This is a genomic window from Paraburkholderia dioscoreae (assembly GCF_902459535.1).
In the GTDB taxonomy this organism is placed as follows: Bacteria; Pseudomonadota; Gammaproteobacteria; order Burkholderiales; family Burkholderiaceae; genus Paraburkholderia; species Paraburkholderia dioscoreae.
This window is the reverse complement of the sequence record NZ_LR699554.1, coordinates 2,516,056-2,573,726: the sequence shown is the minus strand read 5'-3', so window position 1 is coordinate 2,573,726 and position 57,671 is coordinate 2,516,056. Positions and strand designations below refer to the sequence as shown.

At 58.6% G+C, this 57,671-nt stretch carries 51 protein-coding genes and 1 pseudogene (1 of these 52 running past the window's edge); 37 read left to right on the top strand and 15 right to left on the bottom strand.

What is annotated here, in order from left to right; translation table 11 throughout:
• The 12 genes from PDMSB3_RS31730 to PDMSB3_RS31675 form a co-directional block, all read left to right on the top strand.
• Positions 1 to 185, top strand: the end of a protein-coding gene (locus PDMSB3_RS31730; RefSeq protein ID WP_165188985.1) for an aldehyde dehydrogenase family protein. 1,315 nt of this gene lie to the left of the window's left edge; 185 of the gene's 1,500 nt are visible here — the last part of the coding sequence; its start codon lies off the left edge, out of view; the stop codon is at positions 183 to 185.
• A gap of 39 nt (positions 186 to 224) precedes the next feature.
• Complete coding sequence (locus PDMSB3_RS31725) at positions 225 to 1,091, top strand: enoyl-CoA hydratase-related protein (protein ID WP_165188983.1); 867 nt, start codon at positions 225 to 227, stop codon at positions 1,089 to 1,091.
• On the top strand, positions 1,088 to 2,251 hold the full coding sequence (locus PDMSB3_RS31720; protein ID WP_165188981.1) for a CaiB/BaiF CoA transferase family protein: 1,164 nt from the start codon (positions 1,088 to 1,090) through the stop codon (positions 2,249 to 2,251). The genes PDMSB3_RS31725 and PDMSB3_RS31720 overlap by 4 nt, the downstream gene beginning before the upstream one ends.
• Before the next feature lie 43 nt (positions 2,252 to 2,294).
• Entirely contained in the window at positions 2,295 to 3,533 is a 1,239-nt protein-coding gene (locus PDMSB3_RS31715; RefSeq protein WP_165188979.1) for an NAD(P)/FAD-dependent oxidoreductase, read from the top strand.
• A gap of 24 nt (positions 3,534 to 3,557) precedes the next feature.
• Complete coding sequence (locus PDMSB3_RS31710) at positions 3,558 to 3,869, top strand: 2Fe-2S iron-sulfur cluster-binding protein (protein WP_165188977.1); 312 nt, start codon at positions 3,558 to 3,560, stop codon at positions 3,867 to 3,869.
• A gap of 10 nt (positions 3,870 to 3,879) precedes the next feature.
• Positions 3,880 to 4,788, top strand: a complete 909-nt coding sequence (locus tag PDMSB3_RS31705) for an acyl-CoA thioesterase (protein ID WP_165188975.1) — start codon at positions 3,880 to 3,882, stop codon at positions 4,786 to 4,788.
• Complete coding sequence (locus tag PDMSB3_RS31700) at positions 4,769 to 6,424, top strand: ATP-dependent acyl-CoA ligase (RefSeq protein WP_165188973.1); 1,656 nt, start codon at positions 4,769 to 4,771, stop codon at positions 6,422 to 6,424. Before PDMSB3_RS31705 ends, PDMSB3_RS31700 begins: the two co-directional genes overlap by 20 nt.
• A 180-nt stretch (positions 6,425 to 6,604) precedes the next feature.
• The gene (locus PDMSB3_RS31695) at positions 6,605 to 7,300 is read left to right on the top strand and encodes an SDR family NAD(P)-dependent oxidoreductase (protein ID WP_165188971.1); all 696 of its coding nucleotides are present in this window, start codon (positions 6,605 to 6,607) and stop codon (positions 7,298 to 7,300) included.
• A gap of 85 nt (positions 7,301 to 7,385) precedes the next feature.
• On the top strand, positions 7,386 to 8,561 hold the full coding sequence (locus tag PDMSB3_RS31690) for a cytochrome P450 (protein WP_232064375.1): 1,176 nt from the start codon (positions 7,386 to 7,388) through the stop codon (positions 8,559 to 8,561).
• Between the two features lie 40 nt (positions 8,562 to 8,601).
• Positions 8,602 to 8,853 (top strand): ferredoxin, encoded by a 252-nt coding sequence (locus PDMSB3_RS31685; protein WP_165188967.1) that lies wholly within the window; start codon positions 8,602 to 8,604, stop codon positions 8,851 to 8,853.
• Complete coding sequence (locus PDMSB3_RS31680) at positions 8,850 to 10,103, top strand: NAD(P)/FAD-dependent oxidoreductase (RefSeq protein WP_165188965.1); 1,254 nt, start codon at positions 8,850 to 8,852, stop codon at positions 10,101 to 10,103. Before PDMSB3_RS31685 ends, PDMSB3_RS31680 begins: the two co-directional genes overlap by 4 nt.
• 33 nt (positions 10,104 to 10,136) lie before the next feature.
• The gene (locus tag PDMSB3_RS31675; RefSeq protein WP_165188963.1) at positions 10,137 to 11,303 is read left to right on the top strand and encodes a CaiB/BaiF CoA transferase family protein; all 1,167 of its coding nucleotides are present in this window, start codon (positions 10,137 to 10,139) and stop codon (positions 11,301 to 11,303) included.
• Positions 11,304 to 11,305: 2 nt separating this feature from the next.
• Here PDMSB3_RS31675 and PDMSB3_RS31670 read toward each other — a convergent pair whose 3' ends face one another.
• Genes PDMSB3_RS31670 through PDMSB3_RS31660 form a run of 3 tightly spaced genes read right to left on the bottom strand, consistent with a single transcriptional unit; the run spans position 11,306 to position 13,249 of the window.
• A complete protein-coding gene (locus tag PDMSB3_RS31670) occupies positions 11,306 to 12,262 on the bottom strand; it encodes a LysR substrate-binding domain-containing protein (protein WP_165188961.1) in 957 nt (318 codons plus the stop codon).
• Positions 12,263 to 12,291: 29 nt separating this feature from the next.
• Positions 12,292 to 12,459, bottom strand: coding sequence for a hypothetical protein (locus PDMSB3_RS31665; protein WP_165188959.1), 168 nt, complete (start codon positions 12,457 to 12,459; stop codon positions 12,292 to 12,294).
• Entirely contained in the window at positions 12,449 to 13,249 is an 801-nt protein-coding gene (locus PDMSB3_RS31660; RefSeq protein ID WP_165188957.1) for an SDR family NAD(P)-dependent oxidoreductase, read from the bottom strand. The genes PDMSB3_RS31665 and PDMSB3_RS31660 overlap by 11 nt, the downstream gene beginning before the upstream one ends.
• Before the next feature lie 408 nt (positions 13,250 to 13,657).
• On the opposite strand from PDMSB3_RS31660, the gene PDMSB3_RS31655 reads away from it, so the two are divergent.
• The 4 genes from PDMSB3_RS31655 (at position 13,658) to PDMSB3_RS31640 (ending at position 17,764) form a co-directional block, all read left to right on the top strand.
• Positions 13,658 to 14,668 carry a ketopantoate reductase family protein gene (locus PDMSB3_RS31655; protein WP_232064374.1) on the top strand — a complete coding sequence of 337 codons (1,011 nt, stop codon included), beginning with the start codon at positions 13,658 to 13,660 and terminating at the stop codon, positions 14,666 to 14,668.
• Positions 14,665 to 15,828 (top strand): CaiB/BaiF CoA transferase family protein, encoded by a 1,164-nt coding sequence (locus PDMSB3_RS31650; RefSeq protein ID WP_165188955.1) that lies wholly within the window; start codon positions 14,665 to 14,667, stop codon positions 15,826 to 15,828. The genes PDMSB3_RS31655 and PDMSB3_RS31650 overlap by 4 nt, the downstream gene beginning before the upstream one ends.
• A gap of 37 nt (positions 15,829 to 15,865) precedes the next feature.
• Positions 15,866 to 16,357 carry a MaoC/PaaZ C-terminal domain-containing protein gene (locus PDMSB3_RS31645; protein WP_165188953.1) on the top strand — a complete coding sequence of 164 codons (492 nt, stop codon included), beginning with the start codon at positions 15,866 to 15,868 and terminating at the stop codon, positions 16,355 to 16,357.
• 285 nt (positions 16,358 to 16,642) lie between these two features.
• Complete coding sequence (locus PDMSB3_RS31640) at positions 16,643 to 17,764, top strand: MFS transporter (protein WP_165189702.1); 1,122 nt, start codon at positions 16,643 to 16,645, stop codon at positions 17,762 to 17,764.
• Between the two features lie 383 nt (positions 17,765 to 18,147).
• Here the strand turns inward: PDMSB3_RS31640 and PDMSB3_RS31635 are convergent, their stop codons facing one another.
• The 4 genes from PDMSB3_RS31635 to PDMSB3_RS31620 form a co-directional block, all read right to left on the bottom strand.
• The gene (locus tag PDMSB3_RS31635; RefSeq protein ID WP_165188951.1) at positions 18,148 to 19,617 is read right to left on the bottom strand and encodes an MmgE/PrpD family protein; all 1,470 of its coding nucleotides are present in this window, start codon (positions 19,615 to 19,617) and stop codon (positions 18,148 to 18,150) included.
• A 51-nt stretch (positions 19,618 to 19,668) separates the two neighbouring features.
• Positions 19,669 to 20,601 (bottom strand): electron transfer flavoprotein subunit alpha/FixB family protein, encoded by a 933-nt coding sequence (locus tag PDMSB3_RS31630; RefSeq protein WP_165188949.1) that lies wholly within the window; start codon positions 20,599 to 20,601, stop codon positions 19,669 to 19,671.
• Positions 20,601 to 21,350, bottom strand: a complete 750-nt coding sequence (locus PDMSB3_RS31625; RefSeq protein ID WP_165188947.1) for an electron transfer flavoprotein subunit beta/FixA family protein — start codon at positions 21,348 to 21,350, stop codon at positions 20,601 to 20,603. Before PDMSB3_RS31625 ends, PDMSB3_RS31630 begins: the two co-directional genes overlap by 1 nt.
• 147 nt (positions 21,351 to 21,497) lie before the next feature.
• Positions 21,498 to 22,157, bottom strand: coding sequence for a TetR/AcrR family transcriptional regulator (locus PDMSB3_RS31620; protein ID WP_165188945.1), 660 nt, complete (start codon positions 22,155 to 22,157; stop codon positions 21,498 to 21,500).
• Positions 22,158 to 22,726: 569 nt separating this feature from the next.
• Here PDMSB3_RS31620 and PDMSB3_RS31615 point away from each other — a divergent pair.
• The 7 genes from PDMSB3_RS31615 (at position 22,727) to PDMSB3_RS31585 (ending at position 30,116) form a co-directional block, all read left to right on the top strand.
• On the top strand, positions 22,727 to 22,963 hold the full coding sequence (locus PDMSB3_RS31615) for a hypothetical protein (RefSeq protein WP_165187527.1): 237 nt from the start codon (positions 22,727 to 22,729) through the stop codon (positions 22,961 to 22,963).
• 116 nt (positions 22,964 to 23,079) lie between these two features.
• Positions 23,080 to 24,003, top strand: a complete 924-nt coding sequence (locus tag PDMSB3_RS31610; protein WP_165188943.1) for a helix-turn-helix domain-containing protein — start codon at positions 23,080 to 23,082, stop codon at positions 24,001 to 24,003.
• Between the two features lie 640 nt (positions 24,004 to 24,643).
• Positions 24,644 to 25,861 carry a porin gene (locus tag PDMSB3_RS31605; protein ID WP_232064371.1) on the top strand — a complete coding sequence of 406 codons (1,218 nt, stop codon included), beginning with the start codon at positions 24,644 to 24,646 and terminating at the stop codon, positions 25,859 to 25,861.
• A gap of 133 nt (positions 25,862 to 25,994) precedes the next feature.
• Positions 25,995 to 27,242, top strand: coding sequence for a cytochrome P450 (locus PDMSB3_RS31600; protein ID WP_165188941.1), 1,248 nt, complete (start codon positions 25,995 to 25,997; stop codon positions 27,240 to 27,242).
• Positions 27,243 to 27,587: 345 nt separating this feature from the next.
• Positions 27,588 to 28,346 carry a glucose 1-dehydrogenase gene (locus tag PDMSB3_RS31595; protein ID WP_165188939.1) on the top strand — a complete coding sequence of 253 codons (759 nt, stop codon included), beginning with the start codon at positions 27,588 to 27,590 and terminating at the stop codon, positions 28,344 to 28,346.
• A 525-nt stretch (positions 28,347 to 28,871) separates the two neighbouring features.
• Positions 28,872 to 29,201, top strand: coding sequence for a DUF4148 domain-containing protein (locus tag PDMSB3_RS38490; protein WP_407670620.1), 330 nt, complete (start codon positions 28,872 to 28,874; stop codon positions 29,199 to 29,201).
• A gap of 120 nt (positions 29,202 to 29,321) precedes the next feature.
• Positions 29,322 to 30,116, top strand: a complete 795-nt coding sequence (locus PDMSB3_RS31585) for a FadR/GntR family transcriptional regulator (protein ID WP_165188935.1) — start codon at positions 29,322 to 29,324, stop codon at positions 30,114 to 30,116.
• A 133-nt stretch (positions 30,117 to 30,249) separates the two neighbouring features.
• Here PDMSB3_RS31585 and PDMSB3_RS31580 read toward each other — a convergent pair whose 3' ends face one another.
• The 6 genes from PDMSB3_RS31580 to PDMSB3_RS31555 all read right to left on the bottom strand — a co-directional run bounded on the left by PDMSB3_RS31580 (position 30,250) and on the right by PDMSB3_RS31555 (position 38,258).
• A complete protein-coding gene (locus PDMSB3_RS31580) occupies positions 30,250 to 31,209 on the bottom strand; it encodes a LysR family transcriptional regulator (RefSeq protein ID WP_165188933.1) in 960 nt (319 codons plus the stop codon).
• A 73-nt stretch (positions 31,210 to 31,282) separates the two neighbouring features.
• A complete protein-coding gene (locus tag PDMSB3_RS31575) occupies positions 31,283 to 32,770 on the bottom strand; it encodes a M81 family metallopeptidase (RefSeq protein ID WP_165188931.1) in 1,488 nt (495 codons plus the stop codon).
• A gap of 54 nt (positions 32,771 to 32,824) precedes the next feature.
• The gene (locus PDMSB3_RS31570; protein ID WP_407670658.1) at positions 32,825 to 34,246 is read right to left on the bottom strand and encodes a M20 family metallopeptidase; all 1,422 of its coding nucleotides are present in this window, start codon (positions 34,244 to 34,246) and stop codon (positions 32,825 to 32,827) included.
• A gap of 64 nt (positions 34,247 to 34,310) precedes the next feature.
• Positions 34,311 to 35,525, bottom strand: a complete 1,215-nt coding sequence (locus tag PDMSB3_RS31565; protein ID WP_165188927.1) for a porin — start codon at positions 35,523 to 35,525, stop codon at positions 34,311 to 34,313.
• A gap of 148 nt (positions 35,526 to 35,673) precedes the next feature.
• Positions 35,674 to 36,978, bottom strand: a complete 1,305-nt coding sequence (locus tag PDMSB3_RS31560; protein ID WP_165188926.1) for an MFS transporter — start codon at positions 36,976 to 36,978, stop codon at positions 35,674 to 35,676.
• A gap of 374 nt (positions 36,979 to 37,352) precedes the next feature.
• Positions 37,353 to 38,258 carry a LysR substrate-binding domain-containing protein gene (locus tag PDMSB3_RS31555; RefSeq protein WP_165188924.1) on the bottom strand — a complete coding sequence of 302 codons (906 nt, stop codon included), beginning with the start codon at positions 38,256 to 38,258 and terminating at the stop codon, positions 37,353 to 37,355.
• A 430-nt stretch (positions 38,259 to 38,688) separates the two neighbouring features.
• Between PDMSB3_RS31555 and PDMSB3_RS31550 the strand changes: the two genes are divergently transcribed.
• The 7 genes and pseudogenes from PDMSB3_RS31550 to PDMSB3_RS38015 all read left to right on the top strand — a co-directional run.
• Positions 38,689 to 39,738, top strand: a complete 1,050-nt coding sequence (locus tag PDMSB3_RS31550) for an IS110 family RNA-guided transposase (protein WP_165188922.1) — start codon at positions 38,689 to 38,691, stop codon at positions 39,736 to 39,738.
• Positions 39,739 to 39,884: 146 nt separating this feature from the next.
• Entirely contained in the window at positions 39,885 to 40,520 is a 636-nt protein-coding gene (locus tag PDMSB3_RS31545; protein WP_165188920.1) for a hypothetical protein, read from the top strand.
• Positions 40,517 to 42,502, top strand: coding sequence for an integrase core domain-containing protein (locus PDMSB3_RS31540; RefSeq protein ID WP_165188918.1), 1,986 nt, complete (start codon positions 40,517 to 40,519; stop codon positions 42,500 to 42,502). Before PDMSB3_RS31545 ends, PDMSB3_RS31540 begins: the two co-directional genes overlap by 4 nt.
• Positions 42,503 to 42,527: 25 nt before the next feature.
• On the top strand, positions 42,528 to 43,505 hold the full coding sequence (locus PDMSB3_RS31535) for an ATP-binding protein (RefSeq protein WP_165188916.1): 978 nt from the start codon (positions 42,528 to 42,530) through the stop codon (positions 43,503 to 43,505).
• Complete coding sequence (locus PDMSB3_RS31530) at positions 43,474 to 44,163, top strand: hypothetical protein (protein WP_232064370.1); 690 nt, start codon at positions 43,474 to 43,476, stop codon at positions 44,161 to 44,163. The genes PDMSB3_RS31535 and PDMSB3_RS31530 overlap by 32 nt, the downstream gene beginning before the upstream one ends.
• Before the next feature lie 120 nt (positions 44,164 to 44,283).
• Positions 44,284 to 44,670, top strand: coding sequence for a helix-turn-helix transcriptional regulator (locus tag PDMSB3_RS38485; RefSeq protein WP_407670616.1), 387 nt, complete (start codon positions 44,284 to 44,286; stop codon positions 44,668 to 44,670).
• A 142-nt stretch (positions 44,671 to 44,812) separates the two neighbouring features.
• Positions 44,813 to 45,004: pseudogene (locus tag PDMSB3_RS38015) on the top strand (IS5/IS1182 family transposase); the annotation flags it as partial.
• A gap of 263 nt (positions 45,005 to 45,267) precedes the next feature.
• On the opposite strand, the gene PDMSB3_RS31520 reads toward PDMSB3_RS38015, so the two are convergent.
• The gene (locus PDMSB3_RS31520) at positions 45,268 to 46,149 is read right to left on the bottom strand and encodes an NAD(P)-dependent oxidoreductase (RefSeq protein WP_165188912.1); all 882 of its coding nucleotides are present in this window, start codon (positions 46,147 to 46,149) and stop codon (positions 45,268 to 45,270) included.
• A 296-nt stretch (positions 46,150 to 46,445) separates the two neighbouring features.
• Complete coding sequence (locus PDMSB3_RS31515) at positions 46,446 to 46,691, bottom strand: hypothetical protein (protein WP_165188910.1); 246 nt, start codon at positions 46,689 to 46,691, stop codon at positions 46,446 to 46,448.
• 516 nt (positions 46,692 to 47,207) lie between these two features.
• On the opposite strand from PDMSB3_RS31515, the gene PDMSB3_RS31510 reads away from it, so the two are divergent.
• The 7 genes from PDMSB3_RS31510 to PDMSB3_RS31480 all read left to right on the top strand — a co-directional run bounded on the left by PDMSB3_RS31510 (position 47,208) and on the right by PDMSB3_RS31480 (position 57,543).
• Positions 47,208 to 48,146 carry an NAD(P)-dependent oxidoreductase gene (locus PDMSB3_RS31510; protein ID WP_268738024.1) on the top strand — a complete coding sequence of 313 codons (939 nt, stop codon included), beginning with the start codon at positions 47,208 to 47,210 and terminating at the stop codon, positions 48,144 to 48,146.
• A 750-nt stretch (positions 48,147 to 48,896) separates the two neighbouring features.
• On the top strand, positions 48,897 to 50,264 hold the full coding sequence (locus tag PDMSB3_RS31505) for a DUF1329 domain-containing protein (protein ID WP_165188906.1): 1,368 nt from the start codon (positions 48,897 to 48,899) through the stop codon (positions 50,262 to 50,264).
• Positions 50,265 to 50,629: 365 nt separating this feature from the next.
• Positions 50,630 to 52,429 (top strand): DUF1302 domain-containing protein, encoded by a 1,800-nt coding sequence (locus PDMSB3_RS31500; RefSeq protein WP_165188904.1) that lies wholly within the window; start codon positions 50,630 to 50,632, stop codon positions 52,427 to 52,429.
• A 49-nt stretch (positions 52,430 to 52,478) separates the two neighbouring features.
• Entirely contained in the window at positions 52,479 to 54,839 is a 2,361-nt protein-coding gene (locus tag PDMSB3_RS31495; protein WP_165188902.1) for an efflux RND transporter permease subunit, read from the top strand.
• Positions 54,840 to 54,932: 93 nt separating this feature from the next.
• The gene (locus PDMSB3_RS31490) at positions 54,933 to 55,874 is read left to right on the top strand and encodes a WD40/YVTN/BNR-like repeat-containing protein (protein ID WP_165188900.1); all 942 of its coding nucleotides are present in this window, start codon (positions 54,933 to 54,935) and stop codon (positions 55,872 to 55,874) included.
• A gap of 200 nt (positions 55,875 to 56,074) precedes the next feature.
• Positions 56,075 to 57,249 (top strand): IS3 family transposase gene (locus tag PDMSB3_RS31485; protein ID WP_137962692.1). Its coding sequence is split into 2 segments (ribosomal slippage): positions 56,075 to 56,348 and positions 56,348 to 57,249, totalling 1,176 coding nucleotides; the frame shifts between segments, so codons are not numbered across the junction.
• Between the two features lie 75 nt (positions 57,250 to 57,324).
• Positions 57,325 to 57,543 (top strand): hypothetical protein, encoded by a 219-nt coding sequence (locus tag PDMSB3_RS31480; RefSeq protein ID WP_165188898.1) that lies wholly within the window; start codon positions 57,325 to 57,327, stop codon positions 57,541 to 57,543.
• Positions 57,544 to 57,671: the final 128 nt, after the last annotated feature.

Here is a 57,671-nt window from a genome sequence, read left to right as displayed (position 1 = left end):
GCCGCGCGCACAAGATGGCGCGGCGGTTGCAGGCGGGCATCGTCAATGTGAATGCGTTGTCTTCACCGGATGCGACGCTGCCATACGGCGGCTATAAACAGTCCGGCTGGGGCCGCGAGCGCGGCTACGACGCGATCAAGCTCTATACAGAGGTCAAGGCAGTAGCGATCAACCTGAACAACTGATAACGGCGCCTGTTCCATGCGGGCGCGGAGGAGAACAGCATGACTGGCAGCATCGACTATGTTGCGAAGGACGGACGGGCGTATATCACGATCAATCGCCCGGAGAAGAAAAATGCAATGACCAGCGAAATGCTCGATCAGTTGATGACGGGCTACGACCGCGCCGAAGCCGACGACGACGTGCGCGTTGTCGTCCTGCAAGGAGCCGGCGACGATTTCACCACGGGCCACGACCTGGCTGAAGTCGGCACCGAGTACGGCAAGACGACCTATGACGACAAGGGCCGGCCGCGCAAGCCGAGCCAGCGCGCCCGGCTGTTGCACGACAAGCGGTATATCGAACGCTTCGAGCGCATCTTCAAGTTCCTGAAACCCACGCTGTCGCTGGTGAAAGGCTATTGCCTGGGCGGCGGCCTCTATCTGGCCGAATCCTCGGATCTCGTGATCGCAGCGGACACCGCGAAGATGGGGCACCCGGAGCAGAAGCTCGGTCTGTCCGGCGCGGCCTACTTCGCGGCGTGGGAAATGATGACGCTGGGTCCGCGCAAGGCGCGCGAGCTGTTACTGATGGCGGATGTGTGGGATGCGCAAACCTGCCTCGCCAACGGTCTGGTCAACAAGGTCGTGCCGGCGGCATCGCTCACCGAGGCAGGCGAGGAGTGGGCCGAGCGGATCGTGCGCTTGCCGCGTGACGGCATCGTGATGGGCAAGGCCGCGACCAACCTGGCAATGAACGCATTGGGTATCGACGCACAGTTCTCCTATGGGCACGTGCTGCACGCGCTGGCTACCAATGTGCGCTATGAGAGCGACGAATACAACTTTATGAAGCAGCGGCGGGACAAGGGCGTGCGCGCGTCGAATCACGAGCGTGAGGCGTTCTACGTGGCAAAGGAAAAGGCATGAACACGGCACTCAAAGGGTTGAAGGTACTCGACTTCACCCAGATGATGACGGGCCCTTTCGCCACGATGATGCTGGGCGATTCGGGCGCAGACGTAATCAAGGTCGAGCAGCCCGACGGCGACCCGTTTCGTCGCTCGGGCGAAACGACGCTGAACGGCGATGGGGCGTTCTTTCTCGGCGTGAATCGAAACAAGCGCGGCATCGTGCTCGATCTGAAGAGCGAGGATGGGCGAGCTGCGGCGCTGGCGTTGGCCCTGGAAGCGGACGTACTGGTCGAAAACTTCCGGCCGGGTCTGACGGATAAAGCGGGGCTTGGGTACGAAGCGCTGCGCAAGCTCAATCCGCGTCTGGTGTATTGCTCGATCTCGGGCTTCGGTCGTCATGGCCCTGACAAAAACCGGCCTGCGCTCGACATGGTCATTCAGGCGGTGTCGGGCGTGATGCAGGTGACCGGCACGGAAGAGTCGGGGCCACTCAAGACGGGCTTTCCGTTTTCCGATCTGGTGACGGCGTTGGTCGCGACGATCGGCATCCTGACGGCGTTGCAGGCGCGTGAGCGAACCGGCGAGGGACAACGCGTCGACCTCTCAATGCTCGACGCGAGTATTTTCAGCCAGGTGCCGCGCGACGTCTATTTCGATCTGACGGGCAAGACACCGGGCCGGATGGGCAACCAGCACTGGGACATCGTGCCGAACAACACCTACGCGACCGCCGACGGCCGCGACATCATGATCATCACGATCAACGACAAGTTCTGGCACGTGTTGTGTGACGCGATGGATGCGAGTGAGTTGAAGGGCGACCCGCGTTTTGCGACGAAAGCCGCACGTCTGGAGAACCGTGCGGAGGTGGACGCACGCCTCTCCGCGATTTTCGCGACCCGTGATCTCGCGCAGTGGGAGCGCGTGCTGTCGGCCGCCGGCGCCATTTACGGCTCGGTTCGCACTTGGCCCGAAGTATTCAGCGACCCGCATGTGGTCGAGACTTTGCTGAAGACAGTCCAGCATCCGAAAGGCGGCGAATTCAAGGTCATCAACAACCCGCTGCAATTCTCGGGAACGCCCACGCAGATCCGCAGTGCGCCGCCGTTACTGGGGCAGCACAACGAGGAAGTACTTGGGCGGGGTGCGAGCGGCTGGCCTTCCGTCGACGGCTAGCCCAGGCGAGCGCATCAGTAAAAGAGCAGGCAAGGAGACAAGCATGATGGAACGGACCTGCATCATCGTCGGAGCGAGTCACGCCGCGGCGCAACTCGCTCCGAGCCTTCGGCAGGAAGGCTGGGAAGGCCGCATCGTCGTGGTCGGCGACGAGCCGTATTTGCCTTATCACAGGCCGCCGCTGTCGAAGGCATACCTGCTTGGCGACAAGCATGCGGACGATCTGCTGATTCGTGCCGCCGACGTGTACACCCGCTTCAATATCGAGTTTCGCCTCGGCGATCGGGTCGAATCGATCGACCGTGGCGGCAAGACAGTCTCGCTGCGAAGCGGTGAAAAACTGGCGTACGACAAGCTTGCTTTGTGTACCGGCACCCGCGTGCGAACGGTGACGCTGCCGGGCTCGACGCTGCCCGGGGTTCACTATCTGCGCAATATTGGCGATATCGACCGGATTCGCGCGGAAGTGCGCGCCGGCGGCCATGCGGTGATCGTCGGTGGCGGCTATATCGGACTCGAGACCGCAGCTGTGTTGACGAAGCTCGGCATGCGCACCACCGTCCTTGAAATGGCGCCGCGCGTGCTGGCTCGCGTAACGGCACCGCAAGTGTCCGGATTCTTCGAGCGCGTGCACCGGGAAGAAGGCGTGGTCATTCACACCGGCGTCGCGGTGCGAGGCTTTGAGGGGGAGACGCGCGTCGATCAGGTTGTTTGCGCGGACGGCACGTCGTATCCCGCAGACCTGGTGATTATCGGTGTGGGCGTGATGCCGAATGTCGAACTCGCTGCCGACGCGAATCTGGCCACGGATAACGGCATTCTCGTCGACGCCTGCGCCCGCACCGCCGACCCGGACATCGTGGGCGCCGGCGATTGCACCATGCATCCGTCGCCTTACTACGGCTACATCAGACTGGAATCCGTGCCCAACGCAACCGAACAGGCGAAGAGCGCTGCCGCCGCGTTATGTGGCAAGGACAAGCCGTACTCCGCGCTGCCATGGTTCTGGTCGGACCAATACGACATCAAACTGCAGATTGCCGGGCTCAATCAGGGCTATGACGAGGTCGTGGTGCGCGGCGATCGGGAAGGTAGCCGCAGCTTCTGTGCGTTCTACCTGAAAAGTGGCCGGCTGATTGCAGCGGACTGCGTCAATCGTCCGCAGGAATTCATGTTCAGCAAGAAGCTCATTGCGGAGCGGATCGAAGTGAGCGCGGTACAACTGGCCGACGAGACTTTGTCGCTCAAGTCGCTGGTCGAGGCTGTGAGAGTAGTGGACTAACTTTTGCGTTAAGAGGGGTGTGCGATGCCGGTTATCAAATACGTTCAGGCAAATGGACAAATCACCGAGGCCGACGTGCCGCTGGGCAGCTCGGTCATGCAAGGCGCGGTGGACCACATGATCGAAGGCCTTGCCGCGGAATGCGGCGGCGCGTGTAGCTGCGCGACCTGCGAGGTTTATGTGGACGAGGCGTGGATGGAGGTTGTCGGCGAAGCGTGCGACATCGAGAAGGATATGCTGGCGGCGTCGAGCGCGCTGCGCAGCAATAGCCGTCTGAGTTGCCAGATCGAGATCACGCCGGAGCTCGACGGGCTCGTCGTCGCGATTCCTGGTTGAGCGGCCGGCCATGGCGCTGACGGTGGCGGGTCTGCTGGATCTGTTGCGGCTCAGACGGGAGACCCTTACGCGCTTCACCGGCTGGTCGCCGCCGGATGGCGCGCGCCGGATCTACGGCGGCCAGATGCTGGCCCAGTCGATCATGGCGATGGGGCAAACCGTGCGCGAACCGCACCGGCTGCATTCCATGCAGGGGTATTTCCTGCAGCCGGGCGATGTGACGAAGCCGATCACGTTCGACGTCCGGATCATTCGCGAAGGCCGCAACTTCAGTACGCGGCTAGTGCTGGCGTTGCAGGATGACACGCCGATCTTCAGTGGTGCCGCATCTTTTCAGTCACCAGAGGGCGAGTACCGGCACTTTCAGGCGATGCCGGAAGTTTTTCCGCCCGAGCGGATGCAATCCGAAGAGGCGTTCTACGCCGACCAGCTTCATCTGCTGGAGAACTGTCGTTCGCACGTGCCGCTCATCATGCGTCTGTTCGAACGGCGAAGCGACCAGTGGCGCAGAGGGCTCGAACCGGGGCCGCTTCCCCCCGTCAACGGCATCTGGTGCCGGCTTCGCGAGCCGTGTGGCGATGACCCGCTGCTCGCTCATGCGCTACTCGCCTATGTTTGCGATCTCGATCTGATGAGCACGGCGATGCGGCCTCGCGGACGTGGTTCGCTGGACCGGACCATGCAGGCGGCGAGCCTCGATCACGCAATGTGGTTTCACGCGCCCATTCATCCCGAGCGGTGGTTCTACTACGACCTGGAAGGTCCGTGCGCCACCAACAATCGCGGTCTTGGGCGCGGCGCGCTCTATCAGGATGGCTATCTCGTCGGCACGGCCATGCAGGAAGGGCTACTGCGCGAACGGCGCGATCATCGCCCGGATCATCAAAGGAATGAAGCGTATGGGCCAATGGGACGATAAATTCGAGCGCGCCGAACGCAAGTGGGCGAGCTGGAAAATGGACGAGTATGCGCAGCCGGATCGCGTGATCGGCCGGATCATCGAGGACAAGGCGCGCCGGCAGCCGTATCGCGAGGTGTTCCAGTTCCGCGATCGCGCCATCACGTACGAACAGTTGAATCTGCTGGTGAATCGTGTCGCGAACGGTCTCCTCGCGCTGGATATCCGCCCCGAGGACAAGGTCGCGCTGATGCTGTCGAACCGCGTGGAGTTTCTGCTTGCGTGGTTCGCGCTCAACCGCATCGGCGCGGTGTGCGTGCCGATCAATATCGCCCTTAAGGGTGAGGGCCTCGCATACCAGATCGATCAGGCGGACTGTATCGCGTTGATCGCCGAGGACGGCTTTTTTACGGCGCTCGGCACGATTGCGGATCGGCTCCCGAAGTTGCGTCATTCGATTGTGGTCGCGGACAACCCCACGGTGCGGCTCGATGCGTGGCCGGGCGTGGAGAACCTGCGGTTCGACGATCTGCTCGCCCGCTCAGAAAAAGCGCCCGATATCGTCGTCGATTTCAGGAGTCTTGCGACGATCTCCTACACGTCAGGCACCACCGGTCTGTCGAAAGGCGTGATGATGAGCCATCACTACTGGTACGAGATCTGGTCGGAAGCGGTGCGCTACGCACGTTATACGGAAGACGACGTGCTCTACACCGGCCTGCCGTTCTTTCACACCAGCGCGCACGGAACGACAGGACCCGCGCTTCTGACCGGCGCGAAGGCGGTTCTGGTCGAACGTTTTTCCGCGAGCAGGATGTTCGACGACTGCCGGCGCTGGGAGTGCACGTCGGCGAAATATATCGGCGGAATGGTGTCGATCCTGATGAAGCAGCAAGCCTGCCCGGAAGACGGCGACAACCCATTGCGCCTGATGGTGGGCGCGGCCGCGCCAAAGCACCTGTGGCACGCATTCGAGCAGCGATTCAATACGCGACTGCTGGAACTTTATGGCATGACCGAATCCAGCAGTTGTATCGTCAATCCGTTCGATGCGCGCAAACCCGGATCATGCGGCAAGGCGATTACCGGCTATGACGTGCAACTGGTCGACGATCGCGACAACCCGGTTCCCGCGGGCCAGGTCGGGGAGCTCGTGGTGAGGCCGCAACGTCCGCATCTGGGCACGACGGGATACTACAAGAACCCCGATGCGACGCTCGAACTGTTTCGCAACCTGTGGATTCACACGGGCGATCTGGCGACCCAGGACGACGAGGGGTATTTTTTCTTCGTCGACCGGAAGAAGCAGGCGTTACGGCGGCGCGGCGAAAACATTTCGTCGTTCGAGGTCGAGGCGGTGATCAGCGCCCATCCAGCGGTGGTGGAGTCTTGTGTGGTGGGCGTGCCGTCCGAACTCGGCGAGGACGATGTCAAGGCGGTGATCGTGCTTAGGCCCGGACATGTCGTGACGGAAGAAGAATTGATCGATTGGTGTGAGCCGCGACTCGCTTACTTCGCAATACCTCGCTTTATCGCTTTCCGATCGGCACTGCCAAAAACGCCGAGCGAACGTGTCGAAAAATACCGGCTGCGCAATGAAGGCGTCACGGCCGATTGCTGGGATCGCGAGCAAGCAGGGCGTGTACTCAGGCGATAGATCGTCACATTCTCCGCGCCTCCTTCAAACGATAAGAAATCGGTCTCACGATCTCGTAAAACAGTATTGGACCAGACTGCGCTTTAAGTCGAATCTTGAGTCTGAGGCTTTGCAGAACAACCGCGCAAAGCACGGACTTGAACAGTCGATCCAAAACTATATCGTGAGATGAGGTGACGCATGACGAACAAAGTTGCAGTAGTCACGGGTTCCAATGGCCTGACCGGGCAGGCGATTTGCAAAGACCTGACACAGCGCGGTTACACCGTTGTCGGGATGGACATTGCCGATACGGGAAAGGGTGATTACGCGTATCGCAAATGCGATGTGACCGATTACGAGCAGATCACTGCATCGGTCGCCGCGATCGACGAGCAGTACGGCACGATCCGGGTGCTGGTGAACAATGCGGGCGTCTGGCATGGCAAGACGTTCTTCGACATCGCGCCTTCCGATTACGACTTTACCTACGGCGTCAACACGCGCGCGCCGTTCTTTCTGAGCCAGGAAGTCGCGAAACGCCTGATCGAAGCGGGCGGCGGTGGCGTGATCGTCAACCTGGCCTCCATTGTCGCGACGCTGGGTAGCGGCGTGACCGATTACGGTGGCTCGAAGGCCGCTATCGTCAACCTGACCAAGAGTCTGGCCAAGCCGCTGGGACCGCATGGCATTCGTGTCGCCGCCGTGTCCCCCGGTACGATCAACACGGCGATGGGCGAGAAGGTGCCGAAGGCCGTGCGCGACAAGCTGATTGCAAGTTCGGGCCTGCAACGCGCGGCGGAGCCGGAAGAGATTGCGTCGGCGGTCGGCTTTCTGGTCAGCGACGATGCGCGTTATGTGACGGGCGCGACGCTCGACGTCAACGGCGGACTGTGACTTTCCTCTGGAAAAGACGCTCTCACTGATCAATGTGACCGGAGGAAACATGTCTGGATGTCCATTCAGCAAGCCGGCATTTCCCATGCCGCGACAATGTCCGTTTCTCCCTCCGCAGGAGTATCAGGAATTCCAGCAGCACGCGGGCCCGACCAAAGTACAGATGTGGGACGGCAAGGACGCCTGGCTATTCACGCGCTACGACGACGTGCGGGCCGTGCTGGGCGACAACCGCTTCAGCGGCGATCCGCATGTAACAGGTTTTCCGAGTCTGTCGCCCGCGCGCAATGCGGTGCTGGATCTGGAGCCCGCGTTCATTCGCATGGATCCTCCCGAGCATGGCCGCTTCCGGCGCATGTTGACGAAGGAGTTCATGATCAAGCGCGTGAGCGCGATGCGGCCGCGAATCGATTCGATTTTCAACCGCTTGCTCGATGAACTGCTCGCCAAGGGTCCGCCCGCCAATCTGGTGGAAGACCTGTTCCTGCCGCTGACCTCGGAAGTCATCGCGGGACTGCTCGATGTGCCGGGCAAGGATCATGGCTTCTTTCAGGAGCAAAGCCGGCTGAAGGTGCTGCTCGATGTCGACCCTTCGATCCCCAAGGCGGCGTCGGATCGTATCCTGACTTACCTCGACGACCTGATTACCGAGCGCGCGAAAGTGGCCGACGGCCGGGAGGACCTGCTGAGCCGGCTGATCGTCGAACAGGTGCGGCCAGGCCATCTGACTCATCGCGAGCTTGTCATTATGGCGGAGCTGCTGTTGATGGCGGGCCATGAAACCACGGCCAACCAGATGGCTCTCGGCGTGTACAGCTTTCTGACAAACCCGGACCAGCTCGAATTGCTGCGCAACGATCCGTCGTTGTTGCGCAATGCGGTGGAGGAGATGCTGCGCTTTCACACGATCGTCCACTACAACGCCTTCCGTGTCGCGCTTGAAGATGTCGAGGTCGCGGGACAACTGATCCGCAAGGGCGACGGTGTCGTCGCGCTGATTTCCGGCGCGAATCACGATGCGAGCGCATTCGAGAATCCGCAAAAATTCGACATCACACGCAAGGCCGATCATCACGTTGCGTTCAGTTACGGCATTCACCAGTGTCTCGGCCAGCCGCTCGCGCGCGTCGAGTTGCAAGCAGTGTTCGCCACGTTGTTTCAGCGGATTCCAACGCTACGCTTTGCGGTTCCGCTGGAGCAGGTCAAGGGCAAAGGCGACCACTTCGTGCAGGGGCTTGAAACCCTGCCGGTGACCTGGTGAATATCAAGTGATCCGGTCCGTCCGGACGAAGGAGAGTGACATGTCGAATAACGGTTTCAAACTGCGGGTGTCGGTGGACCAGAGCGTGTGCGTGGGGGCGGGGTTGTGCGTGCTGTCTTCCAGCGAGGTGTTCGACCAGCGCGACGAGGATGGGGTCGTCAAACTGTTGCAGGAGACACCCGACGAGGCGCTCTACGAGAAGGTGCTCAGCGCGTCGCGCAAATGTCCGTCTAAAGCCATCAAGGTCGAGAAGGTGGCGGACGATCTCGCGCCAGAGGAGAACGCGCAATGACCACGATGCCGCGTTCGGTCGTGATCGTCGGCGCGGGCCAGGCCGGGGTCCAGGCAGCGAGCGCGTTGCGAAGCGAGGGTTACGCCGGTGCGATTCAGTTGATCGGCAATGAGCCGGGCTTGCCGTACCAGCGGCCGCCGCTGTCCAAGTCATATCTGGGCGGCGACCTCGCGGACGAAGAGCTGCATCTGGAAACCGCGGCGTGGTTCGACGATCAGCGCATCGAGCATCTGCCCGACGCGCATGTCGATGCGATCGAGCGGCACAGCAAGCGTGTGAGGCTATCGTCGGGGAAGGCGCTGGAGTACGACCATCTGATCCTCGCCACCGGTGCGCGCAACCGCTCTCTGCCGGCGATGGACATGTCAGTGCAAGGCGTTTTCTCGTTGCGGACTGTGGCAGAGGCTGCGGCGCTGACGTCGAGCTTGCACGACGCGCGTCGTGTCGTCGTAATCGGCGCGGGATTTCTCGGGCTGGAAGTGGCCAGCGTGGCGAAAGCGCAGGGCTGCGACGTGCATGTCGTCGAGTCGGTTGAACGCGTGATGCAGCGTGCGCTATCGGAGGAGATGTCGGAAGCCTGTCTGCGGCATCATCGTGCGGCGGGGGTCAGCTTTTCGTTGAGTGCGCGTGTCGATGCCATCTGCTCACAGGAAGGCCGCGTCACCGCGGTCAAACTGGCCGACGGAGGCCTACTTGAGGCCGATCTCGTGCTGATCGCGATCGGTGTCGTGCCGAACAGCGAGCTGGGTCTTGCATGCGGCCTCGAGGTATTCAACGGCTTGATGGTCGACGGGCAATTGCGCACCAGTGATCCGGCGATCTCGGCCATCGGCGATTGTGCTGCGTTCCCGTATGCCTTCGATGAGGGTGACCGTTTGCGCCTCGAATCGGTTCAGAACGCCGTGGACCAGGCGTGCTATGTCGCCCGCCGTATCGTTGGGACCGCAGACACGCCACGCTACGACCAGGTGCCGGTGTTCTGGAGCGATCAGGGCGGCATGCGGTTGCAAATCGCGGGCGTCGCACGCCGGCTCGATGCGAGCGTACTGCGCGGCGATCCCTGCGCGGGCGCATTCTCGGTATTGCGTTTCCGGCAGGGCCGGCTCACGGGCGTCGAGTCCTTTAACCGGCCTGCCGATCACATGGCTGCGCGGCGATTGCTGCAGCAGCGCATCAGTCCTTCACTTGCCCAGGCTGCGGATCCCGCTTTCGATCTCAAGTCGCTGCTGAACGCGGCGGCGACGGTCTGAAGGCGCACGACGAAAGGCACACGGCACAAAACCATGACAACGGCTTCTCCGATACTCGACGGCATTCGCATACTCGATATGACATCGGTGATCTTCGGCCCTTACTGCACGGCGACGCTTGCCGAAATGGGGGCCGACGTCGTCAAGATCGAGTCGTGTTCCGGCGATGAAATTCGTCGCGTGGGACAACCCGTGGTCACACGCGGCATGGGCCCTGCGCATATGACGTTGAATCGCGGCAAGCGCTCGGTGGTATGGGATCTGAAGACGCCGCGCGGGATCGCCGCGCTGCGGCGGCTGGTGAAACGCAGCGACGTGTTCATCCACAATCTGCGCAGCGATGCGATCGAGCGACTGGGCTTGACCTACGAGTCGGCGAAAGCGATCCGCCCCGATCTCGTCTATGTGCATTGCTCCGGTTTCGGTGAAGGCGGACCACTCGCCGGCAAGCCGGCTTACGACGACATCATTCAGGCGGCTTCCGGCGCGGCCAGCCTGTTGCCACGCACCGACGGCAATCCCGCCCCCCGTTTCCTGCCAATGGCGATGGCCGACAAGGTTGCCGGATTGCATGCCACTTACGCGGTGCTCGGCGCATTGCTGCATCGCGAGCGTACTGGCCTTGGACAAGCGGTGGAAGTGCCGATGTTCGAAAGCTTCACGCATTTCCTGATGCAGGATCATCTGTACGGACGCGCGTTCGTGCCGCCGAACGATACGGCGGGTTACCCGCGGCAACTCGATCCGTTGCGTCAGCCTGTGAAGTGTCTGGACGGCTATCTGTCGATCGCGCCTTATACCGACGCACGCTGGGTCCGTTTCTTCGAGGTAACCGATCAGGCCGGTTTTCTGCAACGTGAAGGGCTGACCAGCGCGCGTGAGCGCTTCAACGCACTGGACCGGATGCAGGCGGAACTGGCAAGAATCGTCGCGGGAAAGCCACTGCGTTACTGGCTCGAGTTGATGGCGCAGCACGACATTCCCGCTGCCGAAGTGAAGGGTCTGAACGAGGTGCTCGATGATCCGCATTTGCAGGCTGTCGGGTTCTTCCGTCGCAAGACGCATGCGACAGAGGGCGACTACCTGGAAATGCGCCCGCCGGTCCGCTTTCACGGTGCGCCATCGAAAGAAGTGGCGGGTGCGCCGCTGCTCGGCGAGCACAGCGAAGCGCTGGTCCGTTGGCTGGAAGAGGAGCCCTGATGTCAGGCGGCCTGTTCAATCAGATCCGGGCGCGAGGTGTCGAGGAAGTATTGCGGATGCCGGGCGGTCAGTTCCGCCGCATTCGCACGCGCGGCCTCGCGCCATGCGCCGAGCAGCGGCGGCACGCGGTCCTTATGCCAGGCAAGCGAGAGCGACACGCCCGGCGTGTCGGCGTTCAGCGGGCGATAAGCGACGCCGAGCGGCTGCATCAACTGCATGACGGCCGGTACGACCGCCACACCCACACCGGCCGCCACGAGACACGCGGACGTATGCATGTCGTGCGCTTCTTTGGCGATGTTCGGCTTGAGGTTGTCGTCTTCGAAGATATCGAGGATGCGGTCACCGTAACCACGCTCCGTCGCTGTGCCTCGCGCTACCGCGATCAACGGCCACGTCGCGAGATCGTGCAGATTGACCGGCCCCGGTACGTCGTATTCGCTGCCCGCAGGGACCGCGACCACCAGAAGTTCGCGATACAGAAGCTCGGTCACGATATTGTGATCGTACACGTGGCCGCGCACCAGGCCGACTTCGATCGCACCTTCCTTGAGCGCCGAAATCTGCTGCGAGATGGTCATCTCCTGAAGACTGACATCGGATTCGGGGGCGAGCGCCTTGAACAGGCGTAGCGTATTCGGCAGAAAGCAGTAGATCGCGGTATAGATCGAGCCAACGATCAGATGCGCGCGGGCGCCGCGTCCCGATGCGCGCACCGCGGCAATCGCAGCGGACGCGGTATTGAGCACGCGCTGTGCATGCTCCACCAGAATATCGCCGGCCGGCGTCAATAGAACCTTGCGTTTTTCGCGCGTGAATAACGCAGTGCCGAGTTCGTCTTCGAGTGAAATGATCTGTGCGCTCAATGCGGGCTGCGCGATATTGACGCGCTCGGACGCGCGGGTGAAATTCAATTCGGCAGCCACCGCGAGGAAGTATTGAAGCTGGCGCATGTTCATATCTGCACTCCTTGATTGAATTCGTGTCGCTAACTGACGGAGGGCCGGACTGCGGGGAGGGCAGCCGTATACTCGTTCACGAGCGTGGGGTCGAACGCCACGCGGCCTGGATCCGTCATGTAAAGCGCGAGGCTGATGAGCCACAGCAGATTGGCGATCTTCATCATGTTCAGCACCGGTGTAGGATTAGTGCGCACCGCGCCATGCCAGCGTGCCGGCGTCGACGCCGAACATGCTGCCCGTTGAGAACGACGCTTCGTCCGAGGCGAGGAAACACACGAGTCTGGCGACTTCCTCCGGCAGACCGAGCCGCTTGATCAGATGCGTACCCCAGAGACGGGCGCGGGCCTTCTCGGGGTCCTGCGCGTGAGCGAGGCTTCGGCTCAGCATGGGTGTGTCGATCGCGCCGGGTACATAGGCGTTGCAGCGGATCCCGGCGTCGGCGAGGTCGAGTGCGATCGCTTTCGTCAGCATCACGACGCCGCCTTTGCTGGCCGCGTAGGCGGGCAGACCGGGATAGGCGACCGTGCTTGCAACCGAGGCGCCATTGACGATTGCCGGGCTGCAGGTCGATTTGCGCAGAAACGGCGCGGCGAATTTCGAAGCCAGCCACATCGCCTTCAGGTTGACGTTCATCACGGTGTCCCAGACCTCTTCCGGCAAATCTTCGATCGTGGGAGCGCGGCCGGTGAGTCCGTCGTCGGTGACGCCAGCGTTGTTCACCAGCACGTCGATGCCGCCCGCGTGGGCCGCGGTTGCTTCGATCATGTGACGGATCGAATCCGCTTTCGAGAGATCGGTCTTGATGAAGAGGGATTTCGCACCGGCGTCTTTCACTGCCTCAGCCGCTGCCACGCCCTTGTCTTCCTGCAGGTCGGCCACGGTGACCCATGCGGCGCCCTGGCGGGCGGCTTCGATTGCGATTGCCCGGCCCATGCCTTGCGCTGCGCCCGTCACGATGACGACCCGGTTTCTGAGTTTGCTCATACATGTCTCCGTTTTTTTAATGCCGGTGTGCAGGCATTTTTTTTTCCGGCTAGCCGTTAAAGACACCGGGCTGCCGACTCGCTGTTTCCATAAGTTATCGAAACCCCGCGAGATATTCCATAAGCATTCATCTCTAAAACTTTACGGATCGTCTCATTCGATGCGTTCGCGGATATCGTCAGATCAATGCCTTGGCGAAGTTCGTCGCCCACGTCATGTCGGTGGGGGAAGGCCGTGATTTTCTGGCCGCCGGCATTGCCGCCAGGCGTTCAGGCGAGCTATACGCCGATACGCTAGAACCATCGTTTTTTAGTATTTCCCCAATCGCGAGGCCGCACCGTATCGTCTGCTCATCGATCAGCCTCATCCGCGTCTGTTGCTCGAGACGTCGACGTGAGGCGCCATCCTATGAGCCGTGCAAGAGAGAGCCTTATGCTGAAGGTGTGTATTTTCGGAGGCGGTGCGATTGGCGGATATATCGCCGGCCATCTCGCTCGCGCAGGACAGTGTGAGGTCAGCGTGGTGGCGCGTGGCAAGACACTCGAGGCGATCCGCGAGCGCGGTCTGCGTGTGATTACCGCTACGGATGATTTCACCGTGCGCGTGAAGGCCGTCGACGACGCGCGCGAACTCGGCGTGCAGGATTACGTGTTCGTCACGCTCAAATCACATCAGGTCGATGACGCGCTGGATCAGATTCGTTCGTTGATGGATTCGCACACGGTCGTGCTGCCGCCGACCACCGGCATTCCCTATTATTTCTTTCCAGACCGCCAGATTGCCGCGCTCGATCCCGGCGCGCGGCAATGGCATGCCATACCGCCCGCGCAAGTATTGGGCTGTGTGTACTGGATCGGTGCGCATGTGGTCGAACCGGGTGTCGTGTCGCAAGACGGCGCAAAGGCCGGATGCCCGATCGGTGAGCTGAATGGTCAGCACTCGGAGCGGGTTAGCCGCCTGAGCGAGCTGCTCGGCGCGAGTGGTATTGCCGCGAAGGTCAACGACAATATTCGCGCGGCTATCTGGGTGAAATTCGTCAATAGCCTGTGCTGGAATCCCGTAGCGATACTCACGCAGGGAACGCTCGGCGACATGCGCGACGCTGCGGGCGTCGTGCCTGTGGTCGACGCCATGATGCGCGAAGCCGATGCGCTAGCCGTGGCGCTGGGCCTCGATGTGGGTCCCGATCCCGCCAAACGGATCGCGCTGACGCTTAGCGCGGCCCATCACAAGATGTCTATGTTGCAGGACCTCGAAGCAGGACGTCCGCTCGAACTGCAGCCACTTCGAAGTTCGCTCAACGCCGTGCGAGACCTCACCGAGCTGCGCACGCCGACACTCGATACCCTTCTCGCGCTAGCCAGTCTGCGCGAGACCATTGCACTGAATAACCTTCGTCCAAGGGAGCTGCATTCATGACATCTACGTCCACCTCAAACGAGACCAGTGCGGCTCGTGATTTCCGTCGGCCGCTGGAAGGTGTCAAAGTGGTCGAAGCCTGCAGTTATATTTCCGGCCCCTTCTGTGCGCAGATGCTGGCGGACCTCGGCGCCGACGTGATCAAGGTCGAGCCTCCGTCCGGCGATCCGTACCGCAACTTTGGCCATAGCTGGGAAGGCGTTGGCACCGTGTGGACCAATTCGAACCGCGGTAAGGACAGCGTGGTGCTGGATCTGAAGTCGCCTGACGATCTGGCGAAGTTCAAGAATTTGCTGCGTGATGCGGACATCTACATCGAGAACTGGCGGCCGCATGTGTCGGCTTCTTTGGGCCTGGGCTTCGATCAGGTGAGTGAGTTGAATCCGCGTATTGTTCAGCTTTCCATCACCGGTTATGGACCGGACGGCGTACTCGCGAAAGAGCCCGCTTTCGATGCGTTGATTCAGGGCCGCACAGGCTTGTTGAGTTACGAGGCAGCCGGCGGCGAGCCGCGCGCGACGAACACGTTCCTTGCCGACAAGGTTTCGGCCGTGTTCGCGGCGCAGATGGCGCTGTCCGGGCTGATCTCGCGCGACCGGTTACAGCAGGCTGTGCATCTGGAAACCTCGATGCTCGACATCATCGCGTACTACAACTTTCCCGACATGTTCCATAACCAGACCTTCGTCGACGACACGGCTGCGGCGACGCTCGCGCCGCAACCCGTGCTGGCGACGCGCGACGGGTATATGGTGCTGTCTCCGGTCTCCGGAAAGCAGCTTAGCCGAACGCTCGATGCAATCGGCCATCCCGAGTGGAAGGACGAACTGAAAGAGATCAAAGACCGCAAAGAGATGACCCATACGTTTTTCGAACGGGTGGCGGGTCCGCTGAAATTGAAGACCACGGCAGAATGGCTCGAGCGCTTTCGCGAGCTGGATGTGCCGGCCGGACCCGTCAACGAACCCCATGCGCATTTCAGCGACCCTCAGGTCATTCATAACGAACTCTATTCGGAGCTGCAGACCCCGGCGGGCGCCGTGCGCGCGATCCGCTATCCCGCTCGCTTCAATGGCCATCTGCTGAAGCCGGGCAAGCCGGCGCCGCGTCTCGGCGAGGGCAACGGCCACAGGCTCGCTGAGTTTGAGTCTGCCAAGTGAAGTGTTGCATTCACGCTGGCGTCTTCGGGAGAGCAACGTGCCAATACTGCTGAGAGGTATCGAAGGGATCAGGGCTTACTCGGGCTTCCGTCTCGGCAAGAGCAGCTGGGTCGAAGTGAGTCAGGACATGATCAACGCCTTTGCGTCGGCGACCGACGACTGGGATTGGATATCCGTCGACGAAGCGCGCGCGAGACGTGGCCCGTTTGGCAAACCTGTTGCCCAGAACACGCTGATACTGAGCCTGATCGTACCGTTGTTGCACGACGTGTGCGTGCTCGAAGACATTGGAGTGAACATCGTTCATGGCATCGACCGGCTTCGCTTTCTTGGGCCGGTGCCGGTCGATTCGAGTGTGCGCCTCGACGTAGAGTTGAAAAGCGTCAACACGTCGGGCGAATCCTGCCATTGGGTGCTCGGCTGCAAGATGGAATGCGACGTAAGTGATACGCCGGTGCTGGAAGCCGAGATTGTGTATTGCATAGGACCGGCAGCGCAGAAAACGATTCAGCTCGCAACAATCGGATGAGCGCGGCGCCTGCTCGGATGTCGTGGTGCAGCGGTCATTCGACGCGTACGCGAGACCGCTGTTCGTGCGAGTGGGGAGACCATGTTGGATGGGAAGATAACGAGTGACACGAACGTCACTAACATAGCCAGCCGCTTTTCGACCCAGACCGCAAGGAGACAGGCGAGGGCGGTCGTGCTCGGCGCGGGGCTCAACCTGTTCACGGGAACTGGACAGGTCCTGCTTTTCAGCTTCGGCGTTTTCGTCGGGCCGATCGTCGCGGATACCGGATGGTAGCGGGCCGAGATAAGCGCAGCGGTACTCTGGGGACAGCTTCTCATTGCGCTGGCGGCGCCTTTGACAGGACTTGCCGTCGACCGGTTCGGCGCGAGAAGGGTCGCGCGCTTTGCCGGTCCTTCCCTCGCGCTTGGCGTCGTGCTGATAGGTTTGCTGTCGTATAGCGCCGGGAGCTTCGTGTTCTTCTTTGCACTGAGTTTCCTGTTCGGCGGCGCACAGGTTCCGGTTCCCTATGTGAAGGCCGTCTCGGACTGGTACGACACACGGCTGGGACTGGCCTTGGGTGCGGCGATGATTCTGAGTGGCGCGGGCGTAGCGTTGATTCCTCCGCTGTCTGCCGCGCTGATCGGTACACTCGGGTGGCGGCTGGCTTATGTCGTGCTGGGCATTGGCGTCATGGTCGTTAGTGTTCCGTCGGTGGCGTTGCTGCTGCGTGAGCCGCCAATCAAGACCGTTGGTCCGGAGCAGACCGACCATAAGGACGAAATGGCCGCAATGCAGGGCATGACACTGGGCCGCGCCGTGCGAACTCGTCAATTCTGGTTGATCGCGATCAGCTTTTATCTGATTTCGGTGGTGGTCGGCGCCGGCACTCATGTATTGCCGATCATTCTGTCCGATCACGGGTGGAAGGCCCAGCAAGGGTCGTTCGTCATGACGATCGTGGGTGTCGGGATGATGGTTGCCCGGTTCGGCTTCGGCGCTCTGCTCGACCGCTTTCATGCCTCCCGTCTGACCGCGCTCGTATTCGCGGGTGCGGGAGTCGGCTTCCTATGTCTGGCTTCCGGTATTTCCGGGTTGACGGTCCCTATTGCCGCCGTCCTGATCGGGGTGGCGCTCGGCGCCGAGGTCGACGCGCTCGCGTATCTCGCATCGCGTGTATTCGGGCGAAAACATCTGGGCGCCGTGTATGGGGCATTGATGTTCTGCTTCAGCTTCGGTCTCGGCTGCGGCCCTGCGCTGTTCGGTCAGATCTTCGAACGCACCGGCAGCTATCAGGACGGATTCCGGCTGGCCAGCGTTGCGGCTGCCGTCGCCACTCTGGCGGTGCGGCGCTCGGATCTCGAAAGCGGTCGTTCCCAGGGAGATTCCAGTAGGCGAGTGTGCGAGCACGCTCCTTCTATTCATTAAGATTCGCGCATGGCCTATCGCTAACGTGCCGCGTTCATGCGCGGCGGTACCAGCAAGGCTATTGTCTTCATCCGGCGTGCTGACCGTGGCGCTCGATGTCAGTCATGGAGAGGCTGTTTCGCACGCGAGGCCCGGCGCGTTTTATCGTACGCCGCGCAGATTGTTCGATGGATATGTATACGCTTGAGGCTGGGTAAGCGCGGCGTTGCTTCTGTTGTTCTATGCGCTGATTGCGACCCACGCGACGCCATTCGCAGCGGGTAGTCGATTGCGGGCCGATCATCGAGTTGGATTGGCTTTGCGCTCGAACTCGTTTGGTCTTCTGCGCCGTGACGATTCGGCATGCAAGACCAGGCCGCGAATCTTTCTTCCCTCTATGCGTCTTACGTTTGCGCCGGCATTGAACGAGCCAGCTTCATCAGGCTGTCGCTGAGTCGACTGATCGGACCGTCATCCAGCGTCATGATGACTTCGATGACCTCTCTTGCCGCGTCAGCGAGTGCGGGAGGCCCCTCGCCGCGTTCGTCAAGGCCGATCATTACATTGAACTTGCTGTAGATCTGCTCATTGGAGAAGACGGTTTCGGGCGTCCAGGGATCGCCCAGCGACTGATCGGCCGTCGCACTGAAAATCTGTCCTCGTGCATGGATGTCGACGCCGCCCGGCACGCCGCGCCATTGGCCACCTGTCATCCATTCCGCGATGTTCGACGAAGTCGGCTCGGGCGCAACGTCCACCCGTTTGCGGAAGGTGGCAATACGCTCATCGCTCATCGTTGCCCGATCGTACCAGCGAGGCCCCGCCGGGATATCGTAGGCAACTGCGGCGAGTGCATGCGCGTGACTGAACTCCGCGCTGAGGGAATCGCCCGGTTGCTGCTCGCGGAAAATCGAAGTCAACGCGAACGGGTTGGCCCGCACCACGACCCGCTCGATTTCTTCCGGCCGAAGTTCGTGCCTGGCACGCAAGCGGGTAAAGGCGGTGAGGGGATGATGAATCCAGCGGCAGCATGGCCACGGCTTGTAGGTCGTATTGAGAATTTGCCATGCGCTGCCGAGACCCGCCATCAATGCTTCGTCGTCGTGGGTGGGCGAGCCGTAGAACTTCCAGAACGCGTTTTCCCCATCGAGAATATCCTTGAAGCCGGTACTCCCGAGCCCGGCAAGCAGCGCCGCCGACACGCCGGTCTCGGCGCACCAGCCTGCGTCCGCGTACTTATACATGGGTTGCACAACGGATTCGGCCCACTTACGTAGTGTCGGCTGTGGAGAATTGCTCCCGCCGATCCCGAAGGCATGATTGGCCTGAGTTCTATCGAGGCCGGCAATGCTGGTCGATGCGCCGATCGCCGCCCAGGTGATCGTCGCCGCCGGACCGCCTAACTCGTTCCAGCCGATCACCTTGCCATTTTCGATCTGCATCGGAGCGCCCATCCAGCTGCCGATTCGCGCGCCGACATCGAAGCCGACCGAGATGGCCGTCAACAATTCGCGGCCGCTGCGTTGATGCAACTCGGCAAGCGCGAGCGCTGAGAAGATCGTCGCATTGCCAAAATGCGTGGAGGTGGGAAAGGTGTCGTCGGCATCCAGCACATTGGCCAGACGGGCATTCGCATAAGCGGCCGCGGTAACGGAGCTGCGCTGCGTCCTGCCGAGAACGGTGGCGTCCGGATTTCCACCTAGAGTGCCGACATAATCGAGGGCGATCCGTCCGCTTTCCGTGCCGATCGCCCCCGCGGCACAACCGAGCGTGTCGAGAAGAAGCCGCTTGCTCTCGGCGACGACCGCCGACGGGAAATCGTCAAACCGCGTATCCACCACGAAATCGGCAAGTCTTTGCGTCAGGCTAGTCATATTGCGCTCCTTTCTGTACTTGATAACTGTCTGCTCGGCTGAGAGCTTTGCCTAAATGGCACTTTCCAGCTCCGGCAAGACCTCGAACAGATCCGCCACAAGACCGTAATCCGCCGTTTGAAAAATCGGGGCGTCCGCATCCTTATTGATTGCCACGATAACTTTGGAATCCTTCATGCCGGCCAAATGCTGAATCGCACCGGAAATGCCAACGGCAATGTAAAGCTGCGGCGCAACAATTTTTCCGGTCTGGCCTACCTGCATATCGTTCGGTGCGAATCCCGCATCGACCGCCGCACGCGAGGCGCCGACCGCTGCGCCGAGCTTGTCCGCCAGGGTATAAAGCAAGTCGAAGTTCTGAGCGGTCTGCATGCCGCGACCACCGGAAATGACAATTTTCGCGGCGGTAAGATCAGGGCGATCCGTCTTGGCAAGCAGTTCGTCGATAAAGACGGATTTACCGGAATCGCCTGAACCGGGGGCGACATGTTCGATAGCGGCCGTTGCGCCTCCGAGGTTCGCCGGCTCGAACGCAGTGCTGCGCACAGTGAGCAATGTCACCGCGGCAGTGGACTGTACGGTTGCAATGGCGTTGCCTGCGTAGATAGGGCGCTTGAACGTATCCGCACTGACCACTTCGATAATTTCCGAGATCTGCTCGGTGCCAACCAGCGCGGCGATGCGGGGTAAAAGGTTCTTGCCGTGGCTTGTTGCGGCAGCCAGTACGTGCGTATACGCTGCCCCGATCTCAGCGACCAGAGGCGCGACGTTTTCAGGCAACTGGTGCGCGTACGCGGCATCGTCGGCAACCAGAACTTTGGTGACGCCTTCAATCCTCGCGGCCGTTTCGGCTACTGTGCGAATGTCATGGCCCGCAACGAGCACCACAATTTCGCCGCCGATTTTCTGCGCGGCAGCGACGGCGTTCAGCGTTGCTGCGCCAAAAGTGTTGTTGCCGTGTTCTGCAATAACAAGGATAGCCATTAGATCACTCTCGCTTCGTGCTTCAGCTTGCCGACCAGTTCGGCGACAGACGCGACCGTGACACCCGCGCTGCGAAGCGCCGGCGCTTCCACTCTGATCGTCTTTACGGTTGAGGCGGTTGCGACGCCAAGCGAGTCCGCGCTCACTACGTCGAGTGGTTTCTTTTTTGCTTTCATGATGCTCGGCAAAGTCGTGTAGCGAGGCTCGTTCAGTCGCAGATCCGTCGTGACGATTGCCGGCAGGCTGAGTGCAACGGTTTGCAGGCCACTGTCGATCTCGCGGGTGACTGTCAGCTTGTCGCCGTTGACTTCGACCCTGGAGGCGAACGTTCCCTGGGCATAGCCGGTCAGTGCGGCCAGCATTTGGCCGGTCTGATTGTTATCGCTGTCGATGGCCTGCTTGCCAAGGATCGTAATCAGCGGTTGCTCTTTATCGACAACGGCCTTGAGCAGCCTCGCGACCGCCAGCGAACTGAGCGTTTCATCGCTTTCAATCAGAATGGCGCGATCGGCGCCGAGCGCCAGTGCCGTGCGCAGTTGTTCCTGGGCGAGACGCGGTCCGATGGAGACCACCACAACCTCCGTCGCGATACCTTTTTCCTTGAGTCGAACGGCCTCTTCAACCGCGATCTCGCAGAAGGGGTTCAGGGACATCTTGACGTTCGCGAGATCGACGCCACTGTTGTCCGCCTTGACGCGCACCTTGACGTTATAGTCGACTACCCGCTTGACGGCGACCAGGACTCTCATGCCATTAGCCTCATCTGTCTACTCCATGATCAACTTGGGATATAGCCGAAGTTGACCACTTATTGTCGAGGCGCGCCAATAGCTTTATATGTTCAAACGATCGAATAAACGTATAGAAGAGCCTTTGAAAATTATCGGCTGCGAAGCCTACTGAGGCGCGACGCTCATCGCTTTCCACACGACTTTCGTCGCCGTGCGGAAGGCCGCGGCGTCGAAACCGGTGGAACCCGAACGGCGCAGAAAGACGATCAGGCCTTCCCAGTGTGAGTACAGAAGCGCGCCGCGCAGACGGCATTCTTCAGCCGGTAACGCAATGTTGATCTGGCTCACCAGTCCACTGAACAAGGCCTGGAATTCTTTGCTCACCTTGACCATCAGTTCACGCACGGCAGGCTGATGCTCGGCGAGGCACCAGCATTCGAACGCGAACGGGCTTACGACATTGTCACTGGCGGTCAATGCGTCGAAGACATCGTCGAGAATCGCCTCGAGGCGCGCCCATGGAGATAGCGCCGTATTGGCGGATAGCGAACGGTACTGTTCCAGATATCGCCGGGCGACCTCTTCGATAGTTGCCAGCAGCAGAGTGTCCCGACTTCCGAAGTAGTGCTGCAGGGTGCCGAGACGAATCTGCGCTTCTGCCGCGACGCGTCGCTGCGTGAAGCCAATGTTGCCTTCGGATGCGAAGACCCGGATCGACGCTTCGATAATTTCAGGGATGCGCGTTGTCCGGTTGCCGCGCTGCCGCAGCGGCGAGCGCCCATCTTGTCCGCCGAGGTCTGCGGAACTGAGGGAAATGTCTTTCATCTGTGACACTCAGTGGGTTGCGCTCGAGAGCCGCGTGGCGTCCGTGCCGCCGCCAGCATCGGCGCGCTCGGGAAATCGGCCGTGGCCGACCGATCGTCGGTTGTAGGTCAAGTGTATAACATCGTTTGGTTTGACAAATTCGATTTCGTCGGGCGTCGCGCAAAAAACAGGGTAAACCACGTGCCTGCTATCCTTGATAATGGGTCAAGTGACCACTAGTATTTAGTCAATGGACCAAATACCAATTGATTTGCACGTAGATATCTAGGTCCTGATCGTTGCAAACGAGCGATGCGGAGTTCAGCATGAACAGCGGCAGCACATCCCTGCGTGGGATAGTCGAGAAGTGGCTTCAACCTACCGCGGCAACCCCCGCGCGGGTGGTCCGCATGAAATGCGACCGGACAAGCGCCGCACGTTGCGTGCGGGTCGAGGTTCGGCGTTCCTCAGACCTGTACTCCGTCTTGTTTTTCCGCCACCGCGACGGATCGTGGTGCGTATTTCCTCCTCACGCGGACAGTCCGGCCATGGCCGCGCATCGGTTCGCAAGTTGAACGGAAGGACCTGTCATGGACGTCATTGAATTGGCTCGGGCATCGGGTCTGCAGGTAATTCTCGACGGACGTATCGGCCGCGAAGAATATCAGAGCGTGTGCGGATCGGTAGATTCACTGCGTCGATTTGCGGATGCCATCAGTTTATCCATCGAAGCGCCAGCGACGGCCGCTTCGTCACGAGGCGGCGATGGTTTGATTGCGCCGCGCGCCCTGTCGGGTGAATTGCATGCAGCTCGCTCAAGCGACTAAGCTGGCTTGCTCTGAAAAGCGTTTGAACCTTTGCTTCGCGACTCCATGGATTCGCTACTGGAGCGCTGAAAGATGACCATAGTAAGACCTCTCCAAGAACTTATGGATCGTCTCAATTGGACCTGTTGACCGATATCGTCAGACTGATGCGCCCCCAGTCGGTCCTATGGCGAAGCGTTGAAGAGCATGGACGCTGGGGGATGAGCGTTCCCCGTCGCAACGAGCCGGTTTTTTGCCTCGTTGTTGCGGGCAACTGCTGCTTCACGCCGCCCAAAGGTCCCCCCTTGATGATGCGGCAGGGCGATTATGTGATGCTCAACGCGACATCACGCTATTTCGTCGGCAGCGGATTAGATGTGATGCCGACCCTGGTCTCACTCGCGCTCGATGCCGGGCAGCATGACTATGTCCGATGGAACGACGGGAAAGGTGGCGAGGAAGTCCGGCTCGTCGGTGGGTATTTCCAGGTCGAACCTGAACACACGCAACTCCTCTCGAGTTTATTACCTGATCTCCTCTACATCCGGTCCTCCGACGAAGAGGCGGGGCGGTTGAGCCGCATCGTTGAATTGATCGGCGAGGAGTCGCTATGCCAGTTGGCCGGCCGTGAACTCGTCATGGGCCGACTGGTGGAGATCATGCTGGTCGAGGTGCTGCGCCGTCCGTTGCTGCAAATCGAAGGACAAAGGACAGGGTGGCTTAGCGGCATGGCTGACCCGCAGATCGCGATGTCGCTGCAAAAGATGCACGGAGATGTGGCGAATCATTGGACCGTGGAGACGCTTGCGAAAACGGTCGGCATGTCACGAGCGGTCTTTGCACGACGCTTTGCCGAGTGCGTGGGTTTGGCGCCGGCCACGTACCTTTCAAACTGGCGCATCGCGCTTGCCAAAGATGCGCTGCTTAATAGTGAACGCTCGGTCAACGATATTGGCCTCTCTGTCGGCTACCTGTCCGACAGTGCATTCAGTACCGCGTTCAGCCGGATGGTCGGCTGCCCGCCGGCGTCGTTTCGCCGGGCAGCGCGGAAGGGCTCCTGATTCAGCTATTGAGCGATCTGCTCGATCTATCGTTTTTTAGTATTGTCCCTTCTTCCAGACTCGCCTTATCTTTTGCACATCACATGGTCTTGCGGCCCTTCCGATCCACAAGCTGAAGGCGGGTCCAAGGCGCTGTTTCAACACATATGCAAGAGAGCGCGATATGCGGAAGGGTTTCAATTCTTTGAGCGGCGCGATTGACGGCTACATGGCGAGTCTCCGCGAAGCGAACAAGCTAACGGAGGTAGGAGCCACTACGCTTGGCTGCAGCCCGCATCTGATCTCCGCTGTGCGCGCTAGAAGCGCGACCCCGACCAAAGACCTCACCATTCGCAAACACTCATCTAGCGCCGCACTGTGGATTGGAGAACCGAGAACACCACGTATTAGCCGCTTCCCAGGACGCGATTTTCTCGGCTCTTTTGGAACATATAACCGGGCAGGAAGCTGGATCTGATGCATGAACAGCGTATCGCGTAAGGAAAGGTGTAGCCGACGGTCATTCATGGTGTCGACATGGTCAGGATGACTACCTGACGAAGACGGCGTCGCAACGAACATCCGGCTGCCGCAGCAATAAGAAGAAATAGATAGAGCCTCAGAGCTTTGCAGGATTATCAGGTTAAACAAGGAGACAGCAATGAACTACCCGAGGTTGATGTTGGCGTCAGCAGCTTTAATGATTACCCAGGCCGCTTTTGCGCAAAGCAGCGTCACCCTTTATGGCGTGATCGACTATGGGCTGAACTTCGTCAACAATGCACAGACTATCGTCAATGGCGCCCGGACGGGGAGGCATCAATATGCGATGAGCAGCAGCATCATGCAGGGCAATCGCTGGGGGCTGCGGGGGGCCGAGGACCTTGGTGGTGGCTATAAGGCCATCTTCGTGCTGGAAAGTGGGTTTGACGTCGGGACCGGCAATTTCCAGCAAGGTGGCGACCTGTTCGGGCGGCAGGCGTATGTCGGAATCTCCAGTCCGTACGGAACGATAACGCTCGGGCGTCAGTACGATTCGGTTGTTGACTTTATCGGTCCGGTCACCGGGGCGGTCGGCAACGGAACGTATTCGTTGCATGGCAACGACATCAACAACTTCGGGAATACCTACCGTGTCAACAACGCGGTCAAGTTCACATCTAATACCTACGGTGGTTTGAGGTTCGGCGGACTTTACAGCCTGGGGGGCGTGGCCGGCTCGTTCGGAACCAACAGCATCTTTTCCTTCGGCGGCTCTTACGGCTTCGGAGGACTTACCGTCGCCGCAGCATTCCTTAAAGCGCGGGATCCCAATCGGTCATTTTGGGGAAATAACGTCAATAGCTCGTCAACCGCGAGCAACCTGGGCTCGATATCCGGTGTTCAGGTCAACCCTGTCTACGGCGGATTCGCCTCAGCGTCGAGTTACCAGGTCGCGGGTGCTGCCGTTCAGTATACGTTTGCGGGCGCCGTCATCGGCGCAAACTATTCCCATATCAGTTTCCGCGATCTCAATGATCCGGCTTCAGGCAACCTCGCGCTGACGAATCCACGCGGATATACCGGCAATGCCTCGTTTAACAGCTACGCCGCGTTTGTACGTTACGCACTGACACCATTTCTCTGGGTCAACGGCTCATACGATTATCTAACCGGCGGCGCCATCCAGGGAAAAGAGGGCGCGAAATATCACCTTTTCAATGCGGCACTCGACTACTTCCTGTCCAAGCGAACGGATGTGTATTTCATGGCGGACTATCAGATTGCTTCGGGAACCGATTCGACAGGGCAGCCTGCGGTCGCCTCTTATTTGACGATTACGCCTTCGAGCAACGCCCATCAGGTGGTGCTGCGTGTCGGAATGAGGCATCTCTTCTAGTTCGAAGTACCGGCGGTATTCGTATCAGAAGTGGTCGATCGAATCGACCAGAAAACCGCTACTAGATATCCCTACCTGCGAGCGATGTCGTGTAAGACGGGGTTTTCTCCCCGTTCAATTCAACGAGAGAGTAATGAACATGTCTACTCAAGACGCAGAAATCAAGTGCCCATTCGCGCAGGAAACGTTCCCCTGGGCTCGGGAGGCGGACGCCCCATTGAATCCTCCCTCGCAATACGCCATGCTTCGCGCAGAAGGACCAATGGCGAAAGTTCGGCTTTGGGATGGTAGTACTGCGTGGATCGTGACCGACATGGAACATTTCCGTGAGGTGCTGACCAACGCTAACTTCAGCGCTTCGCCTTTGGTTCCGGGTTTTCCGTTCGTTGCGCCGGCACGAGCCGCGCAGTCGAAGTCTTACCAGACCTTCATCACGATGGACCCTCCTGAGCATGGCCACTATCGCCGCATGCTCACCAAGGAATTCATGGCGAAGCGCATGCAGGACCTGCGGCCCCTGGTGCAGCAATCGCTGGATAAGCTACTCGATGAGATGGAAAGGAAAGGCGGGCCCGCCGATTTCATCAAAGACGTCGCATTGCCACTTCCGTCCCTCGTGATCTCGATCATGCTCGGCGTGCCCTATGAGGATCACGCAAAGCTGCAGAAGTGGAGCGCCGACCGCATGGACCTGTCGATCGATCCGGAGGCCCTGACGCAATCGGCGAAGGAGATGAAGAACTATATCGATCAACTGCTGCGCCTGAAGGAGCAGAATCCGGGCGACGATAGCGATTTGTTGACGCGATTGGCAGTCGAGTGGGTCAACCCGGGAAAACTGCCTCATTCCGAAGCGGTTCAGATGGCGACATTGCTATATCTAGCGGGGCATGAGACGACTGCCAACCAGATCGGTCTTGGACTTCTGAGTCTGTTCGAACATCCTGAGCAGAAAGCGGCCTTGATGGCGGAGCCGTCTTTGGTTCGCGGTGCCGTCGAAGAAATGCTTCGCTTTCATTCGATCACGCACATGAACTCCAACCGGGTTGCGACTGCCGATGTCATGATCGGCGGTCAACTGATCCGCAAAGGAGAAGGTGTGCTGGCGCTGCTCCACGCAGCGAACCACGATCCGGCAGCTTTCCCGAATCCGGAGCGCTTCGATATTCAGCGTGACAATAATGGTCATTCTCACGTGGCGTTTTCATTCGGAATCCATCAGTGTTTGGGTCAGCCGCTTGCGAGGCTTGAACTTCAGGTCGTATTCGAAACGCTATTCAAGCGATTTCCCAACTTGCGACTGGCGGTCGAGTCGGACTCGCTGCCGTTCAAGTCTCAAGCGTTTGTTTACGGCCTTAGGGAACTGCCGGTTATCTGGTGAGAGGGTGATCGCAGCGGTACTACTTCAACTTTTCTGCGTCTGTCTCACGCCGCTGGACGAATAGTCCAGACCTGGAGATTTGGCGTGCGGCTAAGCGTTTGCGGACGGGATCGTCATGAACTGGAAACTTGTCACCGTGATTCGCTTGCGGGAAAGCGTCGGCATTTTCTTGACCTTGCTCGCGGACCGGGCCAGCGCGGCATAGCAGCGCCGCGTAACGCATGGCCGCTGTCAATGCAGCTGGATGATAAATGGCTCGGCCGATAAGGCGATAGAGACATGCTTCGCCCAACCGGCTAGTCACCAGGTATGCCAATTACCCCAATCCTTTGAAGGGCGAATTACATGAGCAAAATAGTCGATAAGAAAGTCGCACTCCTCACGGGGGGCGCATCGGGAATTGGACGGGCTACAGCGATTGCTTTCGCGAAACGTGGAGCGGCGGTGGTCATCGCAGATGCGGATGCAAAAAACGGTGAGGCGGTCGCCGTAGACTTGAGGGAGAGGTTCGGCGCGCACGCCCTGTTTATTCATGTGAATGTCACCGATCCCGCGTCGGTTCAGAACATGGTTCAGACCACGGTCAACCAGTTTGGCGGACTGGATTACGCATTCAACAACGCTGGCGTTCCCGACGGTTCGACAAGCTTGCGAGTCTCCACGCAAGGGAACTGGGATCGTGTTATGTCCGTCAATCTGGAAGGCGTTTGGCATTGCATGAAAGCAGAACTCGATCACATGCTGGCGGCGGAAAAGGGCGCCATCGTCAATAACGCATCGCGCTCTGGCTTGGTGGGTGTGCCGGGAGATGCGATCTACGGAGCCGCTAAGCATGGTGTGATCGGCCTCACAAAGGCAGCAGCGGTCGAGTTCGCATCGAAAGGCATCAGAGTGAATGCGGTGTGCCCGGGTCTCGTCGATACGGCTTTGACGCGAGCGAAATTTGGCGACGATCTCATCCCACGCTCCCGACTGGCAAATCCGCTTGGCCGGATGGCGCAGGCGGAAGAGATTGCGGAGGCCGTGGTCTGGTTGTGTTCGGACGCGGCGTCCTTTGTGGTTGGCGTAGCGCTGCCGGTGGATGGCGGGGCCACAGCACGGTGAATCTGCGCCGCGTTCTCTGCCGATAGTTTCGAGTCGAACAATGCCGCAACGAAACGCCGGGTCTCTGTCATTCACATAGATGAGGTCTACGACGGGTCGCTTTGACCGTGGCATGAATTGCCTTGCGTTAATCATTGAGGCGGGCCGCCTTATCAGACTGCGCTGATAACGCCACGCGGCGAACCGCTAACTCCTATCTTCGCGCAGCCCCTCCTCCAACCGGGGCGCTCTCGAGCCTCTCCGGTCTCCTTGCATCTTCTCTCGCTGCGCAAGTACCACCACAGTGGACCCTTGCGGGTTGTCGGTCGCGATGCGGTGAGGCCGCACCCAAAATTGTTTCGCGCTTCGTCCAGAGACCTATATTAAAGACGCGCGGATGCCAATTCTGCCGGCGCAACGTCCAATGTCGGCGTTCTTCCATTGGCGTCGGGTCCGCTTTGTTACGCGAATTGAAAAAGAGCTTGTTTAAAAATACGCTTAATCGCGGTCGGTCGGCTCGTTAAACTTGGCTGAAAGGTAGGTCCAATGAAGCCAAATTGCATAAGGAGTTGCACTATGAGATCAGCACTACATTCGGCTGTGGCAGGCATCGTTCTGCTTGCTCCGATCTTTGCGTTAGCGCAGCAGCAGGGTGGGGAACTGCAGCGCGCCCAGGTTCGTGATGAGCTTGTCTCGCTTGAGCATGCTGGCTATGCGCCCGGATATCCCGCGAGCCTGCCGGCCGCGCAGGACCGCCTTTCTTTTGGGAGCGGGACAGATATGACACAGACACGCGTGCCCGCAGTGCAGGGTTCACGTCAAGCCGGCCGGGCGACGAGTGTGAGTTCGCCGCAGTCGTTGTACTTCGGTCTCTAAGCGCTCGCACATCAAGGCGAAAATCGTCGCGAACACTCTCGCTGAATCGAACATGCAAAGCCGATTGCTTCCGGTGATCGTAGCGATTTCCGTCCGCTGGTTTTCCGTCTTTGAGACAACATGAAAGATCCAACTGCAACAGATTCCGAAGCCACGATCCGCTCCCCATCTCACGCGTGCTTCGTACCGGACGTTACCCAGAGCGGATTTTCCGTTCGCCACTTACAGCCTGCACGGGTCGGCGACAAGATTCTCGATCATATTCGTCTCAGGTTGAGTACGGGAGACCTTGCTCCGGGCGACAAACTGCCGAGTGAGCGAGACCTGGCTGAGCAGTTAGGCGTTAGCAGGAATGCAGTGAGGGAATCGTTGCGCGTACTGGAGGCAGGCGGTGTGCTGACAATCAGGAAAGGTCATACCGGTGGCGCTTTCGTGAGCAATGGCAATGTAGGTGCGAGCGTATCCACATTGGGCGATGTTCTGCGGTTGCGTGGCGGCCAGGTGAGAGAGATATCGGAAGTCCGCCTTTGGATGTCGGGGGTCGTAGCTCGCGCGGCATGTGAACGCCGCACCTCGTTCGATCTCGAGAAGTTGAATCAGAATCTCGAACTTGTTCAGCAAACGATGGAGGCCGGCGATCTGAACGGTAGCCTCGCCGCTGCGGCGGAGTTTCACGTTCTCCTCGCAGCCTGTAGCCAAAATTCCCTGCTTGTGTTGATGATGGAAACCATCATGGGCATCACGTCGCAATTCGCATGTGACTTTGGAATTGACGCCAGCGAGTTTGCGCTTGACGAGCGGAGAGCCATTGTGAAAGCAATCGAGGCACGGAAAGTACCGGAGGCAATCACTGCCATGATGGCTCATCTCGACAATGTTCATTCCCGCTATAGGAGCGCAGTTGGCCAGACGTGATAGGTGGCCACTTCTCGGACCCTGTGCTGCCTTGGACGAGAGCTGTACGGCGAACCAGTGCGGACGGCCCCCGTCCTTCTTTGCTCCGATTTCACTATGGGTGTAGCGGAAGAAGGTGCATCCAGTCTCGCAACTAGCGAGCGCCAGATCGGCTGTCGTTATAGGGTATGCCAGCAGGTAGGCGGCCTGTATCGCGGCCATCGAGCTTTGCGCGCAAGCGCCGGATGAAATCCTCAGCCGTCGCGGTCAGCAGTTCCTCGCTGGAATAGGCGAGATACATGCCCACCTTAGGCGCGGGCTCGGTGAGGTTCAGCAGTTTGAGCAAGCCCTTGTGCGCACGCTGCGATAGCAGTGGCGTTGCCAGCGACGTGAATACTGCGACCGCCGGCATCTGCATCGACAGTTCCAGATACAGGTTCATTGACGAACATCGCGTGATGTGCTCCGGCAGCGGCATACCGCGCTCTCCGAACAGCGTTGCGACGAAGCTCGACTCGTCGGTCGGGGAATCCAGCAGCAGCCACGGCAGCGCGTGAATCTGCTCGACAGTTAAGGTCTCGCAGCCCTGGTATGACGCCGCAATCGTGAGCTGCACATCGAGCTCGTACAGCCTGGTCCATGCGAATGCTGCGTTCTTCGGCTCGCCGTATTGCGTGAAAATCGCGACATCGATGGTGCCGTTTCGCAGTCCGTCCGCAATGTTCTCGCCGCGCCATTCAATCACATCCAGCTTGACGCCTGGGCGTGCGGCCGTCAGTTCGATCAGGGAGTCGGCTAGCGCACGGGTAGCTGCTGGCGGCGTGACGGCGAGTGTCAGCCGGCCGCCAAGTTCTCCGCGGGCGGTCTGCGCGTCTTCCATGATGCGGCCAATTTCCCGTTGTACGACAAAGACGCGTTTCAATACCTGGTGAGCGAATGGCGTCAGTGTTGCTCCATTTGCTGAGCGCGTCAGCAATTGCATGCCAAGTTCGACTTCCAACTCGCGAATCGAGCGGCTGATTGCCGGTTGCGTCAGGAACAGGCGCCGAGCGGCTTCATGAAGACTGCCGGCCTCGGCGACTGCACGCAGCGCATCGAGTTGTCTCAACTTCACGGTGTCCCCAGATCACATTGTCAGGGATCCATCATAGCGAGACAAAATACGATCGGTGCACCGACACGGCGGGTTAGTTCGCCATCATCGTCTTTCGTCCGAACAGAATGGCCGAAGGCATACCATGTTCCGCCCAAGGGTTCTGGGACCGCGGATAGTAATTCGTATCGCGTTTTGTGTAGGGAAGGGACGAGAAGTCGGAGGGCAACGCCCCGGGAGAATTCACATGCCAGAGTGCGTCCGATCCCGGGCGGAACCCTGTCTGGTAGTGATTGCTGGACTTGACGACAACGATGCGCTTGCTGTCGAGATCAATTCCCAATCCTGTCAGCGAATCGCGTTCGATCAACTGCGTACGGATGGAACACACCGCAATGTCGATGCCGCCCGTGCGCAACCACACGGATAGTCCCATCGGAATTCGGCCTCCCCATGCTCCCCCGGTGTGATTCTCCACCACGCCCATGACTTCCACCTCCAGATCCACTGGATCCGACGAAGTGGGGCCGCATTTGCCGCCGAGCCTGATATTCAAGGTCGCGCCGACCCCCGCCGATGCGCAAACCTTCGCCACCAACGGGTCCCAGAACGCGCCGATCACGGCGTCGGTCACATTACGTTCGAGCATTGCCTTGAGGAAGAACGTACTGTCGCCCGATGCGCCGCAACCCGGGTTGTCGGCGAAGTCACCCAACACGATTTGGCCATTCATTGTGCTCGCCCGATCCAATGACTCCGGGATCGACGGATAGTTCGGACGCAGCGCGACCCTGGCTTCGTAGAGCCGCTCCGCAATTTTCGCGGCCACGCGGGCGGCGTCTGAGGCGTCATCGTTGGCATAGACCAGAACGCGCGTACCGACATCCTCCACGTCGGCCCACGGAAAGCCATGCCCAATGCTTGCAGACAGAATGGACGGGCTCTTTTCTGCTTGCGTCAGGCTAGCCACGATACCTCGCATGGGAGGATCGAAAGTAGGGTAGAAGCCGACGATCCGTGTATCCATGAGCGCTCCCGCCAACCTGATCTCTGCTCTGGAGACCTTCTGGCAGATGTCGTAGACTTCGTGCGCCCGATCCGCAAAATCAATATGCGGGTACTCCTTTGCAATGATGATGAGATCGGCCTTCTCGACCATTGTTTTGGTCAGATGGCAGTGCGGATCGATCACAACGCCGATAACCGCCTCGCCGGCTATCTCGCGAAGCCGCGTGAGGATGTCGCCCTCGCAGTCGTCGTAGCCTTGCGCGACCATAGCGCCGTGCAGCATAAGCAATAGCATGTCGACGGGTCCCGCGGATTCCAGATCGCCGAGGATCCTGTCTCGCAGTCGCTCATAAGCTGCCTTGATCGTACGCCCGGAGGGTTCGGCATAAGCCGTGATACTTTCAATCACCGTGTGTCCGTCGGCTTCTACTCTCTCGCGAAAGACTTTTGGAACGACTCCGAGCATCGAGTCTGAAGCGGACCCTTTCTCGTGGACAATGAAGTCTTCGTAGGATGTCGGAAACGGTGAAAAGGTATTTGTCTCTGTAACTAGTGCAGCGACGAAAACGCGCATGATTTTTATCCTGGAAGGTTGATCAATCGGGTGAGCTTCTTACAGGTGAAAAGATCACGCGCTGCGGCCTGGAATCGGCGGCTGCACGCCGTCCGGAATCGGGCACACGTACGGCTCGTCAGCCAGACGTTCCTTCAGTTCGGTGCGTGCCGCCGCGAGCAGCAGTGGATTCGTGTACAGCTCGAGTGCGGTGGCGGCCATCGTTTTCGCCGCCAGTGTCATACCCTTGTGCGCCAGCGCGCTTTTGCCTTGCGAGACCCACTGCCACGAATGCGGTGACGTACCGAAAGCAAAGCAAGCCGTCATGCATTGCACCGTCGGTGTAACCCAACTCACATCGCCGACATCCGTCGAGCCGTGCATCTTCGAGGGACGGTCGTTGTAAAGTTCATCGACGCCATCGAACAACGCTTTCGGCTGGCGCCACGCGGAGGCCAGCATCCGTCCCGCCATCTCAACCTCTTCGGGGCGGGTCGTACGATGCATTGACTCGGCGAATTGCAATTCCTCGCTGTCATACTGCGGCGCGCCGAACTGCTTGAGTTTCGCCTGCATCAGTTCATTTAGCGTAGTGTTGCGTAGCAGGTTGGAACACGCCGAGTGAACTTCGATCTCCAGTTCACAGTCGGTCATCAGCGCGGCACCACGCGCGATATTGCAGATCCTTTCGTACAGTTCGCTCGCGTCGCGATTGCGCGGTGCACGGATCATATAGAGCGCCGCCGCGTTCGGTTGCACTACGTTCGGCGCAACGCCACCGGCGTCGGTAATGGCGTAATGCACGCGCGCGTCCGGAATCATGTGTTCGCGCAGAAAGTTGGTGCCGATGTTCATCAGTTCGAGCGCGTCGAGCGCGCTGCGGCCGAGATGCGGCGATGCGCCTGCGTGCGCAGCGACACCCTTGAAGCGGAAGTAAGCCTGTTTGACCGCCAGACTCTCCAGATTCATGATCGTGTTCGCGACACCGGGGTGCCACGTGATGGCGGCTGACACATCGTCGAACAGGCCGGCGCGAGTCATGAAGGTTTTACCCCAGCCGCCTTCTTCGGCAGGACAACCGTAGAAGCGCACCGTGCCTTCAATGCCGCCGCGTTCCAGCGCATTCTTGACGGCGACCGCCGCCAGATGCGCGCTTGTGCCGAGCAGGTGGTGCCCACAGCCATGGCCGTTACCGTTCGAAATTTCAGTTGATGGGCAGCAACTGAGTGCGAGGCTCTCCTGACTCAGCCCGGACAGTGCATCGAACTCGCCAAGGATGCCGATCACCGGGCCGCCGGAGCCGGCTTCCGCGACGAACGCCGTCGGAATTCCCGCCACGCCTTCGCGGACGGTAAAACCCGCAGCTTTCAGAAATGCGATATGTGCGGCTGCAGATTTCTGTTCGGTGTAGCCCAACTCCGCGTATTGCCAGATTTCGTCCGACAGCTGGATGTACTTGTCTTTGCTGCTTTCGATAAAGTCTTGAACCAGTTCGATCGTCACGGATGTCTCCTTAATGAGGGGGAACAAAAGTGGTGGCGCGGCGACTCCGCGCACCAGGTCAGAATTGATGATTGATACCCAGCGTGACGCTCGATATCGTGCGCCCCGGCGCGGGCGTCGGCGATCCGCTGTCGTAGTTGTAAGTGACGCTGGAGTTCGGGCCGTTGCGCATGATGCCGACACGTCCGTACAGCGACGTTCGTTTCGACAGAAAGTGATCGATGCCGATAGTCGAGCCGTAGGCGTAATCCTGCGATTTCGACGTGTCGCGATACGCGACCGAGGCCCGCAGCAAATTGTTCCGCCACCACTTTTGCAGGCCGAGCAGATACGTGCTGGCGATGGCAGTGTCCGCTGCCTGCGGAACGTATCGGATATAGGCACCCTGTACGATGAATGGACCGACGTCGTAAAGGAGGGAGGCGAGATAGGTGTCCGTGCGTTTGGTCGGCGCGGTAGCCGCGTTGCCGACGCAACTGCCCGTGATCGACGGGTCACACCAGCTTTGCCCGAAAGCGACGGACAGCACGGCGCGTCTGTCGACGTAAGACACCATCGCGGAGCGTTGACTGACGGCTGGACCTATCGATTGATCTCCTTTGAGCGAGTAGCTCAGGTCGAAACCGAATGGCCCAAGACGCGGTGAGATATAGCGCAATGTATTGGGCAGGCGTCCCAGCGCGCTGCTGTTCGCACCGAGCCCCAGATCCGAGGTGCCGAGAAAGTACGTATAGACCGATTCATGCGCGACACCGAGGAACGGATCCGCACCGAGCGCCGCAGCGCCGCCGGACGTATATTGACGGCCCAATGTCAGTTGCCCGTACATGGGGTTCTGCATCCCGATATAGGAAGCGCGATTGAAAAGCGACGTCGTGTCCTGGACAGCGCCGGTGTTACCCATGAAGCCGTTTTCCAGCCGGAAGAACACGGTCCATCGATCGCCCAGATACTCCTGGCCATAAAAGCCGAACTTCGATGTCAATGCGCCACCCGATTGCAACCGCGTGATACTGTACGGACCATTTTTCGTATAGTTAACGCCCATATCGACAGTGCCGTAGAGCGTCACAAAGGTACGCTGCGAAGCCACTCCCAGCGTTTGCGGCCCCAGGCCCGATCCCCAGTACTGGAAGATCGACTGCATTTGCGAGCCAGTCGCGTAGGCGGCAGCCGCCGCGTCTGGCGGCGCGTTTGGCGACACCTCAGCGAAAGCTCCGGTATAGGCCAGCGTGCCAAGCGAAGCGAGTAGCGCGCCTAAGGTCTTTTTCATTGCATATCTCCACTTGCGTGTTTTGATAAATGCGCCGGTGCGGGGCGAGCCGCGCCCTCGCGTCTCTTTCGAGCACGAAATTCGATTCAGTTAGCGGATGAATTTGGAGACTTCCAACGGGTCAGCAGCGGGCCAGTCGTGCCGTTTGCTATGAAGCGCGCTTGCGCGGCTCAGGCAGGCTGGACATCGCACAAACCGTGACGACTCCACAGGCGATCATGTAGAGCGCCAGCGACATGGGATTACCCGTCTTTGCGAGAAGCCAGGTCACGATGAACTGCGCGGATCCGCCAAAGAGCGCGACACCAATGCTGTAGATGACGGAAAGTCCACTTGCCCGAACGCTGGCCGGAAACATTTCCATGAGCAACAACAACATGGGGGCGCTGCCAAAGCTGCTCACTGCGGTGACAAGTGCGATCATGACAAGGGCCAGTGGGACACTGGGATACGTGTTCATGGCCCAGATAGCCGGATAGATGAGCAGCGTAGTCAGCACGACGGATGCAAGCGCAATAGGTTTGCGCGATACGCTCCGATCGGCGATCAGGCCTGACACTATGCACATGAATGTCATCATCGCACCGGACACGCAGCCCGCCATCAGGGAAAGGGAGGTGGGCAGGTGCAGCACGCGCACCAGGTAGGTCGGCATAAAGAAAACGATGAGATACATGCCAACTGTTCCGGCGACGATAGACAGTACGCCGCGCAGGATCTTGCTGCGATGCTCGGTGAACACGGTCGCGAGCGGATGGGCCTCCGTGGCCTCGCTGTCCAGCGTTTCGTCGAGATGAGCGCGGATATAAAGCCCGACGGGCGCGATCAGCAATCCAAGCAGAAACGGCAGGCGCCAGCCCCAGGATTCGAGCGCTGACTGTGACAGGCTCGCGTACAGCACGGTGCCGCTCAACGCGCCCAGCAGGGCGGCAAACCCCTGGCTCGCTCCCTGCCAGCCGATCCGGAAACCCCGGCTGCCGAAACTGCCGGACTCCATCAACATCGAGGTCGATGCGCCGATTTCGCCTCCCAGCGAGAAGCCCTGCAATACGCGGCCAAGTACGATGGCCAGTGTGCCCAGCGTTCCGGCCGTCGCGTAGGTCGGCGCAAAGGCGATGCACAACGTACCGCACACCATCAGTGTGATCGTTAGCGTCATCGCTGCCTTGCGGCCGCGCCGGTCTGCAAAGCTGCCGATCACCATCGCTCCGAGCGGTCGCATTACGAAGCCGATACCGAACGTGCCGACCGCCAGCAGCAGGGAGGTGTACGCGTTATTGACAGGGAAGAAGAGCTTGCCTATCAGCATGGCGAAGAAGCTGTAGACCGTGAAGTCGTACATTTCAAGCGCGTTTCCGATTGAACATGCTGCGATTGTGCGTAGCTGGGAGTTTGGCGTACTACGGCGAACGTCGAGGGACGTATCGGCTGATTGCAGGGTGACATTGCTCATCGAAATTCCGGGAGAAGGCGACGGTTTGATGGCAAGCACAGGAGCGATTCTCAAAAGAGAGGAACCGGCATTGGCTTGAGTTGAAGCCAGTATTTCCGGGACAAAAAGCCACGGCTATTCACATTTTTTTGGGCCAATAACTTTTGGTATGCAGGGCGGAGTTGCTGTTCTCCGGCCGACCTCTTGAGCCGGACACAGATGTTCGATGCTTGTCGCGCCAAAACCGTTATCTCAAGAGTGCACCGGCCGGGAGCCTTGCTGAAAGCGCCACTGCGCACGTCGATCACCTTTCTGGTAGTGCGGGCGCGGCCCAGCGGTATGTGCACGCTCACGGAGCCTCACAACCGTGAGAGCATGATCGCGTTGCGGTTGGTTCAGTGCCTTGGCAGGTTTTTTTTCGAGCGGGACGACCGTATCAGCTTGAGAAAGGCGAGCAGGATCGGCGATGTATCTTCACGCCGATACAGACAGCTCAACTCGATCTCCCGCAACTGCGACGACTTGAGCGGCCGATAGACGACCCCGGGTAGTCGGAGATTGACCGCCGACTCTGTCGTCACGCTGACGCCAAAGCGGCTCGCAACCAGTGCGATGCATGTCACCACATCCTCCACTTCCTGTTCTACCCGAAGGCGGACTCCCTCCACGCGAAATGCCGAGGTGACTTCCTGCGCGAGCCCGTGCACCGGCGCATTGGGGTAAAGAATCATGCGCTCGTTGTCGAGGTCGCGCAGCGTCACGGTCTTCTTGTCGCAAAGCGGGTGTCCCTCATAAAGTGCAACGAGAAATGGTTCACGCTGTACCCAGTCGACGCCAATATCACTTTCATCTGGCACCAGGCGGTTAAACCCAATAGTGATGCGACGCTCGCGAAGGGCCGCGATCTGCTCGGATTTCGACATGTTGTGCAAGCCGATTTTTACCTCGGGACGTTCAGTATGAAAGTCGGCAAGCAGGCGCGGGATTACGTTCAGAATGCCGGAGCTAAAGATGCCGACGTCGAGCTGCCCCGTATAGCCTTGACCGGCGAGCTGGGCCCGTTCTTCGGCTCGACGTGACAGCGCGAGTATGTTCGGCACTTCGTCGAGCAGTGCGCGGCCTGCTTCCGTGAGATCAGCGCCTTTGGCCGTGCGAATGAACAGCTGTGTGCCGAGTTCCTCCTCCAGCGCGCGGATATTTCGGGTGAGCGGTGGTTGCGCCATGTGCAGCCGCTCGGCCGCCCGCCCAAAGTTCAGCTCCTCCGCAAGGGCAAGAAAATAACGCATCTGCTTCAGTTCCATCTTTGCTGTTTCCTGGTTTGGTCCGCGCTGAGGTATCGCGGCATTTTGCCTTGCGTCATACCGATACGGTATCAGGAATTCAAAAAACGGTATTGGATGGTATGCGTGCCTTGCGTGCAAGATCGCTCTATCACGTGAGAGCCGCGCGTCGTCCGCGATCCCACTGCGGCTGGCGTAGAGCGAAGTAAATTTGTCACCGGCCCCTGTCTGTTGGGACACTCAGTTTAAGATCGCTTCTGAACGTCGGACCGATCTGACCCGTGTTGGGATTGGCCGAGCTGCCCTGGCGTTGACCTGTCGATCGGGTTCCGGCGTTCCCCGAGCGTTGCCGGGCTCACCGTCTGTGACCTGATAGGAGCTTTGTACTGCACCATGAGTGTCCTGTCCTGCGAGTGGGGTTGGCGATGCGCCCACTACAACGGACACACGCATGGAACAAAACGAAGTGATTCTGGGCGTTGACACGCATCTGGATACGCATGTCGGGGCTGTGATCAGCGACACAGGCAGGCTTCTTGGAACGCTATCGGTAACGACCGACACGGCAGGATATCTCGACCTGTTGACATGGGCGAACTCGTTCGGCCAGTTACGCCGCGCCGGCGTTGAAGGTACCGGCACCTACGGAGCGGGTTTGGCCCGTGTGCTGCGCGATCATGAGATCGAGGTGCTTGAAGTGAATCGTCCCGATCGCGCTATGCGCCGATCCAGAGGGAAGTCAGATCCCACTGATGCCGAAAACGCTGCGCGTGCGGTCCTTGCCGGCAGAGCTACGGCTATTCCAAAGGAGCAGTCCGGTGCCGCCGAGGCGATGCGCGCCGTCTCCGTTGCCAGGCGCAGTGCAGTCAAGGCAAAGACGCAGGCTATCAACCAGTTACGGGCTTTGCTCGTCAGCGCGCCGCAGGAAATCCGTGATCGCCTTCTGAAAGCGAAGGCGGCAGCATGCGTTGAGGGTTGCGTCCGTCTTCGCTCGTTGGGTAAAACGCCAATGTTGCAAACGCTGACCACTACGCTGCGGTTGCTGGCGAAGCGTTGGCTGACGCTGGCAGAAGAGCTCAAAGCACTCGATACCATGCTTGACAGCCTCACCAGCCAGCATGCGAGGCGGGTTCGCGAAAGATTCGGCGTCGGCCCGCAGACCGCTGCGGTACTGGTTGCTGTCGCGGGTGACAATCCCGAACGTCTGAAAAGTGAAGCTGCGCTGGCGGCACTTTGCGGCACAAGTCCGTTGCAGGCGTCGTCCGGCAAGACGGTCCGGCACCGTTTGAACAGGGGCGGTGATCGGTCTGCAAATAACGCCCTATGGACCATTGCCATGGTTCGGATGCGCAGTGATCCGCGTACCCGTGCGTACGTGGATCGTCGGACCAAGGAAGGCATGTCGAACAAGGAAATCCATCGCTGCCTGAAGCGCTATATCGTCCGGGAACTGTACCCGCTCATCCTGGCTGATCTGGCCGATTCGACGCCGGTCCCTTGACATAGGAGCGTCAAGGCATGAGCCGCAGCGTTGACACATTTACTTCGTTGCGCAGCGAAGTAAAATTGTCACTTCGCATCAGTGCGCATTAAATTTGTCAACTCACGTTCGTTCTAGACCATGAAATCCTCACGCAGGTGGTACACATGGCTAGCGCTTTGCAAAGCTTCGAGCCACTCACGCTGCCGCGTCCTCGCGGCGCGCACCGTTATGACGTCTTCAGTCCGAAACTGAGACGACGTCTGACCCTATACAGGCGGAGCGCTTTTGAAGCATGGTTGATGCTCGAAGCGGATCCTGCTGCAAAGACATTCTGTGAACGGCCTGGTTTCATGGCGGTCGACGGGCAACGCTGCGTCGTCGATTTCTGGGCAAGGTCTGACGACCATGAATGCCTGGTAGTACTATCGGAGACAATGCCCGCGACGCGTCACCCACGAGGTCGTCTTGACTTCGACCCGGAAGCCTTCGCCGTGCGGCACATTGATGCGGCCGAGAGGGCAGCTGCGCGTGTCTGGACTGGTAACTGGCAGCGCATGCTGCCCGTACTTGTGGCCGCACGCGACCTCGTCAAACCTTCGATGCTCGATGCGATCGAGCGGTTTGTCGCATCGCCTCAATCGCTGATCATGATAGAGCGTGAATTCTCTACCGGCGATCCCTCACTCGTCCGGGCGGCCGTGTTCGAGCTGTTGCATCGCGGTCGCATCCAGTCACTCGAGTTACACACTGAAAGCCTGTCGTTTCTGACGCGCTTCGTTGCGATACAGGCGACGTCATGAGCCGCCGCAGACCCGAATTTCAGACGCTGGATCTCGCCTCGTGGCCGACCATCGCATGGACAGAACTCGACGCCACCGGGCGCAGTCGCGTCCAGAAGCATATCGACGCCATTGAGCGTTATGCCAAAGATGAAACTATTGGAAGTATTGAGGCCGTAACAGGAGTCAACCGCAAACAGCTCTACCGGCTTCTCGACAGGGCGCTGTCGCTGCATGCCGACGGGCGGTTGTACGGCTTTCGTGCGCTCGTTGCTTATGCCCGCGTGACGGAATGTACACGCATGCTGCCCGTTACTATGCACGGTGAACGAAGCGGTGCCGTCGGTGCGCTTTCGCTGCTGTTTGAGTGTTATCCCAGGCTCGCTGCGTGGCTCGTGGTGCAGATCAGACAGCGCCGCGTGACGCTCAAGCAAATACCTTCGAACGACGGCATCCGGATCCGGCTGCACGGTTTGCGGGCCTTGCACGAAAGATTTCTGCAGGAGTGCCGGCAACTGGGCTTGACGGCCGCCGATTATCCGTTCAACACCGCGGGGTGCGCGATACGGTCGCTGTCCTCGCGGGTGAAGGCGGAGCTTTTGCGCGGTTTTGGCATGGTAGCGAGTGCTGCCGGTGCCTCGCACCTGAAGGGACTACCCCGTACCGACGATGTACCCGCACTCGCGGCGACGCGGCCGTATCAGGTCGTCGAATTCGATGGTCACCGGCTCGATGTGCGGCTGAAGGTTGTCATTCGTGATCCGCTCGGATTCGAGCATGAGTTTGAAATCGAGCGGGTGTGGCTGCTAGTGATCATCGACGTATGCACGCGCGTGGTGCTCGGTCATCACCTGGCACTGACCCGCGAATACAGTCGTTACGATGTGATCAAGACGATCGAGAACGCGCTCGAACCTCGGCCAGTGCGCGCCTTCACCATCCCCGGACTTGCCTGCCAGCCGCAGGATGGTTTCGCGTCACAGCGCCTGCCCGAGCTTGCCTACGTCAGCTGGGAGTGCATACGACTCGACAATGCGAAGGCGAACCTCGCTGGTGAAACGCTGGCTGCACTCTGTGAGTTCGTTGGTTGCGTCGTCAGTGCAGGACCGAAACACAGTCCGGACGAGCGCCCGTATATCGAGCGCTTCTTTGGCACAATCGCCAGCAGGCTGTCCTCACGCCTCCCAGGCTACACGGGCTCCCATGCTCGTGACCTGCGCCGCGCGCTGGCCGACCCAAAACGTAACCTCCGCCTGTATGTGTCGCTTGATGAACTGGACGAGTTGATCACTTATTCGATTGCAAGCTATCACGGCACGCCTCACAGTGGGCTGAATGGCGCGACGCCGCTCGAAGCGATGGAATTCTTTGTTCGTGGAAGAATGCAATTGCTGGCCTGGTTGCCCGAGGTGCGCAGACGTACGTTATGCCTGATGCAATCCGCGCGGCACTGCCGGGTGCGCGGCTATCTTGCGCTCGGCGTCCGTCCTCACATTAACCTGTTCGGCGTGCGCTATACCAACATGGTCCTTGCCAGCAGCGCCGAGCTGATTGGCCAGTCACTTCGCGTCTACATCAACGCTGACGATCTGCGCTGCGTACGTGCTTTCCTCGCTGATGGCAGCGAGATCGGTGTCCTTGATGCACAAGGTGCGTGGCGCGTGATGCCGCACAACCTGACGTTGCGTAGGGAAATACTGAAGGCTAGAAGCAGCAGGGGCTCGGGCCACGTGCCAGCTGAAAATCCGATTGACGCCTACGTACGGACCAAGGTCGCGGCAGCAAGCAGGTCTCGCAGGGCGGCCTCAGATGCAGCGCGGACGCTGCGCCTTCTTGCAAGCGCACCAACGGCCAAAACACCGACAGGCCCGCTAGCACCAGACGCATTTCCCGAAACGTCGCGAGCGGAAGCAACGGAGGGGACCGTCGTGGTCGCCGATACAGCATCCGTCGAACCGGTTCGTCCGCGCACGCTTGGCATCGGGACCGGGCAGGTCTTCTAATAGGTGCTACTCACAGGAGGGAGGCATGTCACTCCAGCTCTCGCGTCCAGTCGATCCGTCGCTGCACCCGCTCGTCACCGGAAACTACCGGATTGCCACACCGGCTATCGAATCATTCTACGAACTCGTCGTGAGCTGTCTTCGCTACCGTGTGACGGGCGCACTCATTTACGGCGCTCCGAGGATCGGCAAGACGCGTTCGATAGAATACGTGCGCCTGCTGCTTGCTAGGGAATATCCCAAAGTGACGAGCTATCACGCGCGGTGCGAGCACAAGCCGCGGCACGCTGAAGGGCCATTCTTTTCAAACCTGCTGGAAGCTGTTGGCGATCATGATCCGAACGCGGGCACCAACCCCGCGAAACGCATGCGACTATCGTTGCGGATCCGGGAGGCGGCTGCTCGCGCTGGCAGCGGGACGGTTCTGCTCTTTTGTGATGAGGCGCAACGCTACAACGAAAACGAATATGAGTGGCTGAGGGATGTACACGATGCACTCGACCGCCAGCAGATCAAGCTGTTCACGTTCCTCGTTGGTCAGCAGGAGTTGCTCGCCCAGAAGAGCGCGCTGCAGATCGCCGGCAAGACGCAGATCGTCGCGCGCCTGATGGTCGAAGAACTTGCCTTCCATGGCATCCGCAATGCCGAAGATGTCGCCACGTGTCTGAACGGGTACGACCAGACTGCCTATCCCGAGGGCACGCAGTGGAGCTTCACGAGGTTTTACCTGCCCCAGGCGTTCGATGCAGGTTATCGACTTGTCAGCGACGCGGCCCTACTCTGGAATGCCTTCGAGGCCGCGCACCACAAGGCGACCCTGCCTGGCCGTCTCGAAATACCTATGGAATCGTTTGCGCGGGCCGTCGAGATCGTGCTCAAGGATAGCGAACTCAGGGATGCTCCGGGGTATTGTCCGGACGCCTCGTTATGGGCCCACGCTGTGCGGCACTCCGGCTATGTCCAGTCGCGCCATGCAACCGGCCGTGTGCTCGTCCACGCGTAAGGAGGCGCCCGCGCTCATTGCGCCGCGCTTTCCAATCCTCAGCCTCGAAGAGCGTCGTCTCACCCCGGCATTGGGCTTCATATTCGATGCGAGGTGGCTGTTGCCTGGTGAATCGATCGTATCGATCCTGTGGAAGTTCGCGCGTGCAAATGGACTGCCTGGGCACACACTGGTCCGGCTGATGGGTGTGGACATTGACCCATACGAAGGCGTTGAGCCGATACGTGATGCCGTCGATCTTAAACATCTGAGGCGTATGCTGCTGTTGCCCGGCAAGGTGTTGCGCGCTTCACTCCTTGACGCTGGCCAGCGGGGACGGCATCACCCGGTTTTCCGGTATTGCAGGCAATGCGTATTGCTCGGTCATCACAGCGTGACGTACCAGATGTTCAGCGAAAACCGTTGTCCCGCTCACCAACGAAAGCTCGAGACGCAATGCCATCGTTGCGGGCGGGAAACACCCTACATCCTCAACGCGAGTCTTGTGGGATCGCCGTATCGCTGTGCGCAATGCGGCGAGCTTTATGCGCGTCAATCTCCTCCAGCCTTTGCAGCGAAACCAGCGATGCGCAAGGAGCATCGTATTGCCATCGCGCGACATTTCCACAATTGCATGGCAGGCAGCTTTTGCCTTGGCAAGGATGAACGCAACCTGTAGCTCGCGGCCTCGTGGCAGGGGCGCTCGCCTCATAGATCAGAAGCTTTCCATTAATCTGCGTCACGAAACTGTCGTGCGAACTACGCAAAAACGGGTGTTGACGACTTTACTTCGTTTTTGGTGACAAATTTACTTCGCTCTACGACACGCGAACTAGCGCTCCGGACGGTGGAGGACGACATAGTGAGTCGCGTATCGCGTGTGTTGCAGACGTTCACTGACGAGATTTTGGACCTGGATTCGGTTGCCGCACAACTCGGAGTGCCACCTCGAACTCTACGGCGCAAGTTGGCGGAAAAGGGAAACTGTTTCCGTGCAGTACAGGATTCTGTTTTGGCTCAGCGGGCGTTAATGTATCTTCGAGAGTCAAACCTTCCTGTTCTCGAAATTGCGGCGAGGTTAAGGTTCACAGATGTCAGCAATTTTCGGAGAGCCTTCAGGCGATGGACGGGGACGATACCCGCGGAAAACCGCTCGCGTGGCGAAGTCCGGATGGCACAGTTATAAAAGCAGATCGACTTGTGCGCACCGGAGACCGAACGCAGGGCTTCGGCTGTTACCGTCTAAGCGGGGCGACCACGCGGTATCGACACGGGCGTAGGTTTTAATCTCTGGTCAGAGAAGCAAGCCGACAGTCACAACTCATTGGCGTGAGACTGAGCATGGAAGCAGACTTGGAAAGTATCGATGGGTAGACGTAGGTAAGGATGCCGGGTTTAATAATTTCCATCGTCTGCGAATATGCTATGAGCGACTCGCAAAGATCCACGAAGCCTTCTTGAAATTCGCTGTTTGTCTCATCTGCTTGAATACTTTCGAGCGCGCTGTTCGGGCATTTTGAAACCGTCTCTTAGACGCTGTTGGAGCCTGAACAGGGATGCTTAGAAAGGAACCGGTTGAACACCTATTCGGTCAACAACCGTACCGTGTGGCAGAGCAGCGATGTTTTAATTGCGATGCAATTCGGCGGCTGTAATAGACAGATCGATTGCCTGCGAGTTTCCGCAGGTTAGGACTATACCGTACGTCCGTATCGCCTTGGCGCCTTCGCTTTGAACGCCCAGCATACTGAGCGCGCAACCACGGTCGCGCACACCCATCCGATTACCTAGTTCGGCGGAAAATTTCAAATGTAGCTGGCAGTTCTGCGGCGTGGAAGCCCATGTCCCTTGTTTTCTCCAAATATTCTGAGAAGAGCTGAAGCAGGCTATAGTCGACTCCGGCCAATCTTGCCCGGTCGCGAAGAGTTTGAACACCGTATGAGTGAACAACAATCGAGGCTTCGTGTCCGGTGTAGTCTTTTCGAGAAAGAGAATCTGTCGCCCTCGCCATTGTCTTGTCCAGGACATGCCGGAAAGAGTCAACGGCATTTTTTAGTGTTTCGACTGATACGTCTGCCGCTTCCAACATGGCAGCGCTTTGCAAGAAGCCGAATGTCGTTGCGTAATACAGGGTCAACAGGCCGCCGTCGAGATGATTCGCAGCAGCCGGATTTTTTCCGACATACGTAAATTTGCCGCCCAATAATCGAAGGTGGTCTGCGTAGTGCTTATAACTTGCTTCCGGACCCGAAGCGAGCAGCAAACACCCGGCGGTGCCGACGGCCGCGGGGTAGTCCATGATCGCGCCGTCAAGATAGGAGAATTCGGCGTCCTTTGCCCACGCCGCAGAGCGAGCGGCCTCGTCCCCGGTCCCGGTGGTCAGTTGTATAAAAGTTTTGCCGCTCAATAGCGGCTGAACTTTCGGTTCGCGGAACAACGTGTCGCTGATATCGTAGCTACTCAGGCAAACTACGATTAGCTCGCTTGCTTTCACTGCATTTTCTATGCTGTCCGCCAGCTGGGCACCGAGGGCCACAAGCGGTGCGGCCTTTTCCTTGTTTCTGTTCCAAACGGTGACTGCATTTCCGCCTCGTAAGAGCGGTGCGACCAAGGCACTTCCCATCTGCCCCAAACCTACGACCGATACAGTAATTGGTTTCATCATGCTCTCGAGTTGTGTAAAGACAAGGGTCTGACAGCCTGTAGGAAGCAGTTTGCCGGCGGCGTGCTACAACATGGATTGTCAGAAATGACTGGAAACGACATTTGACTGCGTCCGGCAACTCAAACATTCAGCCTGTTCGGAATTGAAAAACGGATCCCGGTCGGAAATGGCTTTAACGCGGGTCAATTTGCGAAATGCTCGCTTGGCGCTACGATCGCTCTGATCTGTACGGAGATCCCCGGTCTCAGTTCATGGCTTGGGCGAAGACGCTGCAGTTTTTTCTTTCTTCCGCTGCTTCAATGTTTTAATGGTGTGATGTTTACCGCTTGCTCCGCCCATCTGCGCTCGATTATTGTTGCCGGCGGCGCTTGCACCGTGCGGCGCGTCTTTCCAGATCCTGTACCACTGCCGATACCGTTTGCAATACCACCGCCGCCCACGGCTCCGCTACCGCTAAACGCGCCAGCACCACCGCCCTGTGCAAATGCGGGAGAAATGGTTGTTAACGCGAAGGCGACTGCAACAGCGCAAACTGTCTTCATCGGTTGCTTCTCCATATAGTTAAAAGGCGCGCATCAGGCCGATATGTCGGTTCTAAGCAAGTGTGTTGTCTGTCAGTTCCAGATGACCACGTGTCCCTGTTGTTTCGGCAAGTCGATCATGAGCGATCGAAATATCTCCGCCTAGGTTCGCCCGAGCCAAGTTTTGTGTGAATGTGGGACATCCATTCGGACGCTCTCTCTCATTTGCTGGGACACAGCAGCGACCGCCAGATTGACAAGCAGCCGCGCTTGCGTTGGCATTTTGTAAGCACGGTGCATTCGAGCACCTCCAGGCATCGGAATTTGCCGGCTCAAACCAGACCTGGCCGTTTTGCACACGACGCCGGCTCTCGCGCACCTTTTTTCTACCCAGCTTTCGGCCCATGCTCTTGTAAGATGCGCGGGCCATGACTTCGCGAGTAGCATCTGGCCGCCGAGGTTCGGCTGCTACTCGTGCGGTATACGCCAACGGTGGTTTGACGGCGCTCCCGTGTCCGGGTCCGTCGAGTCAGAGATGTGACCCGTTCGCGGCAAGACGATTGGATTTTCCTCTGGAGATTTACTGTGACTCAAAACGCACGACAAAGCGAAGTTTCGGTATTCGGACTTGGCGCAATGGGTGGAACCCTTGCCAGGGCGATGTTGGCGGCTGGCCATACCGTCACCGTGTGGAATCGAACGAAAGGGCGGACGGATGAACTTGTGGCCGCGGGCGCTTTGGAAGCCCAGGCGCCTTCGAGCGCCGTCGCAGCCAGTCCGCTGGTTGTAATGTGCACTATCGATAAGGTCGCGTGCGAGACAGTACTACAAATGAGTGAGGTTTCAGGTTTGCTCACGAGTAAGACTGTGGTGAATCTGAGCACGGGGAGTTCAGACGACGCACGCCGCATTAGCGAATTCGTCGAGCAACAGGGAGGACGGTACATTGACGGTGGGATCATGGCGTACCCGCGCGACATTGGAAAACCCGGCACGACGATACTGTATTCGGGCAATGAACCAGGTTTCTCCGAACACAGAAAGGTGCTCCAATCGATGGCGGGCAATGCAGTATTCCTGGGAAATGACGCGGGAACTGCCTCAGTCGTCTACCTGGCGCTGTACGCCTATTATTTTGGCGCGGTGACTGCTTTTATGGAGGGGGCGGCACTGGCAGAGAAAGCGGCAGTCGGTCCAGAGGCTTTCAGAAAACTTTCTGGCATAGTTGAGACGATGCTCGCCGATGGCCTGGTTGATATAACCAGGCGCCTTAACGAAGGGAACTATTCGGGCGATCAAGCGACGATCAATGTGCATCACGCGGGCCAAACTGCTGTCCGAGAGGCTTATATCCAGGACGGCATCGGTTATGAAACAACGAAGGCCTATATGAGCTACCTGGAGAAGGCGCAACGCGAAGGCAACGGTGATAAAGATATCGCTGCGATGTACAGCGCGGTCAAGACGCGCAACTAAAAATGCAGTTGCCGCCAGCGCGTTTCAAGCGCGCTGGCCTCAAAGCCCGCCTTGCTGAGGGATGGCCTGGCCAGCCCTAAACGCGGCTTTTCCATTCACTCATTGTACCCAGTGTTCTTGAGATGCTTCTGCTCCCACTCTGTCGGGTGAGCTGCATAGGCGTTCGGCACGCTCATCAAGATTTCATTTGCTCAAGCATTACATACGGCTTCTTGCCGAACTGTCACTACTGCGCACGAACGTTGCGCGCTGCAGGACAGTCACTCGCTTCCTGCCTAGGGAAACACTGGTTTATTCGACTCACGGGTCATCGATAACATAGCCGAGGACGCTGTAGAAAGAAAGTTGACGGAGCGGACCCACGACGATGCAGCGGCAGATCGGTTTTGGGGAAGCAGAAAGTGCGGGCCGAATAGGGATAAAACTCACATTGAGGGCCGCAAAATCTGTTCGTCAATCTGAAAATTGCACGCTGCCTCGCCCGTTGTGTGGACGACAGGCTCATTGATCAGCGTTCCGCTAGCAATCGTGCCGTAGTCATTGTCCGCCTCGGACCGACAATTGTCCCTCGAAAACATGTTTCGCGCGAGACGCCTGCTCTAACCTTATTCCATCGCATATGGAAATCAAACGAAACGCGGTGGATAGCAGTATTCATTGCTGACAGGTACGTGGAAGCCGTTCTTCACGGATCTTTCGATTTGAGCGATTAGCCCGGCCGTTAGAACGGCGTAAACCGCAGAGGACGTGATGTCGATTTCTCGAACGAAACTACTTGCCGCCATTTCATTGGCGGCTATCTTGTTTGACTCGACGGCGGCGGCAGTCGCTGCCGATCTGACCTACGCCGGCGCAGAGGCTGGTGCCGGAAAAGACGGTGTTCCGGCTTTTGACGGCGCGAGTAGCATTACGCCGGGATGGACACCGGAGAAAAGCCGCGCCGACTCCTGGAAGTACAAGGGTGAGAAGCCGTCCTTCGTCATCGATGCATCGAATGTCGATAAATATGCGGACAAACTCACCCCCGGACAGATAGCCCTGCTGAAGACGAATAAGGGCTATTCGATGCCGGTCTATCCTTCCCATAGGGATTGCGTGTTGCCCGCGTTCGTCCAGGAAAATACCAAGGCCGCCGCAGGCAAGGCTACGATCGGAGCCGATGGGTGGTCGTTGAACAACGCACAGATGCCAAGTATTCCGTTCCCGGAACCAAAATCCGGCATTGAAGCAATGTGGAATTTTCTTACCCGCTATCACGGCGTCGGTATGGAATGGACTGACGGCTACACGATGGTCTCCGCGAGTCCCGGCCAGAGCAACCGAATTGACATTCGCTGGAAGCAAACTTATTACTTTCCGTGGGGCAAGAAGGGGCAAACCACGCCTATGTCGAGCAACGAGTTGCTCATGGGCGCCTTCTATGGTTACAACACGCCAGCCGCCCTTGCTGGGCAGGCCGTTGTGAATCGTGTTTATTTCAAGGAAGACAGCGAGTCGTATTATTACTTCACTGGCCAACGTCGAGTGCGGCGATTGCCGAGCTATTCTTACGATGCTCCGCTCATTGGCTTTGAGAACCAGTACACGGTCGACCAGAGTCTTAACTTCTTCGGGCTCCCCGACAGATTCGACTGGAAGCTCGCGGGCAAGAAGGAAATCTACGTGCCGTACAACGCGTTCGGTATGCTTGATACAAAGACATCTGCTACGGACGGCGCACAAGACCACTTCATCAACCCAAACAATCGCCGCTACGAGTTGCACCGGGTATGGGTAGTCGAGGGAACGGTGAAGTCGGGAACGCGCCACATTATGCCGAAGAAGGTCTTTTACCTTGATGAGGACTCTTGGATTGCGGTCGCAGGTGACGACTACGACACTCAAGGAAAAGTCTGGAAAGTCAAGGAATCGCCGGCAATCCCCATTGCCGAGCTGGGCGGTGCATGTACTGCAGACCAGTTTGTCATGTACGACGTCAACTCGAGCCGTTACGTCGGCGATGGTCTTGTGTTCGGAGGAACGAAGCCGCCGAAGTACTTCCTGGATAGTGGCGACAACCCGATTCTACGCGACGACTTTTATACGATGCAAAGTCTGCAGCAGCAAAGCAGCCGCTAACCGGTTGCACTGCGCGAGCCTGGTTTTACATCGCTCATCTTGAAGGGTGACGCCTTGTTTATCGGCCTGACTGCTTTCGCGGTCAGGCCGTTTCTATTGGTGGGTGTCGGTACGGCTTCAATAGATCTTCCCCGCGAGGCTACGCAACTTGTGAGCGTGGCCAGAGCTAGCCTCTTCTAACTTGGCCCCTGCAAACCACACGCTTGGCCGCTTTCAACATTGGCTGACAAATTTCCGCTTATTACTGTGCGGTTGTCGGATCCTCATGCGCCGTGGTCTCGAAATCTATCGTGGTGAAGGCGTCGCGCGAGTCGGTTCTTACTCACGTCCGCTCGTGAACAAAATTGAACGTTTAGGGGAGAAGCATGAAGCTTCGGAAGACTAAGTTAGCATCCGTTGGCGTATTGACTGCAGTAGCAGCATCGTGTGTACAGGCTTTCACGTTCACATACGGCGACATATCAGGAAATTTCGACTCAGCCTACACTGCGGGACTTGGATATCGACTACATAGCCCGAGCTGCGCGCTGACAGGGGATTCCGCTGTTTGCGGTGGCCCCGCCAATACGGCTCAATGGTCTAACGGAGATGACGGCGACCTCAATTATCACCGGAACAAACTGTTTACCGCTTATTTGAAGGGAACGAACGAGCTGTATTTGGATGACCCGGCGATTGGTGCCAAGTTCCTTGCGCGTGCGACGTACTTCTATGACTTTGCCGCCGCCAACACTGATCGTACAGAGCTGAGTTCGGCCGCGTACGCGCAAATGGTGCGAAATATTCGACTACTCGACCTATGGGCTGAAAAAGACTTTCGCATCGCCGATCAGTCTGCACACATCCGGGTGGGTAACCAGGTGATCAACTGGGGCGAGAGTCTCTTTCTCGCTGGTGGTATCAACGCAACCAATTCCTTCGACTATCAAAAGCTTCTCGTCCCCGGCACGCAATTGAAAGAGGCGGTTTTGCCCGCACCAATGGTCGAGTTTTCGTCGGCACTAGGGCGTGGCCTCACTATGTCCGCGTACTACCAGCTTGGATGGAACGGCAATATCTATCCAGCGGTTGGCTCCTATTTCAGTACCTCGGATTCGCTTAACAACGGCAACGTGCCGCTCAGTGTAAGCACAACGAATGGCAACGTAAGCGCGTCGGACGGCGCGACTATTGCGGGTAACGGCTCTCGTAGTGCGTATGGAGCAGCCAATGGTGGCCTTGTCAACGGCGTATATGCCGGCGCGCCATTCAACGCCATCGGCGTTCCCGTGGCGGGAAATGTTTATGGTAAGAATAGTGGGCAGTACGGGATTTCGATGCACTATAAGCCTAAATCGATAGAGGCCGATTTTGGACTTTATTACCTTCGCTACAACGATAAGAGCCCGGTGCTCAACATTACCTCTGCGGGGCAGTATCAATATCAATACCTCAATAGTCGTCAGCTCTTCGGCGTGAGCACAAACTTTCAGATCGGTGATTGGGCTATCGGCGGGGAACTGTCCTACCGTCCCCATGATGCCGTGTCGCTGTCTGGGTGCTACAACGCAGGCGGTGCCATCGACGCTTCCAACGCAGCGGCCGGATCCTGTCCGCTCTGGGAAGATAAAAAGAAAATCAATCTCGACTTGACGGCACTTCTGGGCATCACGCCAGCAAACTACCCGCTCATTCTCAAGGGGCTCGGTAACGCCAGCGCCGCCAACCTTTCCCTCGAACTGGGCTTGACGAAATATCCCGGCGTCAGCTCATCCGGAGAAATCGTTCGGACCGTCAACGGACAGCAGGTGGTGCAGGTGCCGGCAGCGGGCTACATCACCTGGCTGAACGACCCTTCCAGCGCGAGCGCTTCGCCGATTGGCGTCGGGACGTCGACATCGGCTGGAGCCGTTGTCGACTTCAACTGGACATACGACGGCACGTTGATTCATGGCTGGCAGGTGACGCCTGGAGCGACCTATTCGCGCACTCTTTTCGGCAACACGCCGACGTACAGCGCTAACTACCTGCATAACGCAAGTTCTCTCAATGTCTATGTGCTCTTCAACCAGAATCCGGCAACGTGGCAAGCCGGGATTAACTGGACTACATACATGGGCAAAGCTCCTTACCAGTACTACCGCGACCGTGACTTCGTCGGCGCGTTTGTAACTCGCAATTTCTAGCAGTCTGTCCTCCTGCTCGGGGGACGTCGCTTTTTTTGAGGAAGAGACCGTGCTTATACGTGTAATTGGAAAACTCGAGCGTTGGCTGTTCACGCATCGAGCCATAACCCTCATCGCCTTCCTGCTTTTCACGGCTGTGATGGGGGCGTTCGCAATCCAACTGCGTATGGAGGCGGGCTTTGAGAAGCAGATTCCCATTGGGCATGAGTACATCAAGACATTCCAGAAATATCGCGACGACCTGCTGGGCGCGAATCGTCTCACGGTAGTCGTTCGTGCAAAGCATGGAACCATCTGGAACCAGGAGGGGTTGACGCGCCTATACCGCGTCACTCAGGCAGTTGCCTATCTTCCCAACGTGGACCGGATCGGCGTGCAGTCCCTCTGGACGCCAAACAGTTTCGTGAATGAAATCACGGAAGAGGGTTTCCGCGCTGAGCCGATTATTCCAGGCACGGTAACGCCAGAAAATATCAGTGCATCGCAGGTCGAGGCAGCCAGGAAGGCGACAGACCAAGGCGGCTACATGGGGTCACTTGTTTCGCGAGACCAGAAGGCGGTGATGGTGACGGCGTCGATCAACGAGGTCGGAGCGGACGGCAAGGTGCTCGACTACGTTGCCTACAACAAGTTGATTGAGGAAAAGGTTCGCAAGCCTTTCGAAGACGCCGGCTACGAGATCCAGATTATTGGTTTTGCCAAGCAGATTGGTGACATTGCAGATGGTGCGCAAGGAGTCCTGCTGTTCTGTGGGATCGCATTGCTTTTGACAGGAGTAGCGGTCTATTGGTACTGCCATTCCCTGCGCTTCACCATTTTGCCAATCGCATGCTCGCTTACGTCGCTCGTTTGGCAGTTCGGAACGTTGAAGCTTTTGGGATTCGGGCTCGATCCGCTGGCCGTTCTTGTCCCGTTCCTCGTCTTCGCGATTGGTGTTTCGCATGGTGTTCAGCAAATCAACTTTATCGTACGTGAGCTCGCTCATGGAAAGACGACAGAGGAGGCCGCGCGCCACAGTTTCACTGGTCTCCTGATCCCCGGGACGCTAGCGTTGGTTACGGCGTTCGTCTCGTTTATCACGTTGCTGCTGATTCCGATTCCCATGATTCGCGAACTGGCGATTACGGCGTCGCTCGGCGTGGGATACAAGATTCTCACCAATCTCGTGATGCTTCCTGTGGTCGCGTCATGCTTCACGTTCACGCGAGAATATGCGCAAAAGGCGATGCGCAAGCGCGAGAGTCGTGCCCGATGGCTCCTGGTGTTGGCACGTATCGCCGAACCGCGCAATGCGGTTATTACCCTGTTTGTGGTCGCGGGAATATTTTCCGCCGCTGTCTGGGAAAGCCGGGACCGCGTGGTTGGCACGTTGCAGCCTGGGGCGCCCGAGTTGCGTCCCGACGCGCGCTTCAATCGGGATGCCGTGTCGATCGCCGGCAGCTTTGACGTAGGGCTGGACTGGCTAACTCTGGTTGTCGAGGGACCGGCAAACTCGTGCGAGTTACCGGCTGTCGGCCAATACGGCGATGCGCTCGCGTACGACATGAAAACTGTCCCTGGGGTTGTATCAGTTAGTTCATACGCGGGGATGTTGCGCACCTACAACCAGGGATATAACGAAGGTAATCCCAAGATGGGCGTCGTGCCAATTGACCCGGGTAACTACTCGTCACTTAGTGCAGAAATCAATCGCGTTCGCGGGTACATGCGTCCGGATTGCAGCATGACGGCGGTCCACCTTTATCTTTCCGATCACAAGGCATCGACCATTAATCGTGTGATCGCGGCAGCTAAGTCGTTTGCCGCGGCTCATAAGACCGAAGGGCTCCAACTCAGATTGGCCGCGGGCAATGCGGGAGTCCTCGCAGCAACAAATGACGAAGTGGAGAAGAGCGAATTGCCGATGATGCTGTACGTCTATCTGGCGATTGTCCTGCTGGTTTTCGTTGTCTATCGGGACCTCCGCGCGGTCGTCGCGTGTTGTTTGCCGCTGACCGTAGGCACATTCATTGGCTACTGGTTCATGAAAGAGTTCGAAATTGGACTGACTGTCGCGACGCTTCCCGTGATGGTGCTCGCCGTCGGCATTGGCGTGGACTACGCGTTTTACATCTACAACCGGCTCCAGGCTCATCTTGCAAGTGGCGAACCTATCGTCAAGGCTCTCGAACACTCGATTCTGGAGGTTGGTATGGCGACAATCTTTACTGCGATCACCCTAGCGATCGGAGTAGCGACCTGGTCGTTCTCGGCACTCAAGTTCCAGGCTGACATGGGGAAGTTGCTGGCTTTCATGTTTGTCGTCAACCTTGTCATGGCGATGACGGCGCTGCCGGCGCTGGCAGTTGTCCTCGAAAAGATTTTTCCGCGGCGTCGACCTGTACGGGCGCCCGGGGTTCTCAGTCACTGAGGTGTTTCCATGACAAATACTCTTCCCGGTATGTTTCGCTCGCCCTTGACCTCATCACGGAAAGGAGCCCGAGCGTGTGTAGCGGCCGCCTGTATGCTGGCGATCTCTGGTTGTGCTCTCGCTGCGGATACGCCCAGCGGCAAGCCAGCACTTGCTGTCACGCCGGCGCCGCATACCGTCGGTGCGCTTGGCGCCACGATGCTAAGCGCCGCAACGGTTGGAAAGCGGGTTGTGAGCGTCGGCGACCACGGCGCCATCTTGCTGTCTGACGACGAAGGCGAGCATTTTCGGCAGGCTACACTCGTGCCGGTTAGTTCGATGCTGACGTCTGTTTCGTTTGCCAACGACAAGACTGGATGGGCGGTCGGCCAGTGGGGCGCAATCCTGAGGACCGATGATGCCGGCGAAACGTGGCGGATTCAGCGGGTCGATGTGGCGAACGACCGGCCATTCTTTTCTGTCTATTTCAAGGACAAATCTGAAGGGTGGGCAGTGGGACTCTGGTCCCTCATGCTTCATACGACCGATGGTGGTTCGACATGGCAAGAAGTCGCGTTGCCGCCGCCACCCGGCAGTGCCAAGGCCGATGTCAACCTTTACAGCATGTTTGCCAATGCGAAGGGCGAGTTGTTCATTCCGGCGGAAAGGGGTTTTGTTCTACGGTCGACTGATGCGGGAAAATCGTGGACTTACCTTACAACCGGATATGCGGGCAGTTTTTGGAGTGGTGCTGCACTGAAGGACGGCACGCTACTTGTCGGCGGACTTCGCGGCTCGATCTACCGCAGCAGCGATGACGGGCAGAGTTGGAGCAACGTCTCCACCGCCCTTCATAGCTCAGTGAACGGGATTCTCCAGCGTTCGAATGGAACAGTGCTGGCCATTGCGTTAGACGGCGTCTCAATGCTGAGCAACGATCAGGGGAAAACTTTCGGAGCGGCACAGCGTTCTGACCGACTGCCATTGACGGCTGTCACCCAAACGCAGGGCGGAAAGGTTGTAGTCTTCTCCGACAGTGGTCCAGTGAAGCAATGACCTCTGTGTAGAGAAGTTCGCTCGTCCGCTCTGAGCTTGCCGCGATTCAGTTTAGCTAATACAACTGCGCATGGTCGACTACCAATAGCGGTCAGTCACCATACGCAATTTTATGGCGACGACGCCAGGAGCGGGACGGTTGAGGTCGGCCGAAAAAAGTGGACGCCAACATTCCGTAGAATTGAGGAATGGAGGCACTGATGAAGCGAATCCCCAAGGCTGTGTACACGAAGGAATTTCGTGAAGAAGCAGTAAAGCTAGCAATGACTGACGGCGTCGGCGTGTCTGAAGCTGCACGTCGAGTGTCAATATCGATGAAGACGTTGGCGAACTGGGTTCGCGCCGCAAAGGACGGCAAGCTGGAGACCGTGGGGCAAACCCAGAAACCACTGACAGAGATCGAGGCGGAGCTGGGCCGGCTCAAGCGAGAGTTGGCAGAAGTGAAGATGGAGCGCGATCTGTTAAAAAAGTTTGCAACGTACTTCGCGAAGGAGTCGCGGTGAAGTACGGCGTAATTGAGCAGATGCGACAGCATTACCCCGTGCCGCCGATGTGCCGGTTCCTGGGCGTGTCCACCAGTGGCTACTACGCCTGGCGCAAACGGCCGCTGTCGTTGCACGATCAACAAGAGCCTGGGCTCGAAGCGCAGGTGCGTGCAGCTCACGAGCGTAGTCGACAAACCTTCGGCCCGGAACGGCTACAGAAGGATCTAGCGAACCACGGTGTCCAGATTGGTGTTCACCGCATCAAGCGTTTGCGGGCAAAGCTCGGCCTTCGCTGCAAGCAAAAGCGCAAGTTCAAGGCGACGACCAACTCGACGCACAATCTGCCAGTCGCACCGAACATCCTGGATCAGGACTTCAGTGTGAGCGCACCAAATCAGGCCTGGTGCGGTGACATTACCTACATCGCGACCGATGAGGGATGGCTGTATCTGGCCGGCCTCAAGGATCTGTTTAGCGGAGAGATCGTCGGCTATGCCATGAGCGAGCGCATGACAAAACAGCTGGTCATGCAGGCGCTGTTTCGGGCTGTCGCGTCGCACCGGCCACCGACGGGCCTGATACAACACACGGATCGCGGTAGTCAGTATTGCGCCCACGCCTATCAGAATCTGCTCAAACAGTTCGGCATGCAGGCATCAATGAGCAGACGTGGAAATTGCTTCGACAACGCACCCATCGAATCATTCTGGGGCTCACTGAAGAATGAACTCGTCTATCATCGCAAGTTCGCGACCCGCGATCAGGCCAGCAAAGAAATCACGGAATACATCGAGATCTTTTATAACCGGCAGCGCACACAGGAGCGTCTGGACTATCTGTCGCCGGCCGCTTTCACGCAGCGATTCCATTTGAGTAAAATGGCTGCTTAACCCGTTGGCGTCCACGGATTCCGACCGACCTCAGGTATTCGCCGGGACGAATTGCTCATGCTATCAAGAGAGTTGATGATCATGAACTATTACCGTGGCTATTTCCTGTTCGTTGACGAAGTGAGTCATTCCGACGGCAGCTTCAGTGCCTACGGGATCATTTTCTACAGGAACGAGTTGCTGATGCGATCGCGAGAAAGCGCGCGGTTTGAAACTGAGGATGCTGCATCCGGCTATGCATTGCTGTGGGCGAGAACGTGGGTTGACGAATGGGGCCTGCAGATCGCCGCATAACGCATGCTCAGATAGTTGACCTATCTTGCTCGCGGTACTTGCCGTTGCGGAAGAAAGGCATAAATGTTCGCGTAGGCGACCTTGCCAACTGGTCAACGCCTGCAGGGGTTGATGCCTGGGATTTTTAT

Excerpts from the sequence above, each read along its gene's own strand:
- PDMSB3_RS31725 (WP_165188983.1), top strand. The coding sequence starts at position 225 with ATGACTGGCAGCATCGACTATGTTGCGAAGGACGGACGGGCGTATATC.
- PDMSB3_RS31720 (WP_165188981.1), top strand. The coding sequence starts at position 1,088 with ATGAACACGGCACTCAAAGGGTTGAAGGTACTCGACTTCACCCAGATG.
- PDMSB3_RS31715 (WP_165188979.1), top strand. The coding sequence starts at position 2,295 with ATGATGGAACGGACCTGCATCATCGTCGGAGCGAGTCACGCCGCGGCG.
- PDMSB3_RS31710 (WP_165188977.1), top strand. The coding sequence starts at position 3,558 with ATGCCGGTTATCAAATACGTTCAGGCAAATGGACAAATCACCGAGGCC.
- PDMSB3_RS31705 (WP_165188975.1), top strand. The coding sequence starts at position 3,880 with ATGGCGCTGACGGTGGCGGGTCTGCTGGATCTGTTGCGGCTCAGACGG.
- PDMSB3_RS31700 (WP_165188973.1), top strand. The coding sequence starts at position 4,769 with ATGGGCCAATGGGACGATAAATTCGAGCGCGCCGAACGCAAGTGGGCG.
- PDMSB3_RS31695 (WP_165188971.1), top strand. The coding sequence starts at position 6,605 with ATGACGAACAAAGTTGCAGTAGTCACGGGTTCCAATGGCCTGACCGGG.
- PDMSB3_RS31690 (WP_232064375.1), top strand. The coding sequence starts at position 7,386 with ATGCCGCGACAATGTCCGTTTCTCCCTCCGCAGGAGTATCAGGAATTC.
- PDMSB3_RS31685 (WP_165188967.1), top strand. The coding sequence starts at position 8,602 with ATGTCGAATAACGGTTTCAAACTGCGGGTGTCGGTGGACCAGAGCGTG.
- PDMSB3_RS31680 (WP_165188965.1), top strand. The coding sequence starts at position 8,850 with ATGACCACGATGCCGCGTTCGGTCGTGATCGTCGGCGCGGGCCAGGCC.
- PDMSB3_RS31675 (WP_165188963.1), top strand. The coding sequence starts at position 10,137 with ATGACAACGGCTTCTCCGATACTCGACGGCATTCGCATACTCGATATG.
- PDMSB3_RS31670 (WP_165188961.1), bottom strand. The coding sequence starts at position 12,262 with ATGAACATGCGCCAGCTTCAATACTTCCTCGCGGTGGCTGCCGAATTG.
- PDMSB3_RS31660 (WP_165188957.1), bottom strand. The coding sequence starts at position 13,249 with ATGAGCAAACTCAGAAACCGGGTCGTCATCGTGACGGGCGCAGCGCAA.
- PDMSB3_RS31655 (WP_232064374.1), top strand. The coding sequence starts at position 13,658 with ATGAGCCGTGCAAGAGAGAGCCTTATGCTGAAGGTGTGTATTTTCGGA.
- PDMSB3_RS31650 (WP_165188955.1), top strand. The coding sequence starts at position 14,665 with ATGACATCTACGTCCACCTCAAACGAGACCAGTGCGGCTCGTGATTTC.
- PDMSB3_RS31635 (WP_165188951.1), bottom strand. The coding sequence starts at position 19,617 with ATGACTAGCCTGACGCAAAGACTTGCCGATTTCGTGGTGGATACGCGG.
- PDMSB3_RS31630 (WP_165188949.1), bottom strand. The coding sequence starts at position 20,601 with ATGGCTATCCTTGTTATTGCAGAACACGGCAACAACACTTTTGGCGCA.
- PDMSB3_RS31625 (WP_165188947.1), bottom strand. The coding sequence starts at position 21,350 with ATGAGAGTCCTGGTCGCCGTCAAGCGGGTAGTCGACTATAACGTCAAG.
- PDMSB3_RS31620 (WP_165188945.1), bottom strand. The coding sequence starts at position 22,157 with ATGAAAGACATTTCCCTCAGTTCCGCAGACCTCGGCGGACAAGATGGG.
- PDMSB3_RS31615 (WP_165187527.1), top strand. The coding sequence starts at position 22,727 with ATGGACGTCATTGAATTGGCTCGGGCATCGGGTCTGCAGGTAATTCTC.
- PDMSB3_RS31605 (WP_232064371.1), top strand. The coding sequence starts at position 24,644 with ATGAACTACCCGAGGTTGATGTTGGCGTCAGCAGCTTTAATGATTACC.
- PDMSB3_RS31600 (WP_165188941.1), top strand. The coding sequence starts at position 25,995 with ATGAACATGTCTACTCAAGACGCAGAAATCAAGTGCCCATTCGCGCAG.
- PDMSB3_RS31595 (WP_165188939.1), top strand. The coding sequence starts at position 27,588 with ATGAGCAAAATAGTCGATAAGAAAGTCGCACTCCTCACGGGGGGCGCA.
- PDMSB3_RS38490 (WP_407670620.1), top strand. The coding sequence starts at position 28,872 with ATGAAGCCAAATTGCATAAGGAGTTGCACTATGAGATCAGCACTACAT.
- PDMSB3_RS31585 (WP_165188935.1), top strand. The coding sequence starts at position 29,322 with ATGAAAGATCCAACTGCAACAGATTCCGAAGCCACGATCCGCTCCCCA.
- PDMSB3_RS31575 (WP_165188931.1), bottom strand. The coding sequence starts at position 32,770 with ATGCGCGTTTTCGTCGCTGCACTAGTTACAGAGACAAATACCTTTTCA.
- PDMSB3_RS31565 (WP_165188927.1), bottom strand. The coding sequence starts at position 35,525 with ATGAAAAAGACCTTAGGCGCGCTACTCGCTTCGCTTGGCACGCTGGCC.
- PDMSB3_RS31560 (WP_165188926.1), bottom strand. The coding sequence starts at position 36,978 with ATGAGCAATGTCACCCTGCAATCAGCCGATACGTCCCTCGACGTTCGC.
- PDMSB3_RS31555 (WP_165188924.1), bottom strand. The coding sequence starts at position 38,258 with ATGGAACTGAAGCAGATGCGTTATTTTCTTGCCCTTGCGGAGGAGCTG.
- PDMSB3_RS31550 (WP_165188922.1), top strand. The coding sequence starts at position 38,689 with ATGGAACAAAACGAAGTGATTCTGGGCGTTGACACGCATCTGGATACG.
- PDMSB3_RS31545 (WP_165188920.1), top strand. The coding sequence starts at position 39,885 with ATGGCTAGCGCTTTGCAAAGCTTCGAGCCACTCACGCTGCCGCGTCCT.
- PDMSB3_RS31540 (WP_165188918.1), top strand. The coding sequence starts at position 40,517 with ATGAGCCGCCGCAGACCCGAATTTCAGACGCTGGATCTCGCCTCGTGG.
- PDMSB3_RS31535 (WP_165188916.1), top strand. The coding sequence starts at position 42,528 with ATGTCACTCCAGCTCTCGCGTCCAGTCGATCCGTCGCTGCACCCGCTC.
- PDMSB3_RS31530 (WP_232064370.1), top strand. The coding sequence starts at position 43,474 with ATGCAACCGGCCGTGTGCTCGTCCACGCGTAAGGAGGCGCCCGCGCTC.
- PDMSB3_RS31520 (WP_165188912.1), bottom strand. The coding sequence starts at position 46,149 with ATGATGAAACCAATTACTGTATCGGTCGTAGGTTTGGGGCAGATGGGA.
- PDMSB3_RS31515 (WP_165188910.1), bottom strand. The coding sequence starts at position 46,691 with ATGAAGACAGTTTGCGCTGTTGCAGTCGCCTTCGCGTTAACAACCATT.
- PDMSB3_RS31505 (WP_165188906.1), top strand. The coding sequence starts at position 48,897 with ATGTCGATTTCTCGAACGAAACTACTTGCCGCCATTTCATTGGCGGCT.
- PDMSB3_RS31500 (WP_165188904.1), top strand. The coding sequence starts at position 50,630 with ATGAAGCTTCGGAAGACTAAGTTAGCATCCGTTGGCGTATTGACTGCA.
- PDMSB3_RS31490 (WP_165188900.1), top strand. The coding sequence starts at position 54,933 with ATGCTGGCGATCTCTGGTTGTGCTCTCGCTGCGGATACGCCCAGCGGC.
- PDMSB3_RS31480 (WP_165188898.1), top strand. The coding sequence starts at position 57,325 with ATGATCATGAACTATTACCGTGGCTATTTCCTGTTCGTTGACGAAGTG.